Genomic DNA, 55,430 nt, shown 5'->3' with positions numbered 1-55,430 from the left:
CGTTTCTTTTCAAGATTGAATCCCTTGCTCGATATTCCCACGGATGCGCGCTCACAACCCCAAGATATCAGGCAATATCACCACTAAATCACGCAACGATTTTTCAATCCAGTTTGATGTTTGCTTCTGCAACAACTTTGGCCCAGCGGCTGCGCTCCTGATTGAAAAACACATCCTGCTGTGCCGGTGTCATGGTCACTACCTCGGCACCCTGCCCCGCCAACTTGGCGCGGATGTCCGGGCTGCGGATGATCTTGATGAGCTCTGTGTTGAGGCGATTGATGACGGCTGACGGCGTACCATTGGCCACCAGCAAGCCCTGCCAGGTGCCCGACTCGAAGTTGGCAAGCCCCTGCTCCGCCAGCGTCGGCACATTGCCAATCAGCGGCATGCGCGTGCTCTTGGAGACACCCAGGATCTTCAGCTTCCCGCTTTGCACATGCGGCAAGGTGGCCAGCATGCCGTTCATCAACACCTGGGTCTGGCCGGCGATCGTATCGCTGACGGCCTGCGAACCGCCCTTGTAGGGGATGTACTGCCACTTCGCCTTGCTCGCCCGCTCGACCGCGACACCGGCCAGGTGCGGCGCGCTGCCCATGGCCGTTACCGCAAAGTTCAGGTCGGTCTTGTGCGAGAGCGCTACGAGCTCCTTGAGATTGCTGGCGGGCACCGAGGGATGAACCACCAGCAGGTGCGGCGAGTAGGCCAGCATCGTGACGCCACGCAAGTCCTTGGTCGGGTCGAAACCCAGCTTGGGATAGACCGAAGGGCTGATGGCCAGAGCGCCGGTGTCGCACAGCAGCAGCGTGTAGCCGTCGGGTGCCGACTTGGCCACGATGTCGGCGCCCAGGTTACCGTTGGCGCCGGCCTTGTTGTCCACGATGACCGATTGCTTGAGCGCCTCGGACAGAGGCTGCGCAATGGCGCGCGCGATGATGTCTGAAGAACCGCCGGGTGGGTACGGCACCACCAGGCGTATGGGTTTGGACGGCCATGAAGCCTGCGCGCTCGCAGCGCCAGTCCCCAAAGCCAGTGAAGCAGCAATAAGCTCTCGTCGATTGATCGGCATGTTCGTCTCCGGATGTATGAAAAAGCGGTGTCCTCCACCAGCTGCGCTGTGAGCCTCTGTGGGCTCTTCATGCGGATGAGTTACGCGACTTCGTGGTTGCCCAGAAGTTCAAGCGCGCGCACCAGAGCGGAATGGTCCAGGTCCTGCATGCCGTTGGCCGCGCAGGCCTGCATCAGCTGGGCGGCGCCCGCCGTTTGCGGTAAAGCCAGACCCAGCGTACGTGCACCGCTGAGCGCGAGGTTCAAATCTTTCTGGTGCAAGCCGATACGGAAGCCCGGCGCAAAGGTGCGCTTGATCATGCGTTCGCCATGAACTTCCAGAATGCGCGATGAGGCAAAACCGCCCATCAGCGCCTGGCGCACTTTGGCTGGATCGGCGCCAGCCTTGCTGGCAAACAGCAGGGCTTCGCCCACGGCCGCAATGTTCAGCGCCACGATGATCTGGTTCGCCACCTTGCAGGTCTGGCCGTCGCCGTTGCCGCCCACCAGGGTGATGTTCTTGCCCATCAGTTCGAACAAGGGCTTGACGAGGTCAAACGCCGCCTGCGGGCCGCCCACCATGATGGTCAGGCTCGCAGCCTTGGCGCCGACTTCACCGCCCGACACCGGGGCGTCGAGGTAGTCGCAACCCAGGGCGTTTATTTTCTTGGCGAACTCTTTGGTGTCCATCGGCGAGATCGAGCTCATGTCGACCACTGTCTTGCCCTTGGTCAGCACCGAGGCCACTCCGCCCTCGCCAAACAGCACGTTCTCTACGTCGGGCGTGTCGGGCAACATCAGGAAAATGATGTCCGCCTGCTTTACTACGTCGGCGATGGAGTCGCAGGCCTTACCCTTGCCGGTCAAGAGCGCCGCAGGCACTTTGCTCCGCGTGTTCATGAAAACCTCGTGTCCTGCTGCAATCAGGTGCGCAGCCATCGGCGCGCCCATGATGCCCAGGCCGATAAAACCAAGCTTGCTCATAAAAATGTTCCTTGTTCGTAAAAAATAGCGGTGGCCCCGGCCGCGCGGTCCGGGATGACAGAAAAATCAGGCGAGGTATTTGTCGCGCAGGGCCTGCGTGGCGCCACGGAACACGCCGAGATCGCTGCCGACGCCGACAAAAGTTGCGCCCATCTCCATGTAGCGGCGTGCGTCGGCTTCCACCGGCGCCAGGATGCCGACCGGCTTGCCGTGCGCCTTGGCGGCGGCAAAAATTTTCACCATGGCGGCCTGCACCTCCGGGTGCCCGGCATTGCCGAGGTGGCCCAGTCCGGCGGCCAGGTCGGACGGGCCGACAAACATGCAGTCGACACCCGGGGTGGCGGCGATCTCGTCAGCAGCCGCCGTGCCGGCGATGCTTTCGATCTGCACCATCACGCAGATGTGGTCGTTGATGGACTTGAGGTAGTCCGGCACCGTGCCGTACTTGTTGCTGCGCTGGGATACCGAGACACCTCGAATGCCCTGGGGCGGATAACGCGTGGCGGCGACAGCGCTGGCGGCCTGCTCGGCGGTTTCGACAAAGGGAATCAGGAAGTTGTAGAAGCCGGCATCGAGCAGGCGCTTGAGCTCTACTGAGTTGTTTGAGGTCGGGCGCACCACCGGCGCGCTGCGGCTGTCTTTCAGGGCCATCAGTTGCGGGATGTAGGTGGCCATGTCGTTGGGCGAATGTTCACCATCAAGCAGGATCCAGTCGAAGCCGGCCACGCCCAGCACCTCGGTGGTGATGGCATTGGACAGCGAGGACCAGCAGCCGATCAGTTTTTTGCCGGCCAGCAGGTCGCGCTTGAAGCTGTTGGGAAAACTTTGATAAGGGGTTGCTTGTGTCATGAGTTAACTCTCTTTTTATCGATGGTCTCTGTTGATCAGGTAGGCAGTGAATCTTTGAATCTATACGTCAATGCATCAGTGCATCAGGTAATGGGCGCCGGGTTGAATAACACCAGGGCGTTGTGCAGCTTCCAGTGTTCGGCCCAGGTTTTCTTGCGTCCGCTGGCAACGTCCAGCATGAACTGGAACAACTCCCAGCCCACGTCTTCAATGGTGGCGTCTCCGTCGGCAATGCGGCCGGCGTTGATGTCCATCAGGTCGTGCCAGCGCCGGGCCAGGTCGCTTCGCGTGGCCACCTTGATGACCGGCACTTCGGCCAGGCCGTAGGGCGTGCCGCGGCCGGTGGTAAACACATGGATGTTGATACCCGCGGCCAGCTGCAGCGTGCCGCAGATGAAGTCGCTGGCGGGGGTGGCGGCGTAGATCAGGCCTTTTTGCTTCACTTTTTCGCCGGGGGCCAATACACCGCTGATTGGCGCGGAGCCTGACTTGACGATGGAGCCCATGGCCTTTTCCACGATATTGGAGAGGCCGCCTTTTTTGTTGCCCGGCGTAGTGTTGGCGCTGCGGTCGACCTGCCCTTTTTTGAGGTACGCGTCATACCAGGCCATCTCGCGGATCATCGCAGCGGCCACTTCAGGGCTGCTGGCCCGCGACGTCAGCTGGTCAATACCGTCGCGCACTTCAGTGGTCTCGGAAAACATCACTGTGGCCCCGGCACGCACCAGCAGGTCTGTCGCGAAGCCCACCGCAGGGTTAGCTGTCACGCCAGAGAATGCATCGCTGCCACCGCACTGCACGCCCACCACCAGCTCGCTGGCGGGCACCGTTTCGCGGCGTCGCGCATTCAGGCGTTCGAGATGTTGCAGTGCCATGTCCATGACCGAATCAATCATGGACATGAAACCGACATGGTTCTCGGACTGCAGGCATACCACATCCAGCGCGGCTTCCGCATTCGTGCCCACATCGGCCACGTTGCGTTCGTCCACGATCTGGATGGTGCCCGGCGGCAGCAAACGTTCAGGCTGCAGCTTCTCGCAGCCCAGGCTGACCACCATGACTTCACCGCCGAAGTTGGGGTTCAGGCTGATGTTGCGCAGCGTGCGGATCGGGATGATGGCGTCCGGCGCGTCGATGGCCACGCCGCAGCCGTAGGTGTGCTCCAGCCCCACCACATCATCGACATTGGGAAAGCGGGGCAACAACTCTGCCTTGATGCGCTTGACGGCGAAGTCCACCACGCCGGCCACGCACTGCACCGTGGTGGTGATGGCCAGGATGTTGCGGCTGCCGACCGATCCGTCCGGGTTGCGGTAGCCCTCAAAGGTGTAACCCTCCAGCGCGGGCTGGGGGGCCGGCCGCACGGTGGCGATGGGGAGCGCGTCCAGCGTGCGCGCGTCGGGCATCTCCAGCAGGCGTTCGTGCACCCAGCTGCCGGCGGGAATATCTTTCAATGCGTAGCCGATGGGCACGTTGTAACGCAGCACTGCCGCGCCCTTGGACAAGTCGACCAGCGCCACCTTGTGGCCCTGCGGAACGCGTTCGATCAGCGTCAACCCATCGGCAAACACTGCGCCCGCTGGCAGGCCGCCGTCGTTGGCAACAATGGCGACGTTGTCCGCACCGTGCATGCGGATAAAAAGAGGGTTGACGTTGGTGGGTTCCATCAGAAGTCGACGATTTCCACCCAGTTCGGGTTCTTGCCCGCAGGCTGGCTCACCCCGGCGGCAGGCACACCCGTGGCCGCATCGATCGGATGCAGCGACACGGCATGGGAGTCCTGGCCGGTAGAAATAAGGAACTTGCCGCTCGAGTCCACCGCAAAGCCGCGGGGCGTTTTCTCAGTGGGCGTTGTGCCGGCTGTTTGCAGCAGGCCGGTGGCAGGGTCTATTTTGAATGTGGTCAACGTGCTGGAAGTACGCTCCGATCCATATAGATACCGTCCGTCGGCGGACAGCTGGAGGTCTGCCGCCCATGGCTTGCCCGTAAAACCAGCCGGCATGACAGTGCTTCGCTGCAGATGGCGCATGGCGCCCTTGCCAGCGTCGTATGCAAACACATCCACACCGCCGTCCAGTTCGTTAAGCAGGTAGACATGCGTCTGGGCCTTGTTCCACAGGAAGTGCCGCGGGCCGGTTTTGGCCGGCGACACATTCACCAGCGCCGGATCGTTGGCGCTCAGCTGGCCGGTCTTGGGGTCGAAGCGCCAGCTCGACAGGTTGTCGCCGCCTAGGCTGGTGGCAAATACATAACGGCCCGCGGGGTCCTGGTGAATGGCGTGGGCGTTGGGCGAAGTCGGAACGATCTGCTGGACGGGCCCGACAAGGCCGTCGGCACCCACGCTGTTCACCGTGATCTTGTTGCCGCCATAGGAGGCGGCAAAGAGCCAGCGGCCAGAGGCGTCCAGGTCGATGTTGGCCATGCTGTCGGCCAATGATGCCTCGCCGAGTTTCTTCAGCCCGCCATTGGCGCCGTCGATGGCAAAGGTGACAACGCGAAACGGCTGCGAGCGCAGGGCCACGTACAGGAATTTTTTGTCCTTGCTGACCACCATGGGCATGGCGGTGCCGCCCACAGGAACCCTCGCCACCGGCCTGAGGGCGCTTGCGGCGCGGTCCAGCTGAAACACCGATATCTCCTGGCTGTCGGCGTTGGCGACGTACACCCAAGTGGCCGCGCTGCTGCCGCCGACGGCAGCCATGGCCGCGACGAAAACAGCGGGAATCAGGGTCTGGCGAACTGAAATTCCTGTGGTCATGAATGTCTCCGTTTTTATGCTGAACTTTTTACTTGCCGATGTTCATGTAAAGGCTGGGCAGCCACGTAGAGAACGCGGGTATGAAGGTCACCAGCGCGAGTGCGAAGATCAGCGCGCCGTAGAACGGCCAGATCGTTCGCATCACGGTGCCCACGGAAACTCCGCCAATCGCACACCCCACAAACTGCGTGGTGCCCACCGGCGGTGTGTTCAGACCCAGGGCGCAGTTGATCAGCAGCACAATGCCGAACTGCACCGAAGTCATGCCGTATTGCTGGGCGATCGGCAGGAAGATGGGCGTGCACAGCAAGATGGTGGCGGCCATGTCCAGAAAGGTGCCCAGCACAAACAGGATGATGTTGATCAGCAGGAACACCACCCACGGCGTCGTGGTAATTTGCGACAGCATCTCGCCGGTCAGTTGAGCAACGCCGTAAAGGCTGATGAGGTAGCCGAATGTGGCCGAAATGCCGATGAGCAGCAGGATCACGCCGGTCGTTTTGACGGCTTTGGTCGCTGCCTTGATGAAATGCTCCCACTTCAGTGTGCGGTACACAAAAATCGTCAGCGCCAGCGCATACAGCACAGCAACCGCCGCAGATTCCGTCGCGGTGAAAACCCCCGACAAAATGCCGCCCAGGATGAGCACCACGATGAAGAGACCTGGAAGCGCCGCCGCCAGTGAGCGGGCCACGATGGACCAGCCTGGGAAAGTGCCCGCGGGATAGCCGCGCTTGACGGCCACCAGATAGGCTGCCGCCAAATTACAGATCGTCAGGATCGCGGCCGGGACAAGCGCAGCCAGGATCAGTGCGGCAATCGATACCTTGCCGCCGGCGGCCAGTGAGTAAATGATCAGGTTGTGGCTGGTCGGCATGAGCGCCCCCACCAAAGCCGCATGAGTCGTCACGTTGACCGCATAGTCGGCGTGGTAACCCTCTTTTTTCATCATCGGAATCATCACCGCACCCATGGCGGACACGTCCGCAACAGGTGAGCCGGACACGCCGCCAAACAAGGTGCAGGCCACCACGTTCGACATGCCCAGGCCGCCGCGCACGTGGCCGACCAGATTGCGTGCCAGGTTGACGATGCGGTCGGCAATGCCGCCGTAGAGCATCAACTCGCCGGCAAAGATAAAAAATGGAATCGCGAGGAACGAGAAAATACTCATCCCCGAGGTCATCTGCTGGAAGCCCACCGCCAGCGGCAAGCCTTCATAGAGCAGCGTTGAAAGCGCCGCCAGGCCGATGGCAAAAGCCACCGGAACACCCAGCAACAGAAACAGCGTGAAGGAAAGGGAAAGGATTAGGAGAGCAACGGTCATGATTTTCAGCCCCAGGCAGGTTCGACTTCGCGGCCTTGGGCGAGCGCGATGATGTGTTCAATGCAGAACATCACAATAAGGACACCGGCAATGGACGCCGGCACATACCTCCAGCCCTCGGAAATCCAGAGGGTGGGCAAACGGTAGCTCCAGACCGAGATCGCCAGGTAGGCGCAGTTCCACGCCATCGCCGCGCCAAACAGCATGACCAGCACGTGGATCAGGTATTCCATCTTCAGGCGCAGCCAGTCCGGCGCCAGGATGAGCAAGGACTCCAGCCCGATGTGCCCGGCGTCACGGACACCGACAGCCACGCCGAACATGGTGACATACAGCACCAGAAGCAGGGCCAGGCTTTCCGCCCACGTGGGCGTGTTGTTCATCACGTAGCGGCCGAACACCTGCCAGCTCACCGCGCATATGAGCGCGATCAGCCCAAAAATGCCCAGCCACATGCAGGCCCGGGCCAGCTTGCGGCAAATAGTTGTATACATAAGGTTTCCCGGATCGTGAACCCGGCATTTAAATGGTTAGGTTGCGGCGAAAGGCAGCGCGGCAAAAAACTGTCGAAGAAATCGCGAATGATCGGAAAATAAGCAGCCCCCGGGAAGGCGCCTTGCGACATCCCCCGGTGGCTTCATTCAAAACTTACTTGGTGTCCTGAACGCGCTTGACCAATTCCTTGAGCTTGGCGTCCACGATGAACTTGTCATACACCGGCTTCATGGCAGCCTGGAAGGAAGCTTTGTCCACTTCGATGAACTCGGCGCCGCCGGCTTTGGCGATGGCCTTGGACTTGGCTTCGCGCTCGTCCCACAGCTTGCGCATGTACGGCACCGACTCTTTGGCTGCCTGGCGAAGGGCCTTCTGGTCATCCGGCGTCAGGCCGTCCCAGATGCGCTTGGAGAACAGCAGCATTTCAGGCGCCAGCGAGTGCTCGGTGATCGAGTAGTACTTGGCCACTTCAAAGTGACGCGAGCTCTCGTACGAGGGGTAGTTGTTTTCAGCGCCATCAACCAGGCCGGTCTTCAGGGCAGTGTAGACCTCGCCGTAAGGCATGGGCGTCGCATTGGCGCCCATCGCTTCCAGCAAAGCAACCCACAGGTCGGACTGCTGGACACGAATCTTCATGCCCTTGGCGTCGGCAAGTGTGCGGACAGGCTTTTTGGCCGTGTAGAGCGAGCGGGCGCCGCTGTCGTAGTAGGCCAGGCCCACAAAACCCATGGGCGCACAGGAGGCCAGGATTTCCTCGCCGATGGGGCCGTCAAGCACCTTGCGCATATGGTCCACAGAGCGGAACAGGAAAGGCATGGTCGGCACTTGCGTTTCAGGGCAGATGTTGTTCATCGGCGCGACGTTGATGCGAACCATCGGCAGCGCGCCGATCTTGGTCTGCTCGATGGTGTCTTTTTCATTGCCCAGCGAGCCGTTGTTGTAGACCTTGATGCTGTGCTTGCCGTTGGTCAACACCTTCAGGCGCTCACCCATGAACTTGACAGCCTCGACGGTGGGGTAACCGTCGGGGTGGATGTCCGACGAGCGGAACTCGGTAGCGAAGCTTGCCAGCGGCATCAGCGCCAGTGCAGCAGCAACTGCAAACAATGTTTTTTTAATCTTCATGTCTCATCCTCTAGGGTTGGTGGTGGAAAACAGGTAACAGGAACTTTTAATACAGGCACGCGGGCTCAGGCAGCCCGCGCACGCCAGGGCGCAGCGCGAACACACCGCCGGCCAGCGGCTGGTCAGATAAGTCGATGCCTTCGGGGCGTATCGACGTCACGAACAGGGTGTCGAGCCCGGCGCCGCCAAAGGCGCACATGGCAGGTTTTTTGACCGGCACGGCCAGCGAACGGTCCAGCTTGCCGATGGGCGTGAAGCGATGAATCAGGCCGGCGTCGTTGCCGCAGATCCAGTAGCAGCCGTCGGCGTCGACTGCCGCGCCATCAGGGCGGCCGGGTAGCGGGTTCATGTCGACAAAGACGCGCCGGTTGGATGGCGTGCCGGTCTCGGTGTCGTAGTCAAAGGCCCAGATGGTCTGTACCGACGGATGCGAGTCCGATAGGTACATGGTACGGCCGTCGGGGCTGAAGGCCATGCCGTTCGGCGTGATGAAGCCGTCCAGCAGCATTTTGAGTTCGCTATTCTTTTGATAGCTATAAATGCAGCCTACCCGTGCGCCAGCGGCCATATTCATCAACATGGTACCGGCAAGAAAGCGCCCCTGACGGTCGCAGCGACCGTCGTTGAAGCGCATGCCGGACATGGCATGGGTCACGGTGGCAAGCGGGTTGAACCCAAGCAGGCCATCTGCGCGTGGGCTCAGGCGGAACACGCCGCTTTCAGTGCCGGCGATCCAGTCTTGCGTTGCACCTATCGAGGCAACGCAGGCCAGCATTTCAGGGGCGGCCCATTCAGTCAGCGCGCCTTCGGCCACGCTCCAGCGGCACAACCTGCGCGCCGGAATATCAACCCAATAGAGCGCTTGTTCGGAGGCCCGCCAGACAGGGCTTTCCCCCGTGCCATTGCGCGCATCCAGAACCAGCTCGACGTGAGGCTCGCCCATGTTTATCCTGACCACTCAGTCGCCGAAAGGACCGGCTACTACGAAGCCGCCGCCCTGGTACTGGGCGATCGGGTCTTTCAGGTCAGGCGCGGGGGTTCGGGCGTAGACGGCCTCGCGAAAGATGTCCGAGCTATCTTTCGGCACATAACCGATGTGGCGTGCGCGGCTGTTGTCCCACCAGGTGACGGCGTTGTCGGACATGCCGAACACAATACTGTGGCCCAGCACCGGCGTGGTCAGGCAGGCGGTGATCAAGCGGTGCAGGTCGTCAAAGCTCAACCAGGTGGCCAGCATGCGGCGGTCTTTGGGCTCGGCAAATGAAGAGCCGATGCGCACGCAAGCGGTTTCAATGCCGTAGCGGTCAAAGTACAGGCGCGCGAGATCTTCACCGAAGGCTTTGCTCAGGCCGTACAAACCGTCGGGCCGCGGCGGATGGTCGGCATTGATGGTCTGGTCCTGGCGGTAAAAGCCGGTGACGTGATTGGAGCTGGCAAAGACGATGCGCTTGACGCCGTTCTTGCGCGCGGCCTCATACAAGTTATAGGCGCCAAGGATGTTGGCTTGCAGGATGGGGCCAAAGGGCCCTTCTACCGAGACACCGCCCAGGTGGACAATCGCGTCCACGCCCTGAACCATGGTGTGCACGGCGGCCGAGTCGGCCAGGTCGGCCAAAATCACCTCTTCGTTGGCCCCGGCAGCACCGAAAGGCTGCACGTCGGACAGTCGGAGTAGCGAGCAATTGGCCTTCAGGCGCTCGCGCAAGGCCTTGCCCAAGCCACCGGCCGCGCCGGTCAACAAGAGCTTTTCGTGAACTTTGATCGTCATTTTTTACATCTGTGCCCGGTGTGATTGCAAACACTGGACTTTTTTATGAAGTTTGTTAAAGTCAACCCAAGAACATCGCAGTCATAGGTTGTCTGATGACTTGGAATTCTCCAGTTCGCCCCCTAGCTTGTCAATGGTTTTTTAATGGACTCAAGGAAAACCCCTAGTCGCTCCGAGGCAGGCCTTACGGTTGGCTTTCACGAAGAGCCGTTGCGCATGCGCCGCCCCCGCGGACTGGTGAGTGAGATCGTCGAAAATCTGGCCACCAGCATCCGTTCAGGTCACCTGCAGCCGGGCGAAAAACTGCCCACTGAAGCCGAAATCATGGCCCGTTTTGACGTGAGCCGGACCGTGGTACGTGAGTCACTGTCCAAGCTCCAGGCCTCAGGGCTGGTCGAAACCCGGCACGGCATCGGCACCTTTGTCCTGCAACCGCAGGACGCCGGCAACTTCAAGATCACCGCCGAGGACTTTGCCACCGTGGCCGATGTGATCTCGGTGCTGGAGCTGCGCATCAGCCTGGAAACCGAAGCCGCCGGCCTTGCCGCCCAGAGGAGAACGCCAGAAAACCTCAAGGCCCTGGAAAATGCACTGCGCGCCTTTCACGACTCCATCAGCCTGGACTCCGACGCCGTGCCACCGGACTTCCAGTTCCATATGGAAGTGGCCCGCGCCACGGGCAACCGGCACTTCGCCGACCTGATGACCTACCTGGGCACCATGATCATTCCGCGCACTCGCGTCAACACGGCGCACAGCGCACCCGAAGGCCGCTTCAACTACCTGCAGCGGGTCAACAGCGAGCACGAGAGCATCTACAACGCCATTCGCAACCAGGATGCGGAAGCCGCACGCGCCGCCATGCGGACGCACCTGTCCAATAGCCGTGAACGGCTTCGCCGGGGCAATAACGCGCACACCATGCAGCCACCCGAAGAGCCTTCCGAACCTCAAGCACCCCGCACTCTGGGTACAAATCTGGTTGCATAAATAATCGGCGAGTTGTACGATAACTGATAAATTGTTTTATCAACCATCCTACAAGCAAGTCCGGTATGCCCGCTTCAAACGCTCCCGCAACAGCCCCTCACGCCCTTTCCCAAACTCCCCGAATCACTCGCGTGCAGGTGATTCCCGTGGCCGGCCAGGACAGCATGCTGTTAAACCTCAGCGGTGCCCACGGCCCGTTTTTTACCCGGAACCTGCTGATCCTGACCGATAGTTCAGGCCGCACCGGCGTAGGTGAAGTACCGGGCGGCGAGAAGATCCGCAACACCCTGGAAGACGCCCGTGAACTGATCGAAGGGCAATCGGTAGGCGCGTGGAACCAGATTCTCAACACCCTGCGCACACGTTTTGCCGACCGCGACAGCGGCGGCCGCGGCAACCAGACCTTCGACCTTCGTGTGGCGATTCATGCCGTCACTGCCGTGGAAAGCGCCCTGCTCGACCTGCTCGGGCAATTCCTGGGCGTGCCAGTGGCGGCGTTGCTTGGCGAAGGCCAGCAGCGGGATTCGGTGGCCATGCTGGGCTACCTCTTTTATGTGGCCGATCGCAAGCAGACGGACCTGGCCTATGGCAGTGCGCCGGATGCAGAGGACGACTGGCTGCGCCTGCGCCACGAGGCCGCCATCGACGCCGATGGCATCGTGGCACTGGCCGAAGCGGCTTACAAGCGGTACGGCTTCAAGGATTTCAAGCTCAAAGGCGGCGTGCTGCGGGGCGAGGAAGAGATGGAAGCCATCATCGCCCTCTCCGAACGTTTTCCCGATGCGCGCATCACACTGGACCCGAACGGCGGGTGGCTGCTCAAGGATGCCATCCGCATCTGCCAGGGCCGCGGCGATGTGCTGGCCTACGCAGAAGACCCCTGCGGCGCCGAAGGCGTGTTCTCCGGCCGCGAAGTGATGGCGGAGTTTCGCCGGGCCACCGGCCTGCCGACCGCCACCAACATGATCGCCACCGACTGGCGTGAGCTGTCGCACACCATTCACCTGCAGTCAGTCGATATCCCGCTGGCCGACCCGCATTTCTGGACCATGCAAGGCTCGGTACGCGTCGCGCAGATCTGTCAGACATGGGGGCTGACCTGGGGCTCGCACTCCAACAACCACTTCGACATTTCCCTGGCCATGTTCACCCACGTGGCTGCGGCCGCGCCGGGCAAAGTCACCGCGATTGACACGCACTGGATCTGGCAGGACGGCCAGCGCCTGACCAAGGCACCCTTGCAAATTGTGGACGGCCAGGTTGCAGTGCCGAAAACACCGGGCCTCGGCGTAGAGCTGGACATGGCTGAAGTGGAAAAAGCGCACCAGCTTTATCTCAAGCACGGCCTCGGTGCGCGCGACGATGCCGTGGCCATGCAATACCTGATCCCCGACTGGAAATTCAACAACAAGATGCCCTGCATGGTTCGATAAATCCAGCAGGTCGCCGGAATTTAGAGGATTCCGGAAACCTGCCATGCCCATTTGCATAGGGCATCCACCAAGCGCCGGGGGCGGTATACCGCGGCGCCCTTTCCCCACCAACGATACCCACTGAGCCACTAAAACAATCAGGAGACAAGACATGAAACGCAGAACCCTTTGCAGCATTGCGGGTGCGACGCTGCTGGCACTGGCCGGCACGCTGGGCGCAGGCGCCGCCGCAGCCCAGACCAAACTCAAATGGGCTCACGTCTACGAGACCTCGGAGACCTTTCACAAGCAAGCGGTCTGGGCCGCCGACGAAATCAGGAAGAAGACCAACGGCCGCTATGTGGTGGAGGTCTTCCCGGCCTCATCCCTGGGCAAGGAAACCGACATCAACCAGGGTCTGACACTGGGCACCGTCGACATCATCTACACCGGCGCGGCCTTTGCCGGGCGTGCACACCCGCCGCTGTCGATCGCCGCCGCGCCTTTTGTGTTTCGCGATTACGCGCACTTCCAGGCATTCCGTAACGGCCCGATCTTTCAGGAGCTGGCTCAGGGTTATGCCAGCAAAACCGGCGGCCAGCACATTGCAGGCTACACCTACTACGGCCTGCGCCACATGACCTCCAACAAGGTCATCAACAAACCAGACGACATGAAGGGCCTCAAGCTGCGCGTACCCGACGCACCACTTTTTGTGATGTTCCCAAGGGCCGTGGGCGCGAACCCGACGCCCATCGCCTTTGCCGAGGTCTACCTGGCGCTGCAAAACGGCACGGTCGATGCACAGGAAAACCCGCTGCCCACTATCGAGGCCAAAAGGTTTTACGAAGTCCAGAAATACATCACCCTGACCGGCCACATCACCGAATCGCTGCTCACGGCCGTGTCGAGCTCGGTCTGGTCCAAACTCAGTGAGGCCGACAAGAAGGTCTTCGACCAGGTGCTCTGGGAGGCGTCGAGCCGCGCCAGCCAGGACATCGTCGATGCCGAAAACCGCCTGGTCGCCGAGTTCGAGAAGAAAGGCAAAACCGTCAACAAGGTAGACCGCGCGCCTTTTGCCGCAGCGGTCTTGCCTTCGCTGACCGCAGCCGATGCCCCCTGGCCCAAGAGCCTGTATGAGCGCATTCAGGCCATCAAGTAAGTAGTTCCAGCCAACACCATCAGACAACACACAGGAGACACCATGAAACGCCGTTCCCTCATCCATTCCGCACTTGCTGCCGCTGCCCTGTCGGCGCTGGGCCTTCCCGCCCTCGCACAAGACAAATGGCCCAGCAAGCCCATCACCTTCATCGTGCCGTTTCCTGCAGGCGGCACCACCGACATCCTGGGCCGGCTGATTGGCCAAAAACTCGGGCCGGTACTCGGCACCACCATCGTGATTGACAACAAGGGCGGTGCTGGCGGCAGCGTCGGCTCGGAAGTCGCGTCCCGCGCACCGGCAGATGGCTACACGATGCTGGGCGGCACCGTCAGCTCGCATGCCATCAATGTGAGCCTTTACCCGAAACTGGGCTACGACCCGATCAAGTCTTTCTCGCCGGTGGCGCTCATCGGCACCAACCCGGTCGTGCTGGTGGTGGGGGCCAACAGCCCTTACAAAACGCTGCAGGACGTGCTGGCCGCCGCGAAGGCCAAACCCAAAACCATTTCGTCCGCATCGGCCGGCAGCGGCACGTCGCAGCATCTTTCGCTGGAACTGCTGGGCTTCAAGTCGGGCACCCAGTTCATCCATGTGCCCTACAAAGGCAGCGGCCCCGCCATCCAGGACGTGATCGGCGGGCAGGTGGACATGATGTTCGACACCACGGTCGTGGCAGGTCCGCATATCCAGAGCGGCAAGGTGCGTGCGCTGGCGGTCACCTCCGCCAAGCGCCTGGAGTCCATGCCGAACGTGCCCACGGTGGCCGAATCCGTCCCCGGATTTGAGGTTGCCTCATGGCAAGCCATTTTTGTTCCCACCGGCACCCCCAAGCCCATCATTGACAGGCTGCACGATGAAATCATGAAAATCACCGCGCAGCCCGAGATGCAGGAACGCCTCAAAGGGCTGGGCATGCAACCGTCCAGCATGACGATCGAGCAGGTCTCCGCCTTCCAGAAGGCAGAGGTCGAGAAATGGGCGCAAGTCATCAAGGCGGCCAACGTCAAGCTTGACTGAACATGCCGTCCGTACCCAGCCCTGCGCGGCTACGCCTCGCCGTCATTGGTGCAGGGCTGGGCTCGGCACCTCACTTCCGAAGTCTTGAAGACCTGGCCAGCGAAGCAGACGTCGCCTGGGTTTATGCGCGAAACGCCGAACGACTGGCCGCTGTAGAAGTGCCCCAAGGGGCGCGCCGAACCACACGCCTGGAAGATATTCTGGAAGACGCCAGCGTAAAAGCCGTGCTGGTTCTCACGCCGCCCAATACCCATCTTGATCTTGTCCAGCAGGCTGCGCATGCGGGCAAGCACGTGCTGGTCGAAAAACCCCTCGAAATTGATTTGAACCGGGCCAACGCATTGGTCGAGACTTGCGAAACCGCGGGCGTCATGCTGGGGGTGATGCTGCAGCACCGCATGCGCGACGCGGCCCTTGCCGTGGCAGCACTGCTGCGTGACGACGCTATGGGCCCGCTGGTCAGCGCCGCCGCGTCGATCCGGTGGTGGCGGCCACAAAGTTATTACGATGAGCCCGGACGCGGCACCCTGGCGCGGGACGGCGGCGGCGTGCTGATCACGCAAGCCATTCATACGCTCGACCTGCTGCTCAGCTTCACCGGCATGCCGGAGCGCGTCACAGGCGTTGCCAGCACCAGCGCAGTGCATCGCATGGAGGGCGAAGACACGGCTGCCGCACTGCTGCACTACGGCAGCGGTGCGGTCGCTGTGGTTCAGGCCACCACGGCGGCCTACCCCGGTTTTCCCGAGCGCATTGAACTCAACTTCATCCAGGGCACCGTGACGCTGGAAGGCGGTGAAATGCAGGCGGTTTTTTCCAGCGGAAAGACGCTGACCGCTGGTGCACGCCAGGCCTCCGGCGGAGGCGCCAACCCCATGGCCTTCGACCATGCCGCTCATCGCGCCGTGCTGCAGGATTTCATTCGCGCTGTCCGGAATGGATGCGCGCCCGCCGTGACGGGGCGCTCCGCACTTGGCGTGCAACAGGTGATTGAAGCGATCATGGAGTCCTCCAGAACAGGCAGCGCTGTAGCACTTCATCCGGCAACACGGATCCCGGTGATGTAGGTAGAAATGATGCGCTTGGGCTTACCCGGTGCGTTCTTTAAGCCCATTGCCGCATCCGGCGCATCAGGGTTTTCCAAGAGAGTTTCAGGCTGTAGTCCAACCGCAGCGGGCGTGGGCAGCTATAAAACTCGTAGCAGTCAGCAATTTGCGTTATATTTGGCCCCAAGCTTTCGAAGCTTTCTGCTTAACAACCCCCTGTGACCAAACTGTGACCCGAGGAGATAACCTGATGAGTGCCAAAGAAAATGCAGCGGTAGGCCAATTGCTTGAACTGCTGGAAGCACGCTACGCACTGCGCGTGCTGTGGGCCCTGAAAGACGGCCACCCCCAGACGTTCCGCCTCCTGCAAGACAGCATCGGCAGCATCACACCCAACACCCTCAATACCCGCATCAAGGAATTGCGCGCAGCCGGCCTGCTGGGCCACGGCAGTGACGGCTACACGGTCACCACGCTGGGCGCCGACCTGCTCAAGCGTCTGAACGACCTGCAGGCATTTGCCGGCAAGTGGGCCGTCAGTCAGACCAAGAAAAAGTAAATTACCTGGCAGCCTGGCCCGAAAAAAAAGCGACCTTCGAGGTCGCTTTTTTGTTGCGCTGTTTTACCGATCAACAGGTATTCATGTGGTGTTCATCCACGCACTTCCCGCCGCCCTAATCCACTGCAGCGCCGGAACGTTTCACTGCATCACCCCACAGGGTCATGCTGCCGGCAATATGCCTGGCCAGCTCCTCAGGGGTGCCCGGCGCCACCTCGGCTCCACGCGACTGCAGCTGTGCGCGCAATTCCGGATCTGCCAGGGCTTTGTGGATCGCTTCGTTCAGGCGATTGACGATGGGCCTGGGCGTTCCGGCCGGAACAAAAATCGCGTCCCACGCGCTGACATCAAATCCGGGCAAGCCCGACTCCGCAATGGTGGGTAAATCCGGCCAGCCCGCCACGCGCGTGGCCGTGGTCACCGCCAATGGTTTGACGCGCCCGCTTTTCGCCTGCGGTGCGGCATTCGGCATGACCTCGATCATCATGTCGACCTGCCCGCCGATCAGGTCCGTCATGGCCTGTGCGCCGCCGCGGTAAGGTATGTGCACCACCGCCAGGCCCGCGCGCGACTTGTAGATTTCTCCGGCCAGGTGGGACGTCGTGCCGTTGCCGGCAGAGCCAAAGGTGTATTTGCCCGGGTTGGACTTGAGCAGTTTGGTGAGTTCCGCCATGGAGTTGACTTGCAACGTGGGCCGCACCACCACCATGGCGGCAATGCGGGTGAGCTGGGTCACGGGCTCGAAGTCGCGAGACGGGTTGAAGCCGGGCGCCTTGTAGATCGCGTGATTGATCGCATGCGTGCCATTGGTGCCGTACAGCAGGGTATAGCCATCGGCCGGCGCCTTGGCAGCCGCTGCGCTGCCCACATTGCCGCCGGCGCCGCCCAGGTTTTCCACCACGACAGGTTGGCCCAATTCCCTGGCGGCACGCTGCATGACCAGCCGGGCCAGCGTGTCACCGCCACCACCCGCAGGAAAAGGAACGATCAGCTTGATGGGCTTGCTGGGGTAAGTTGCGACCGGCTGGGCTTGCGCGACGGACAAGCCCATGAAGACAAGCACCAACGATGCGGCACAAGCCGCTACCAGCCGCGTTTCGGTGCGGGCAAGCCGTCGCAAGGGATGAAGGCGGGATAGATTCATGGTGTCTCCTGGGGTGGTATCTGCCGCATCGCTGGCGGCGAATTGATGGCTCGTGGGCTATTCAGGTGGTCAGAGGTGAAAATACTTAGTTATCTTATTTTATTGCACGCAATAGTGGCTTTATTAATCTTGTTAACCCTAATAAATCTCAATACTGCATGCAATAATCTATCAATTCGTCCAGCTACGACCAACCATCACAGCCTATGTCTTCCCAGATTGACTACACCACGCAGCAATTGAGGCAAAGAATCCTCAGCGGCCAGATGGTTCCCGGCGAACGAATGGTGGAGCTTGAGCTGTCCGCCCAATTGGCGGTTTCGCGCACACCGATCCGTATTGCGCTCGGTGAGCTGGAAAAGGAAGGCTTGCTGGAACGCCTGCCGACACGCGGCTTTCGCGTCAGGCAATTTAGCGTTGACGAAATTGCCAATGCAGTCGACGTGCGGGGCGTATTGGAAGGCATGGCGGCCCGACAGGCGGCCGAGCGCGTCATTACGCCCGAAACCCGGGAGGCTCTGCAGGCCTGCGTCGAGGAAGGCCGTCTGCTGCTGGAGCAGGCACGGGCCGCCGGCCATGTGATTGACGCAGCCCGCTGGGTACCGATGAACGCCCGCTTTCATGGTGCCCTGGCGCACGCCGCCGGCAACAGCACATTGACCTCCGCACTGGCCCACGTCAGCAAAACACCAATGGCCGGCGCCGGTGCGCTCAGCCTGAACGGTGCCCTGCCCTTGCTGGAATACGGGTTCATCCAGCGCGCGCAAACCGACCACGAAGATGTGCTGGCCGCACTGCTGGCCGGTGAAGGGGCGCGCGCCGAAGCCCTGATGCGCGAACATGCCCACCGCAGCCGTGACAACAAGCGCGAGCTGATGATGCGCATGCAGAGACCGGCAGCGCCTTGAAGCGGTTTTTGCCGTCTCCACCTGAAATTTCGACGTTTTAGCCTTTCAGCCCAACAGGAATGTGCGCCAGCAGCTATCAATAACATAGCATCAGGCCTGCATTCGGGCGCCATTCGTTGGGCAGCCAGAACCAGCCCCACCGGCCGGGAACATGAGTGTCCAGCCACTACAATTCAGGCCACGAACCAGTTTCTACGGCTGGGGCACACCGGTCCACACAGGAACGGCAGGGCCCCAACTGCGCTGGACACCCCTGGCCGCACACCCGCAGCCAAACTATCTGGACCAAAAACGAAGCCCCTGTCTTGAAAAGGGCTTTGCCATCCCCAGCTGGAAACATTACCAGCTTCAACCCTGTTTTCGAGCATGTCTGACAATACACAACCCGAACAAAATCAACCACTTAGCGGTGAGCCCAGTCCTGAAGAACTGGAAGCGGCGCAGGCTGCAAACGAGTTTGACGCGCTGACCGTCGCACAAGCCGAAGTCGCCACGCTGCAGGCCAAGAACACCGAGCTGGCCGACAGCTACCTGCGCGCCAAGGCTGAGACCGAAAACGCCCGCCGCCGTGCCGACGAAGAAGTCGCCAAGGCCCGTAAATTTGCCCTGGAAAGCTTTGCCGAAAGCCTGCTGCCGGTGGCAGACAGCCTGGAAGCCGGGCTGGCGATCAAGGACGTCACGCCCGAGCAGATCCGCGAAGGCGCCGAAGCCACACTCAAGCAGCTCAAAAGCGCACTTGAGCGCAACAAGGTGGTCGCCATTGACCCGGCTCCCGGCACCAAATTCGACCCGACCCAGCACCAGGCGATCAGCATGGTGCCCGCCGAGCAGGAAGCCAACACCGTGGTCAACGTGCTGCAAAAAGGCTACCTGATCGCCGAGCGCGTGCTGCGCCCCGCCCTGGTCACGGTGGCAGCCCCCAAGTAAAAAACCTCTTAAAAAACCTTGAAAACATTGTTGAAGCCCTTGAAGCCACACAACTTACCCACAAGTTATCAACATAGTTAATCCATACCGCGGCCAGCGGCACTGAACACCCCGGCCGCCCCACCTTCAATCTTTAACGAATCAAAAAAGCAGGAGTAAATCATCATGGGAAGAATCATCGGCATTGACCTCGGCACCACCAACAGCTGCGTGTCCGTCATGGAGGGCAACACCCCCCGCGTGATCGAGAACTCGGAAGGCGTGCGCACCACCCCTTCCATCGTGGCTTACCAGGAAGACGGCGAAGTGCTGGTCGGTGCGTCCGCCAAGCGCCAGGCCGTGACCAATCCCAAGAACACCCTGTACGCCGTCAAGCGTTTGATCGGCCGCAAGTTCACCGAAAAAGAAGTCCAGAAGGACATCGCGCTGATGCCCTACGCCATCGTGGCCGCCGACAACGGCGACGCCTGGGTGGAAGTGCGCGGCAAGAAGCTGTCGGCCCAGCAAGTCAGCGCCGACATCCTCCGCAAGATGAAGAAAACCGCCGAAGACTATCTCGGTGAGCCCGTGACCGAAGCCGTGATCACCGTGCCTGCGTACTTCAACGATGCACAGCGCCAGGCCACCAAAGACGCCGGCCGCATTGCCGGCCTTGAAGTCAAGCGCATCATCAACGAACCCACCGCAGCAGCTCTCGCCTTCGGCCTGGACAAGCAGGAAAAGGGCGACCGCAAGATCGCCGTGTATGACCTGGGCGGCGGCACCTTCGACATCTCCATCATCGAGATCGCCGATGTCGACGGTGAAAAGCAGTTCGAAGTTCTCTCCACCAACGGCGACACCTTCCTGGGCGGCGAAGACTTCGACCAGCGCGTCATCGACTACATCGTGGCCGAGTTCAAGAAGGACAGCGGCATCGACCTGTCGAAGGACGTGGTGGCCCTGCAGCGCCTGAAAGACTCGGCTGAAAAGGCCAAGATCGAGCTGTCCAACAGCCCGGCCACCGAAGTCAACATTCCCTACATTGCGCACGACCCCGCGACCGGCCCCAAGCACTTGCTGGTCAAGCTGACCCGCGCCAAGCTTGAAAGCCTGGTTGACGAACTCATCGAGCGCACGATTGCGCCTTGCCGCATCGCCATGAAGGATGCCGGCGTCAGCGCGGCCGACATCCATGACGTGATTTTGGTCGGCGGCCAGACCCGCATGCCCAAGGTGCAGGAAAAGGTCAAAGAGCTCTTCGGCAAGGAACCCCGCAAGGATGTGAACCCCGATGAAGCCGTGGCTGTGGGCGCAGCGATTCAAGGCCAGGTTCTCTCCGGCGACCGCACCGACGTGCTGCTGCTGGACGTCACCCCGCTGTCCCTCGGTATCGAAACCATGGGCGGCGTGATGACCAAGATGATCAAGAAGAACACGACCATCCCGACCAAGTTCGCACAGACCTTCTCGACCGCTGAAGACAACCAGCCGGCCGTGACGATCAAGGTGTTCCAGGGCGAGCGCGAAATCGCTTCGGGCAACAAGGGCCTGGGCGAGTTCAATCTCGAGGGGATTCCGCCCGCAGCACGCGGCACGCCGCAGATTGAAGTGTCATTCGACATCGACGCCAACGGCATCCTGCACGTCGGCGCCAAAGACAAAGGCACCGGCAAGGAAAACAAGATCACCATCAAGGCCAACTCAGGTTTGTCTGAAGCTGAAATCCAGCAGATGGTGAAAGACGCCGAGCTGAACGCCGAAGAAGACAAGAAAAAAGTCGAGTTCGTCACCGCCAAGAACAACGCTGAAGCCATGGTGCACAGCGTGAAAAAATCGCTGGGTGAATACGGCGACAAGCTCGAAGCCGGTGAAAAGGAAAAGATCGAAGCCGCCATCAAGGACATGGAAGAAGCGCTCACTGGCGACGACAAGGCCGCCATCGACGCCAAGAACACGGCCCTGATGGAAGCCAGCCAGAAGCTCGGCGAAAAAATGTACGCCGACATGCAGGCATCGCAGGCGGCAGCCGGTGGTGACGCAGGCGCAGCGGGCGCCGCCCAGGCTGAAGCCAAACCGGTCGACGACAATGTCGTGGACGCTGAAGTCAAGGAAGTCAAAAAGGGCTAAGCGCTTTTTTACAAAGCACCCCTGCATTGGCGCGATAACTGCATGCAAAAGCAGACGGCAAAGGCAGCCAGCAAAGGCGGAAAACCGGGAGCAATCCAGGATTTCCGCTTTTGCGTTTCCCGCTGACCCTCACAACAACGATTCCTGACTGACCTGCCATGGCCACCAAAAAAGACTACTACGACACGCTGGGCGTTGCCAAAAACGCCAGCGATGAAGACATTAAAAAGGCGTATCGCAAACTCGCGATGAAGCACCACCCCGACCGCAACCAGGGGGATGCGTCCAAGGTTGCCGAAGAAAAATTCAAGGAGGCCAAAGAAGCCTACGAGATGCTTTCCGACGAGAACAAGCGCGCGGCCTATGACCAGTACGGCCACGCCGGTGTAGACCCCAACATGCGCGGTGGCCCGGGTGCGGAAGGCTTTGGCGGCTTTGCCGAAGCCTTTGGCGATATCTTCGGCGACGTGTTCGGCGGCCAGCGCGGCGGGGCACAGCGCGGCGGTGGCCGGCAGGTTTACCGTGGCGGCGACTTGAGCTACGCCATGGAAGTCACGCTCGAAGAAGCCGCTAATGGCAAGGACGCACAGATTCGCATTCCGAGCTGGGACGACTGTAATACCTGCCACGGCAGCGGCGCCAAGCCCGGCACCAAGGTGGTGACCTGCACCACCTGCCATGGCCACGGCGTGGTGCAGATGCGCCAGGGTTTCTTCAGCGTGCAGCAGACCTGTCCGCAGTGCAAAGGCACCGGCAAGCTGATTCCCGAACCTTGCGTGACCTGCCACGGCGTGGGCAAGACCAAGAACAACAAGACACTCGAAGTCAAAATCCCCGCGGGCATCGACGACGGCATGCGCATCCGTTCCACTGGGAATGGCGAGCCGGGTACCAACGGCGGCCCGCCCGGCGACCTCTACATCGAGATCCGCCTGAAGAAGCACGACATCTTCGAGCGCGACGGTGACGACCTGCACTGCGCCGTGCCCATCAGCTTCACCACTGCCGCGCTGGGCGGCGAAATTGAAGTGCCGACACTCGCCGGCAAAGCGGCCATCGACATTCCCGAAGGCACCCAGGCGAGCAAACAGTTCCGTCTGCGCGGCAAGGGCATCAAGGGCGTGCGCTCCAGCTACCCGGGTGACCTGTATTGCCACATCACGGTCGAGACACCGGTCAAACTGACCGAGCACCAGCGCAAGCTGCTCAAGGAGCTGGACGAGTCGCTGAAAAAAGGCGGAGCCAAGCATTCACCCAGCGAAGAAGGCTGGGCCGACAAGCTCAAGAGCTTCTTCAGCGCCTGATCCCCGCGCCCCAGAAAATGCCGGACCTGCTCCGGCATTTTTTATGGCCGGGCGCTACACACTGTCACACGCCTGTCGTGATCAGACACATACGATCAGCCCTTTAACTCCGGAAACACCCATGACCGTATCGACCCGCCAGGCCGTGAAGCAAGGCAGCCTGCTCGCCCTTGTTTGCAGCAGCGTACTACTCACCGCTTGCTCCTCCTCAGGCACAACATCTCAAGCAGGCCTGCCCACCCTTGATGGCAAGGCGCCACTGGTCATCGCCCACCGCGGTGCTTCGGGTTATGTGCCGGAAGAAACGATGGAAGCCTATGTGCGCGCGATCGAACTGGGCGCCGACGTGATCGAGATGGACCTGGTCGTGACCAGGGACGGCGTGCTCGTCACCCGTCACGACCCCAATCTGGCGATCAGCACCGACGTGGCCAAACACCCTGAATTCGCCTCACGCAAGAAGACCATCCAGGTCGACGGCGAAACGCAGACCGGCTGGTTCAGCAACGACTTCACACTGGCTGAGATTCGCACCCTGGGCGCGATCTCGACCGACGCCGAGCGCCCGCAGCAGTTCAATGGCCAATACAAGATCCCGACCCTTCAGGAAGTAGTGGACATGGCCAAGGCCCAATCCATCAAGACAGGCCGCACGATTGCGATATACCCGGAAACCAAGAACCCGACCTACTTCCGGGAACTCGGCCTGCCGATGGAGGACAAGCTGATCGCCATCATCAATGCTGCCGGATGGAACAGCAAGACCGCGCCCATCTACGTGCAGTCGTTTGAACCCGGCAGCCTGAAGTACATGAAGAGCAAGGGCCTCAATACGAAACTGATCCAGCTCGTCGACGGCGACGGCATTGACCCGAAAACCGGCCGCGTGACCTTTGCCGTGCCGAGCGACCGCCCTTACGACTGGACCAAGGCCGGCGACAAGCGTTTCTTCAGCGCCATGGTCACACCCGCGGGCCTGGCCGAGATCAAGACCTACGCCGATGGCATCGGCCCCTGGAAGCGCTACATCATCAGCACCAAGGGCACCTTCGGCGCCGACGGCAAGCAGGTCGACATCAACCGTGATGGCAAGCTCAATGATGCAGACTCCATCTCGCAGCCAGCCACCAGCTTCGTCGCCGATGCGCACAAGGCAGGCCTGTTCGTTCATCCCTTCACCTTCCGCAATGAGTCGCGCCGCCTGGCCAGCGACTACCAGGGCGATGCCAAGGCCGAGTACCTGGCCTTCTACCGCACCGGTGTGGACGGCGTGTTCACCGACTTCACCGACACCGCCATCGCCGCCCGGACGCAGTACCTGAAAGAAGCCGGCCGCTGAGCAAGCCGTGGCGGGCTTCACCCGCCAGACCTCAATGCTATGAAATTAATAGCTGCTTGCGCCCATATTTAATGGGCCAGGCAGCTTTTTCATTTATGGAGAAGGCCATGCAGGCTCCGCTCCCACGATGCGCGGCATATTCCAGCCTTAGGGTCGGCTACACAGCCCGGGTGTATGGCCCAGCTTTTCTCAAAATGAAACATCGGGCCCATGAAGATACGGCTTCAGGGGAGACTTCAGCGACGGTGACTGGCTTATAGTGACCTACGCACAGAACCTCATTCCCACTCACTTTCAAGCGCAAACCCAACACACCATGAAAACCAAAGCCGCAGTCGCCTGGAAATCAGGCCAGCCCCTGACCATTGAAACCGTGGACCTGCAAGGCCCCAAGTTCGGCGAGGTGCTCGTCGAGATCAAGGCCACCGGCATCTGTCATACCGACTACTACACGCTCTCGGGCGCCGACCCGGAAGGCATCTTCCCGGCCATCCTCGGTCACGAGGGCGCAGGCATTGTGGTGGATGTCGGCCCTGGCGTGACGACGCTCAAAAAAGGCGACCACGTCATCCCGCTCTACACGCCTGAATGCCGGCAGTGCAAGTTCTGCCTTTCGCGCAAGACCAATTTGTGCCAGCTGATTCGCGGCACGCAGGGCAAGGGCCTGATGCCCGACGCCACCAGCCGCTTCAGCCTGGACGGTAAACCCATCTTTCACTACATGGGCACCAGCACCTTCAGCAACTACACCGTCGCCCCTGAAATCTCGCTGGCCAAGATCCGCGAAGACGCGCCCTTTGACAAGGTCTGCTACATCGGCTGCGGCGTCACCACCGGCATCGGTGCGGTGCTCTTTACCGCCAAGGTCGAAGCCGGCGCCAACGTCGTGGTGTTCGGCCTGGGCGGCATTGGACTCAATGTGATCCAGGGCGCGAAGATGGTGGGTGCCGACAAGATCATCGGTGTGGACATTAACCCCGCGCGGCAGGAGATGGCGCGCAAGTTCGGCATGACGCACTTCATCAACCCGAAGGAAACCGAAAACGTGGTCGACGCCATCGTGCAGTTGACCGACGGCGGCGCCGACTACAGCTTTGAATGCATAGGCAACACCAAGGTGATGCGTCAGGCGCTGGAATGCACACACAAGGGCTGGGGCCGCAGCATCATCATCGGCGTGGCGGAAGCCGGCGCCGAGATCAGCACCCGCCCCTTCCAGCTGGTAACCGGCCGCAAATGGGAAGGTTCAGCCTTCGGCGGCGCGCGCGGCCGCACCGATGTGCCGAAGATTGTGGATTGGTACATGGAGGGCAAGATCAATATCGACGACCTGATCACGCACACCATGCCGCTCGAAGACATCAATAAGGGTTTCGATCTAATGAAAAGCGGCGAATCCATTCGTGGTGTTGTCGTCTATTAGCCCCCACGGTCGCTCACTTCGCGTAGCTCCCTGCCCCCCGAGGGGGCCGCTGCGCCTGCGGTCTGGCAAAGCCAGTCCCGCGGCCCCTGCTTGAACAGAAAGACATCCATGACGACACAACTGGAATTGCTCAGCGAACACGGCTGCTTCGGCGGTGTGCAGCGCTTTTACCAGCATGACTCGCGCGAGGTCGGCTTGCCGATGAAGTTCTCGGTGTTCCTGCCGCCGCAAGCCATGACTGGGGAGAAGGTGCCGGCGCTGATCTACCTGGCGGGCCTGACCTGCAACGAAGAAACCTTCATGATCAAAGCCGGTGCGCAGCGCCTGGCAGCAGAGCTGGGCCTGGCGTTGATTGCGCCCGACACCAGCCCGCGTGGCGCGAAAATTCCGGGGGAGACCGACAGCTGGGATTTCGGCCGCGGCGCGGGCTTCTATCTTGATGCGACACAGGCGCCGTGGTCACGGCACTACCGCATGGAAAGCTACATCACGGCAGAGCTGCTGCCGCTTCTGACGGGCACCCTGCCGATTGATGCAGCACGCATCGGCATCTTCGGCCACTCGATGGGCGGTCACGGCGCGTTAACGCTCGCGCTCAGGCATCCGGATCTTTTCACATCGGTCTCAGCGTTTGCACCTATCTGCGCGCCCAGCCAGTGCCCGTGGGGCCGCAAGGCGTTTACCGGCTATCTCGGCAGCGATGAATCAAACTGGGTTGAACACGACGCCACCGCCTTGATGAACCTGATGCCCGCAGCGCCCTACCCTGGCGGTATCCGCATAGACCAGGGACTGGATGATAAATTCCTCGCCGAGCAGTTGTACCCCGAGCTCTTTGAAGCCGCCTGCGCCAAGGCGGGCCAGCCGCTGGCGCTACACCGCCATGTGGGCTATGACCACGGCTACTACTTCATCGCAACCTTCATGGCCGAACACCTGCGGCACCATGCGCAGCAGCTGGGTCTGGCAGTGGCCGCTTGATTGAAGACCGTGAGCAGGCCTTAAGCCTGCATTAAGGCCGCCCCAATACAATCCAGCGCTATGCCGCTGCGCCCTTCCCCTTCCGCATCCTCCACATCGCGGCCCGTTCATCTGACCACTGTGCGGCAAGACGCCGGCATGCGGCCGTTGTGGCTGGTGGTCATTGCAAGCCTGTGGATCGCCACGGTATGCAATATGGCCTTGTGGCGCGAGCTGGCCCGCCTGCCGGGCCTTACCGGGGGCCAGGCGGCGGTCATAAGCATCGCCTTGGCGCTGGTGATTGCGCTGGCGACCACCGCGCTGCTCAGCGTGCTGGCCTGGCGCTGGACGCTCAAGCCCGCCATCACGCTCTTTCTGCTGTCGGCCGCTTTCGGTGCCTATTTCATGGTGACTTATGGCGTGGTCATCGACAAGACCATGATGATCAATACGCTGCAGACTGATGTGCGCGAAACACGCGACCTGCTGAACTGGCGACTGATAGCCACGGTGCTGGTGCTGGCGGTGCTGCCGATGATTTTCCTGTGGCGGCAAAAAGTCAGGCGTGCAGGCGCAGTGCGGCAGGTACTCACCAACGCCGCCACCTTGACCGGCGCCTGTGTGCTGCTGGTGCTGGTGGTGTTTTTGTTCTTCCAGAGCATTGCCTCTGTGATGCGCAACTACACGCATGTGCGCTACCTCATCAATCCGCTCAATTCCTTCTACGCGCTAGGCGCCATCGCGGCCAAGCCCTTCCAGCGCGACGAATCCACTCTGTTGCCGTTGGGTGAAGACGCAAAACTCGGTGCCAATTACACAGCCCAAACCAAGCCACCGCTACTGTTGCTGGTGCTGGGTGAAACAGCGCGCAGCGCCAACTTTTCGCTCAACGGCTACGGCCGGCCCACCAACCCGCTGCTCGCAAATGAGAACGTCGTGAGCCTGCGCAACGCATGGTCGTGCGGCACCAGCACGGCTGCGTCGGTGCCCTGCATGTTCTCCAACTTCGGGCGTGAAGCCTATGACTCACGCCCGGCCAATTACGAAGGCATGCTGGACGTGCTACAGCGCGCGGGCCTGGCCGTGCTGTGGATAGACAACCAGTCAGGTTGCAAGGGCGTGTGCGACCGCGTTCCCAACGTCAACACAGTACAGCTCAAAGTACCGGGCTTGTGTGACAGCGGTGAATGTTTTGACGAAGTGATGCTGCACGGCATTGACGAGCGCATTGCCGCATTGCCGGCCGAGCGCCGCGCCAAAGGCGTGGTGGTCGTGATGCACCAGATGGGCGGCCATGGCCCGGCGTACTACAAGCGCTCGCCGCAAGCCGTCAAAAAATTCCTGCCCGAGTGCACCGACAACGCGCTGCAAAGCTGCAGCCATGAAGGCCTGCTCAATGCCTATGACAACAGCATCGTCTACACCGACAAATTGCTGGCGTCATCCATCCAGTGGCTCAAGGCACAGGAAGCGCGCAGCGCGCCGGCCCTGCTGTACCTGGCCGACCACGGCGAGTCTCTGGGCGAAAACAACCTCTACCTGCACGGCATGCCCTACGGTATTGCGCCTGAAGTGCAAAAGCGCGTGCCGTGGATCACCTGGCTCTCGCCCGAGTTCGAGCAGCGCAACAAGCTGACCACCGCGTGCCTGAAGCAGCAGCTGGACGCGCCGGTGAGCCATGACAACTACTTTCACTCGGTGCTCGGTCTGATGAATGTGCAGACCAGCGTCTACAAAGCCGCGCTCGACATCTACGCGCATTGCGTCAAGCCCTGAATCTGCACGGCGGCTGCCGGCCTGCGATCATCCGGATGCGCCGTAGGGCTTTTGGCGCCCTGCATGCACCAATGTGATGGCAGATTTAATATTCACTTTTCATCTCAATAACAATTCTCTTATGCAAGGGTTGAATATGAATATTCGCAAGGCTGTCGCCTCCAGCATCGCCTCCACACTCCTTTTGACATTCGCGCTTAGCGCCAGCGCAGCGGATTTGCTCGACACCGTCAAGCAGCGCGGCACGCTCAAAGTTGCGCTCGAAGGCACCTACCCGCCCTTCAACTACAAGGAGGGCGGCCAGCTCGCCGGCTTTGAAGTGGAACTGGCCAATGCGCTGGCGCAGAAGATGGGCGTCAAAGCCGAGTTCTCCACCAGCGAGTGGAGCGCCATCCTCGCGGGCCTGCAGGCCGGCAAGTACGACGTGGTGATCAACCAGGTGGGCATCACTGACAAGCGCAAGGAGACCTTTGATTTCTCCGAGCCCTACACCATCTCCGCCCCGCAGCTGATCATCCGCAAGGACGAAAAGCGCGAGTTCAAGACGCTGGCCGACCTCAAGGGCAAGAAGCTCGGCCTGGGCCAGGGCACCAACTACGCCGACATCGCCAAAAAAGTCGGCGGCATCGACGTCAAGACCTACCCCGGCGCGCAAGAGTATTTGCAGGATCTGGCACTGGGCCGCATCGACGCCGCGCTCAACGACAGCCTGCTCATCCCCTACATCGTCAAGCAGACCAAGCTGCCGCTCAAGCCCGGTGCGCCCGTGGGCGAGCTTGAAAAGTCCGGCATTCCTTTTGTGAAAAACAACCCGAAGTTCAAGGCCGCCATCGACAAGGCGCTGGCAGACCTGCAAGCCGACGGCAGCTTCGCGAAGATATCGAACAAATGGTTTGACCGTGACGTGAGCAAGCCGCCTGTCGCCGTGAAATAACCGAAGTAACATTCGATCAGCCGCGCGCCGCCTTTCGGCAGGCGCCTAAAACAACCCCGGCGCTACGCCGGGGTTTTTATTTGTGGAGACCCTTATGGACCTGACCGGCTTGACCCAGTTGCTGCGCGATGCCCTGCCGCTGATGCTCAAAGGCGCGGCGTGGACGCTGTTGCTGGCGGTGGCGTCTGTTTTCTTCGGCGCCATCATCGGCACCCTCGTGGCAGTCACGCGGCTGGCCAAGGTGCAGGTACTTTCGCAGTTTGCAACGCTGTATGTCAGCTGCATGCGCGGCACGCCGCTGCTGGTGCAGCTCTTCGTCATTTACTTCGGCCTGCCCAGCATCGGCATCCAGTTTGACCCGATCAGCGCAGGCATCCTGGGCCTGAGCCTGAACGTGGGCGCCTACCTGTCGGAAACCATCCGCGGCGCGATCAACGGCGTGGAACACGGCCAATGGAATGCGGCCCGCAGCCTGGGCCTGACGCAGGCGCAAACCCTGCGCTACGTCATCGGCCCGCAGGCCCTGCGCCTGGCAGTGCCCAGCCTGTCGAACAGCCTGATCAGCCTGATCAAGGACACCTCGCTCGTCTCGGTGATTGCCGTGGGCGAGCTGATGCTGGCGACCAAGGAAGTGATTGCCACGACCTTTCAGCCCTTTCCGCTGTACCTGGCGGCGGCGGGCATTTACTGGGCGATGAGTGCCTCGTTTGAAACGCTGCAGAAGAAGCTCGAAGTGCGCCTCAACCGCAGCTACCTGCGCTAGCGAAGCGCCGGTCACCAGAATCAGGTGTCGCCGATCAAACCACTCTGAATCGCCTGCTCGGTATTCGCAAAAATCGCCATCGCGGTCAGCATGCGCCGAAAGCCCAGCTTGCGGTAAAACGGCTCCTTGCCGGCGACCGCGTAGAGGATGATTTTTTTGTGACCGCTGGAAAGCCGCACCAGCGCTGCAACCATGTCTTTGCCCATGCCTGATCCCTGCCGGTCCGGCGCCACTGCGATGTCGCAGATGTAAGAGCAGTCCCTGCCGTCTGCTACCGCACGGCCCGCAGCGATCAGCTTGCCGGCGTCATACACAAAACACTTGAACATGCTGTTGGAGAAGACGACCTGCAGGTCCACAGGCTTCTTGTCGCCCAAGGGGGCAACGCGGTAGAGATTGGAGAGCTCTTCCCAGTCCGCATCGGCCATGCCTTCCGATGAATATTTCCAGTCAAGCGCCAAGGTGAACTCCTTTTATTTTCAAACGGCATGAGGCGTGATGCACACGCTTTTTGGACTATAGCCCTCGCGTCGAACTGACACGTGCCCCCTCAGAACAGCCTGCCCTGCCCTTCGGCACCCGCAGCCGCTGGCGGCCGGAACTGGCTCATGTCCAGCTCAATGCGCTGGCGGTTAAAGCCAATCCGGTTGCAGGCTTTCTCAAAACGCTGCCTGATGAGTTCGGCCCACAGGCCGTGGCCTTTCATGCGCGTGGCGAAGTCGCTGTCGTAATCCTTGCCGCCACGCATTTCGTGGATGCGCGCCATGATGCGCGCGGCGCGCTGCGGGTAGTGCAGCTCCAGCCACTCCTTGAAAATGGGCGCCACTTCCCAGGGCAAGCGGATCACGGTATAGAACGCGCTGCGTGCACCGGCCTCCCAGGCCGCCTCCAGCACATGCTCCATGTCCTCGTTCACAAACGGGATTTGCGGCGCCACGCTGACGCCGACTGGAACGCCGTGCTCTGCCAGCGTGCGGATGGTGCGCAGGCGCCGGTGCGGTGCGGCCGCGCGCGGCTCCAGCTTGCGCGCGAGTTCGCCGTCGAGCGTGGTGATGGTCACGTAGGCGGCGGCCAGCTTGTCAGCGGCCAGCGGCGCCAGCAGGTCGAGGTCGCGCTCCACGCCGCTGGATTTGGTGATCAAAGAGAACGGGTGCCGCACTTCCTGCATCACCTCAATGATGCTGCGCGTCAGTCGCAGCTCGCGCTCGGCGGGCTGGTAGCAGTCGGTGGCCGAGCCGATATTGAGCAGCTTGGGAACATAGCTGCGTTTGCGCAGGTCGGCGCGCAACACCTCGGCAATGTTGCGCTTGGCGATGATCTTCGTTTCAAAATCAAGCCCAGGCGAAAGATTGAGGTAGCTGTGTGTGGGCCGCGCATAACAGTACACACAGCCATGCTCACAGCCCCGGTAGGGATTGATGCTGTAGTCAAAAAAGATATCGGGCGAATCGTTGCCGACAATGGCGCTGCGCGCTTCTTCCATCGTGACCGTGGTTTCGATCCGGGGCGCCTCGCTGGAGACACCTTCTTCCAGCGTACCCCAGCCGTCGTCCCATGCGTTGCGCACGTCTTTCTCAAACCGGTGCGGCATGCGTGTAGCAGTGCCCCGGCCCTTGATGGCATGGAGAGGAATGACGGCGTCGGACATAGGGCAACAAGATTCGGTGGAAGGTAGTGGTACCCGGCAGGGCCGCAGAAAATACTGTATATAAATACAGTATATTCAAACAAAAACCCTTTGGCAAATGTCTGCAGCAGTGCCCGCAATAATGGGTTTAAAGCAGGAGACATCCCATGGCACACGTACTGGCAAAACTCACCGGCGCGCCGCTGGCCGCCGTCAAACAGCAGCTGGAAAAAGATGCGGATGAACATGCGAAGCAAGGCATGTATCTGAAGCATCTCTGGCAAAACGCGGAAGACGCAGCAGAGGTGTTTTTTCTGTTTCAGGTGAAAGACCTGGCGCATTGCCAGCAACGCATGAAGCAGACGCATGCAAAAGCTCGCGAAGAAAACCCCGATGTACCGCTACCGGCCCTGACGTTTCTGGAGGATGCCTGAGGACTCATCGAATGCGTGATTGGTACGCCCCTTTTCCATTTTCCCTCCCCTCTCCTCCCCTTCCGTTCCACCATGATCCAGCGACCTGAAAACCTTTATGCCCGCTATCACGCCCACGTATATTTCGGGCCCGGCACCGTTGAGCAGGCACGCGCCTTGTGCGAAAAGGCCGGTGCACTTTTCGGGATTGCCGTGGGGCGTGTGCATGAACGCGAGGTGGGGCCGCACCCGCGCTGGAGTTGCCAGCTGGCATTTGACCGCGCGGCGTTTGACAGTGTCATTCCCTGGCTCGAAGAACACCGCGACGGGCTGGATGTGTTTGTGCACGGGCTCACCGGCGACGACCTGGCCGACCACACCACACATGCCTCATGGCTTGGTGAGCCTGCGGCATTGAAGCTGGAGATGTTCAGGCGGTGAGCCCGGCTCCGGTTGAATGCTATTAATTCAATAGCTGGTTGCGCTCGTCCAGAAAGGCGCAGAGCTGCTTTTTTAACGCAAATAAAAGCGACTCAGCCAGCGCGACCGCAAAGGAATCGGTCGCGACTCTACCGACTGGTACAGCACCCAGCCCGCCAGCAGCGACAGCAGGAAGGCCGTCAACAGGCCCAGCACATTTGCCGCAAGCTGCGTGGGCCAGAAGTGGCTCACGATGGCATTGACCAGCAGGCACACCGGAAAGTGGATGAGGAACACGGAGTAGGACATCTGGCCCAGCTGCACCAGCCGGCGCTGCTGCAAGCATTGCACCGGCCAGGCCTGCGGCTGAAGCACCGCCAGCCCGGCCAGGCCGAAGGCGGTAACGAGCGCCACGACCACGCGCCCCCTGAAATCCAGCGCCAGGGCCAGCCCACCCATGACCGCCAGGGTCACCAACCAGAAGCTGCGCCGCGCGCCAAGGCGGTTTGAGGCCCAGAAAGCCAGCATGCCCAGCGCATAGGAGCCGCAGAAATAGAGGGCGGTGATATCAAAGGCCTGCAGGCGGTTGAAGAACAGCAGCGAGGCCAAGGCGACCAGCAGGATGAGGCTCACACCGAGTGGGGCGGAAACCGAAGTGGTGTGCGTTGCGTCGCCGTTGTGCGGCTGAAACTGGAACCGCCGGGCAAAGGCAAAAATGAGAACCGCCATGGCATAGAGCTGGAAGTCGATGGCCACGTACCAGACACCGGCGGAAAGCGCGTCCTGCCCGAGCAGGTCCTGCAACAACAGGACATGGGCAAGCAGTTGGTGCACCGTGGGAGCCTCCGGCACCGAATGATGTGCGAACCAGGGCCTGACCAGCGCGGCCACGAGCATGCTCACGGCCAGCGCCACCAGATAGGGTTTGGCGAGCCGCCAGTAGCGGCGAAAGATCAGGGCGCCAGGTGCGCCGAACACGGCCACACCCTGTGGCGCGAGCGAGGCCGCCGCCAGAAAACCGCTTACGACCAGGAACACCTGCACGGCCATGCGGCCATAGTCGTAAAGCCAGTCCATCAGGGCCGGCGCAAACGGGTGCACCACATCCGACATCGGGCCGTAAAAAGCCAGGTGATGCAAAACAATGAGGACGCAGGCCAGCCCTTTGAGGGCATCCATGCCGGGAAAGCGTCGGGTCGCGGTGGTCAAGGCGGGTATTTCAGGCGCAGCGCTGCTCAAAGGTAGCGATGGCGCTTAAATACAGACCCGCTGGCGTGCCTGTTCGTACTCGCGCCTGAGCTGGTCCACAAAGGCCGCGGCGCTTTGGACTTTGCTGACAGAGCCAATGCCCTGGCCGCAGCCCCAGATGTCTTTCCAGGCCTTGGACTTGCTGCCTTCGCCGCCGCCGAAGTTCATGGTCTTGACGTCGCCTTCGGGCAGGTTCTCCGGGTCCATGCCAGCAGCGCGGATCGACGGCGCGAGGTAGTTGCCGTGCACGCCGGTAAAAAGGCTGCTGTAGACGATATCGTCGGAGTTGCCGTCGACGATGGCCTGCTTGTAGGCGTCGGCCGCGCGCGCTTCGTCCGTCGCGATGAAGGCCGAGCCGATATAGGCAAAGTCGGCGCCCATGGCCTGCGCAGCCAGCACCGCGCCGCCGGTAGAGATGGCACCCGACAGCGCCAGAGGACCGTCAAACCACTGGCGGATTTCCTGGATCAGCGCGAACGGGCTCTTCACGCCTGCGTGGCCGCCCGCACCGGCGGCCACGGCCACCAGGCCGTCAGCGCCCTTTTCAATCGCCTTGCGTGCGAATTTGTTGTTGATGATGTCGTGCAGCACCACGCCGCCGTAGCTGTGAGCGGCAGCGTTGATGTCTTCGCGTGCACCCAGGCTGGTGATGTAGATGGGCACCTTGTACTTCACGCACATTTCCATGTCGTGCTCCAGGCGGTCGTTGGACTTGTGCACGATCTGGTTGATGGCAAAAGGCGCCGCCGGCTTATCGGGGTTGGCCTTGTTGTGGGCCGCCAGTGCCTCGGTGATCTCGGCCAGCCACTCATCGAGCTGCGATGCAGGCCGTGCGTTGAGCGCGGGCATGGCGCCCACCACGCCGGCTTTGCACTGCGCGATGACCAGCTTGGGATTGCTGATGATGAAGAGCGGCGAACCGATGATGGGCAAAGGCAGCTTGTTCAATGCTCCGGGCAGTCTGGACATGGTGGCTCCGTTGTTATTCTGAATTCAAGAAAAAACATGCCGCAGCCCTTTACTGACGGGCGCAAGCAGCTATCAAATAAATAGCAGTGTGTACAGGATCAGAACGCATCCAGCGCCAGCGCCGTGACGCTGTCTGCACCATCGACAATGCTGTCGCGCACGCCGGGCACCTTGGTCAGCAGGTGGTCAGCATAAAAACGCGCGGTGGTGATCTTGGCCTGCATGAAGGCAACATCAACGCCCTGCGCGATTTGCTCTTGCGCCACCAGCAGCGAACGCGCCATCTGCCAGCCGGCTACCACATTGCCCGCGAGCATGAGGTAAGGCACGCTGCCGGCAAACACGGCGTTGGGACTGGCTTTGGTGTTGCCGGCCACGAAATCCACCACATCGATGAATGCCAGGCGCGCGGCCTTCAGGCGCTTGGCCACGGCCAGCGCGTCGGCGCTGCCCTGCCTGAGCAATTCGCTTTCGGTTTTTTCGATCTGCGCTGCAATCGCCTTGGCCGTCTGGCCGCCATCGCGCGAAGTCTTGCGGCCAATCAGGTCGTTGGCCTGGATGGCGGTCGTGCCTTCGTAGATGGTCAGGATCTTGGCGTCGCGGTAGTACTGGGCGGCGCCGGTTTCTTCAATAAAGCCCATACCGCCATGCACCTGCACACCCAGCGAGGTGACCTCCAGGCTCATTTCAGTGCTGTAGCCCTTGACCAGCGGCACCATGAATTCGTAAAAGGCCTGGTTCTGCTTGCGCACATCCGCATCGGGGTGGTGATGCGTCGCGTCGTAGGCGGCGGCAGCCACGGACGCCATGGCGCGGCAGCCTTCAATGTAAGCGCGCATGGTCATCAGCATGCGTTTGACGTCCGGGTGGTGAATGATGGGCGCGCTGGCCTTGATGGAGCCGTCAACCGGTCGGCTCTGCACGCGGTCTTTGGAAAATTCCACAGCCTTCTGGTAGGCCCGCTCGGCAATCGCGATGCCCTGCATGCCGACCGCGTAGCGTGCCGAGTTCATCATGATGAACATGTACTCAAGGCCGCGGTTTTCTTCACCGACGATGTAGCCCACGGCGCCGCCATGGTCGCCGTACTGCAGCACGGCAGTGGGCGACGCCTTGATGCCCATCTTGTGCTCGATGCTCACGCAATGCACGTCGTTGCGCGCGCCCAGGGCGCCGTCTTTGCCGACCATGAACTTGGGCACGACAAAGAGGCTGATGCCCTTGACACCCTCGGGTGCGCCGGTGACGCGCGCCAGCACCAGGTGCACGATGTTCTCGGCCATGTCGTGCTCACCATAGGTGATGAAGATCTTGGTACCGAAAACCTTGTACGTGCCGTCGGGCTGCGGCTCGGCACGGCTGCGCACCATGGCGAGGTCCGAACCGGCTTGCGGCTCGGTCAGGTTCATGGTGCCCGTCCACTGGCCGCTCACAAGTTTTTCGAGGTAAACCGCCTTGAGCTCATCGGAGCCGGCCGTGAGCAGCGCTTCAATCGCGCCGTCGCTCAGCAGCGGGCACAGCGCAAAGCTCATGTTGGCGGAATTGAGCATTTCACCGCACGCCGCGCCTATGGTTTTGGGCAGGCCCTGGCCGCCAAAATCAGCCGGGTGCTGCAGCCCTTGCCAGCCGCCTTCGACGTATTGGCGGAAGGCCTCCTTGAAGCCAGGCGTGGTGGTGACTTCGCCGGATTGAAAGCTCGACGGATTGATGTCACCGTCACGGTTGAGCGGAGCCAGCACGCCCTCGTTGAACTTGGCGCATTCTTCGAGCACCGCTTGCGCGGTGTCGAAGCCGGCTTCTTCAAAGCCGGGGATTTGCGCGATCTGTTCGATGTTGGCCAGGTGTTTGATGTCAAACAGCATGTCCTTGAGGGGGGCCTTGTATGTCATGTTTTGTCTCCGAAAATTAACTTATTGCGCGGCGAAGGCCATTAAAAGCTGTGCCACAGTGGTCTGCTGGTTTGGCCTGTGCCAGGCGTAGCCGGGGCCGCTTGCCACACGGCCTCTCGCGAATCTAGGGCGAGAAATCACGAACTGGAGGTTCCACCAGTTTTTCGGATTTCCGCACGACATAACCGTTGTCCATCAGGGCATTGAGCCAGCCCGCCGCCATCAGGTCCACATGACCCGAGTCCGGGGCCGAAGCGTAAAACGCATCCTGAAACTCCAGCATGGGCACAAGCTTCTTGCTGTACAGCGTCACTCGGTAGCGGGTAGAACCCCTGCGGGCTTCATGGCCCTGGGAGGTGACGGTAGAGCCCATCGGAACAAACAGCAGCGTGTTGTAACCCTGGCCGGACCATTCGCCCAGCACGCCCCTGATATTGGAACGCTGGCCGAACGTGCCTGCGTACTTTGCGGGAACACCGTTGAGTTGCATGAAGTCTGCGGCGTGCCCAACGCTCTGGTTCATCAGGCGGTTATCGAGAACACCCGAGAGCCTGTAGCCTTTGACCAGATCCGGGTTTTGGTTGGCCCACTCGGGGGTCACAAAAACCAGGGCCAAAGACGTCACAGGCTCCTTGATGTCCGACTTGACGCTGACCTGTTCGACTTTGCGATCAAGCCCCGCGCACGCAGCGAGGAACAAGCCCGTCAGCATCAAGGCGATGCATGCGCCTCGCCTCATGCCGGATTGGCCGGGTTGCTGCTTGGCTTTCATGTCGCGCTGGCCTGAAACCGGATTACAGGGCTGCGACCAACTCGGGTACGGCAGTGAACAGGTCGGCCTCGAGACCGTAGTCAGCGACGCTAAAGATAGGCGCTTCCGGATCCTTGTTGATCGCCACGATGACCTTGCTGTCTTTCATGCCGGCCAGATGCTGGATCGCACCGGAAATACCGGCGGCGATGTAGAGCTGGGGCGCGACGATCTTGCCGGTCTGGCCCACTTGCCAGTCATTGGGGGCGTAGCCTGCATCAACCGCTGCGCGCGATGCGCCGAGAGCTGCGCCCAGCTTGTCTGCCAGCGGCGTCAGCACTTCGTTGAATTTCTCGCTGGAGCCCATGGCGCGGCCACCGGAGACGATGATCTTGGCAGCCGTCAGCTCAGGGCGGTCGCTCTTGGCGATCTCGGAGCCCAGGAAGGTCGACTTGCCGCTGTCGGCAACGCCTGCAGGGGTCTCGATGGTCGCAGAACCACCGGTAGCAGCCGCAGCGTCAAAGCCGGTGGTGCGCACGGTGATGACTTTGGTCGCGTCCAGGCTTTGCACGATGGCGATCGCGTTGCCGGCGTAGATGGGGCGCTCAAAGGTGTCGGCAGCATCGACCTTGGTGATGTCGGAGATCTGGCCGACATCCAGCGTCGCGGCCACGCGGGGGGCGATGTTCTTGCCCGACGCCGTGGCGGGGAACAGGATGTGCGAGTAGGCACTCGCGATGGCCAGCACCTGGGCGGCCATGTTCTCGGCCAGGCCGTGGGCGAAATGTTCGCCTTCGACGTGGATGACTTTGGCCACGCCGGCAATGGCGGCAGCGGCCTTGGCAGCGGCTTCAGCACCCTTGCCGGCCACCAGCACGTGTACGTCCCCGCCGCACTGGGCGGCTGCGGTCACGGTGTTCAGGGTCGCTGGCTTGATGGAGTTGTTGTCGTGTTCTGCGATTACAAGTGCGGTCATTTCAATCAACTCCTTAGATGACTTTGGCTTCGTTCTTGAGCTTGTCCACCAGGGCGGCCACATCGGCCACCTTGATGCCTGCGCTGCGCTTGGGCGGCTCGCTGACCTTCAGGGTCTTGATGCGCGGCTTGACATCGACACCAAGCTCTTCGGGCTTGATGTTGTCGAGCTGCTTTTTCTTGGCCTTCATGATGTTGGGCAAGGTGACGTAGCGCGGCTCATTGAGGCGCAGGTCGGTCGTGATGATGGCCGGCAGCGTGAGCGAGAGGGTTTCCAGGCCGCCGTCGACTTCGCGCGTGACCTTGGCGGTGCCGCCTTCGACTTCGACCTTGGAAGCAAAAGTGGCTTGTGGCCAGCCCAGCAGCGCAGCCAGCATCTGGCCGGTCTGGTTGCAGTCGTCGTCAATGGCCTGCTTGCCGAGGATGACGAGTTGGGGTTGCTCTTTTTCGACCAGCGCCTTGAGCAGCTTGGCGACGGCCAGCGGCTGCAGTTCTTCGGCGGTTTCGACCAGGATGGCGCGGTCGGCACCGATGGCCATGGCGGTGCGCAGGGTTTCCTGGCACTGCAGCACGCCGCAGCTCACGGCGATGACTTCGGTCACGACGCCCTTTTCCTTCAGTCGCGTCGCTTCTTCAACGGCGATCTCGTCAAACGGGTTCATGCTCATCTTGACGTTGGCGATGTCGACACCAGTGCCATCGGATTTGACGCGGACTTTGACGTTGTAGTCCACAACGCGTTTGACGGGAACCAAGACCTTCATGAGAGGACTCCAGAGTTGATGGATTGAGGTATTAACTTGAATCGGAACTGAAATTGACGTTGACGTAAACGTAAGCTTTGCATTCTATGCTGCGGCGCCCCCTGATGCGGGCTGCTCAACTGGTCGCCGGAGGGTATCCAGGGGAACCAGGCAGAAAAAGAACGATCGTTCTATTTTTCATTATAGAGCGCCGGATACAGCGAATTAGAGCATCCTGCCCAACCACTGTCCTTCAGGTGTCTTTCAGGCGTCAATTGCCGATGCAGCGAAAGGAGATCGGGCAGGGAAAAAGCGCGCCGCAGGCCGTTTGTGGGCGCTCAGGAAGGCTTGGCACCGGTAGCGCCCTTCTCGCCCTCCACGTTTTTTGCATTCTCCGAAATGCTCACGCGGGTATGCACCACACGCTGCGGGTACGGAATTTCGATGCCGTGCGAGCGCAGCGACTCCAGGACGGCGAGGTTGACACGCGAGCGCAGGTTCTGCTGGCCGTTTTCGGGATCAACCATCCAGTAGTTGAGCGTGAACTCGAGCCCGTCGACGCCAAAGTGGGTCAGATTGACGCTGGGACCAGGGTCGCGCAGCACACGGTCCTGCTTGAGCGCGGCTTCACTGAGCAGGCCCATCACCAGCTCGACGTCGCTGTCATAGCCCACCGACACCACGGTGGACTGCAGCACCTGCGTATCGCTGAGCGAGAGGTTTTCAACGCGGCTGCTGATGAACATCTCGTTGGGCACGATGGATTCGCGCCCGGACGGTGCACGCACCACGGTGTAGCGCGCATTGATATCGGTGATGCGCCCTTCAAAGGTGTCCACCCGCACGTTGTCACCAATGCGCACACTGCGCTCGGCCAGCATGACAAAGCCGCTCACGTAGTTGGCCGCCAGCTTCTGCAGGCCAAAGCCCACACCCACGCCTACCGCGCCGCCCAGCACCGACAACGCCCTGAGGTCAATGCCCACCGACGACAGCGCCAGCATCAGGCCGACAAACATCAGCATGGCACGCACCGCATTGCTGACAGCCTTGCGCAGGGAGAGCTCGTTGCCGGTGGCTGAACGCAGCAGGCGCGCCTCAATGGCCGAAGATATCCACAAGGTGATCAGCAGCACCACACCGGCTGTCACCGCACCTTCAAGCATGGTGCGCACCGACAGCGTCGAGTTGCCGACCTTCCACTTGATGTCGTCGAGCTCGTCAAGTATCACAGGCAAGAAGCCGCTGACCCACAGCACCATGGCGATCCAGGCCAGCCAGGAAATGGTGCGCTCCAGGGCCCGCACGAGCGGCGCGTCCTTGAAGGCCACCTGCAGCACCTTGACCCCCAGGCGGATCACCGCCAGCGACAGCAGCACAGGAATGGCTACCTTGAATACCGCCAACGGAAAGGTCCTCGCCAAAAGGACCTGCACCGCATTGGCAAAGAAAAGCAGCAGCAGCGGAAACAGCACGCCGTCAATCACGCGCCGCCCGAAAAGGATGGAAGTCCCATCGACCGCCATACGTGCGCGGCCCGCCATGCGCACCACCAGCCAGGCCAGCAACGCGCAGGAAATCAGCGCGGCCAGCTCCGTGAGGGCGGTAGGCTGGGCCAGTGCCGCAAACCAGTCATCCAGCGCATCAATGCGGACGGGAGGAACGGGACGGGTCGTCAGGGCGCCGGCGCTGGCCATTGGGGTTTCCTTTTTTCGATGAAGGCTTGCACACCTTCCTGTGCCACGGCATGGACCATGTTGCAGGCCATGGACTGGCCCGCCAGCTGGTAGGCGGCCTCGATGCCGGTTTCACGTTGCTGGTAGAAAAGCGCCTTGCCCATGGCGAGTGCTTCGCGCGGTTTGGACAGGAGCGACTGCAAGAGTTTTTCGACTTCGGCGTCCAGCGAATCCAGCGGCACGACACGGTTGACCAGCCCGCGCACGCGCGCTTCGTCGGCCGCGATGAAGTCTCCCGTCATCAGCATTTCCATGGCCTGCTTGGCGGGCATGTTGCGCACCAGCGGCACGCTGGGTGTGGCGCAAAAGAGGCCCACGTCGATGCCATTCACCCCGAAACTGACGTTACTGGCCGCCACAGCGAGATCGCATTGCGCCACCAGCTGGCAGCCGGCCGCCGTGGCCACACCCTGCACCTGCGCAATCACCGGTACCGGCAGCTTCTGGATGCTGAGCATCATGCGCGTGCACTGCGCAAAAAGCTTCTGGTAATAAGCCAGCTCGGGCCGGGCGCGCATGTCCTTGAGGTTGTGGCCGGCACAAAAAGCCTTGCCCTCAGCCGAGATGACCACCGCGCGCGCCGAGCTGTCGGCCGCGATCAAATCCAGTGCAGCCTGTAGTGCAGACAGCACGTCTTCACCGAGCGCGTTAAAAGTAGACGCCCGGTTCAGCACCAGGCGGTGGACACCGCGCGCGTCATGCGTGTGAAGCACGGGAGCCGAAAGCTCAGCAGATACGGCACTCATGAATGCCCTACAAATCGGCCAGGACGCGGATATGCGCTTCCACGCTACGCGCCAGCGCATTCAGGTTGTAGCCACCTTCAAGCGACGAGACGATACGGCCTTGGGAATGGCGCCTGGCGACGTCCTTCAGGCGCTGGGTGATCCAGGCGTAGTCCTGCTCGACCAGACCCATCTGGCCCAGGTCGTCGTCGCGGTGCGCATCAAAACCCGCGCTGATGAAAATCATCTCGGGCTTGAATTCTTCCAGACGCGGAATCCACGCCGCTTCGATCAGCTCACGCACGGCCATGCCCTTGGTATAGGCCGGCACGGGCAGGTTGAGCATGTTGCCGGCGTGGTTTTCGGTGCCGGTATATGGGTAAAACGGGTGCTGGAAAAAGCTGACCATCAGCACACGGTCGTCGCCGCTGAGGATGTCTTCGGTGCCGTTGCCGTGGTGCACATCGAAGTCGACAATCGCCACGCGCTTGAGGCCGTGGCGCTCCAGCGCATATTTGGCAGCAACGGCGACGCTGTTGAAAACGCAAAATCCCATGGACCGGTTGTGGCAGGCATGGTGGCCCGGCGGGCGCACCGCGCAAAACGCGTTCTCAAGCTCGCCGGACATCACTGCGTCGGTGGCCGCCAGCACGGCGCCGGTCGCGCGCAGGGCGGCGTTCCAGGTGTGCGCATTGAGCGCGGTATCGGGATCGATCTGGGCATAGGCCGGCCCACCGGCCCGGATGTCATCGACCAGGCTGTCGCTCAGGCCGCGGATCGCCGCCACCATCATGCGGTCGTGCGCCAGCTCGATGTCGCCCAGGGCCGCAAGGGGGGCCTCTCGCGCGTCCAGGGCGTCCTTGACGCCGGTCGCCAGCAACCAGTCGTCAATGGCGTCGAGCCGCTCCGGACATTCCGGGTGGCCGGGGCCCATCTCATGCTTGCGGCAATCTGCGTGCGTGAAATAACCAGTCGCGTTCATGGGGAAATAATTTGTAAAAAATTACGGTATGGTTGGCACCATGAAAGTCACAGAAAAACTCCAGGCACTCCTTGATCAGCTTAACACGGTCATCGTGGGAAAACCGGCACAGGTACAGGACTGCGTGGCCTGCCTGCTGGCCGGCGGCCACCTGCTGATTGAAGACGTTCCGGGCGTCGGAAAAACCACGCTGGCCCATGCACTGTCCCGCTCTTTCGGGCTGCAGTTTTCCCGGGTGCAATTCACCGCCGACCTGATGCCCAGCGATTTGTCGGGTGTGTCGATTTACGAACGCCAGAAGGAAAGTTTTGTGTTTCACCCCGGGCCGGTTTTCGCGCAGGTGCTGCTGGCCGATGAAATCAACCGGGCCAGCCCGAAAACCCAAAGCGCCCTGCTCGAAGCCATGGAGGAAAAGCAGGTCACGGTCGAGGGCGAAACCCGGCCCCTGCCCCTGCCGTTTTTTGTGATCGCCACGCAAAACCCGCACGACCAGCTCGGCACCTACGCCCTGCCTGAATCCCAGCTGGATCGCTTTCACATGCGGATTTCGCTGGGCTACCCTGACCGCGCCGCCGAACGCGAATTGCTGCGCGGCGCCGACCGCCGCGACATGGTCGAAAAGCTGCCAGCCCTGCTGGCACCGCACGACCTGCTGGAGCTGCAGCAGATGGTGGTGCAGGTTCACGCGTCGGAGCCGCTGCTGAACTACCTGCAGGACCTGGTCACCGCGACCCGTTCGGGCCGCTGGTTTCTGCAGGGCCTCAGCCCCCGCGCGGGCATTGCCATCATGCGGGCCGCCAAGGCACAGGCCTTTCTGAGCAAGCGGGACTACGTGGCGCCGGACGACATTGCCGCCGTACTGCCGCAAACCGCCGCACACCGGCTCATCCCGGTCAGCGACGCCGGGCGCGGCCCTGTAGAGCAGGTGCGGGCCATGCTCGACGCCGTGCCCCTTCCCTGACGGCGGGCAAGCCCGAAAAGCGCATGGCCATGACGGCATCCCTTCCCGGCCCCCTGGCATTCATTCGCGGACGCTTCCAGAAGTGGTGGCAAAGCAAGCTGCCTTTCACCGACAGCGTGTCACTGACCCAGCGAAACGTGTACATCCTGCCCACGCGCCCGGGCCTGATGCTGGGCGTGACACTGCTGGTGCTGCTGGTGGCTTCCATCAACTACCAGCTCAACCTGGGCTACCTGCTGACGTTCCTGCTGGCCGGCAGTGCATTGGTCGGCATGCACGTCTGCCACGGCACACTGCGCGGTCTTGCTATGAATTTGGTAGCTCCTCCCGCTCACTACGCGGGCGCTACCGCCGCATTTGATGTAAAACTCATGAACGCCAGGCGTACCGCGCGCCATGGCATCGGGCTGAGCGTGCTGAACCCGCACGATGTGGACACCAAACAGGATGCAAAAAAGGGCGGCGAGCAACACTGGGTGTGGACTGACGTTCCCGCGCAGGGCAGCAGCGTGGTGCAGGTGGCCTTCACGCCGCCGCGGCGAGGCTTGCACCGGCTGCCGACGCTGACCGCTGAAACCCGTTACCCGCTGGGCACCTTTCGCGTCTGGACGGTGTGGCGTCCGGCTGCCCAGATCCTGGTCTATCCGCAGCCCGAAGCCCACCCGCCACCGCTGCCGCCGGGCGAACCCCGCTCCGGCGGCGCAGCGGCGGCCTCACTGGCGCAGAGCACGGGTGAATTTGACGGCGTACGCGGTTACCGCCGCGGCGACCCCATGAAACTGATCGTCTGGAAAAAAGCGGCCAAGGCCGATGAACAAGGCAACGGCCTGGTCGTACGCGACACGCAGCAAGCCCAGCGGCATGAGCTCTGGCTGGACTTCATGAATGCGGGCTCAGCGGGTGTTGAACAAAGGCTTTCACGGCTGTGTGCCTGGGTGTTGATGGCCGACAAGCTCGCGCTGGACTATGGCTTGAGGTTGCCTTCGGTGGAGATCAAGCCTGCCAGTGGGGAGGCGCATAAACGGCTTTGTCTGGAGGCGCTGGCGGTATGTTGACGGTTTCTGGGTTTGTCCGACCGGGGTGCTTTTTGCTGAGGGCGGCTGGCCGGGGGTTGCCCGGCGGCAACTCACTTTTCTTTTGGGTCGCCAAAAGAAAAGTAAGCAAAAGGTCACGTAGTGGGGATTCGCTCACTTCGCAAAGCGAAGTTATGCGAATACCAAAAGGCGACCCTGCTGTCTGCGTCCCTGCGCTTCGCTGCGGGCAACCTGCGGTGCTCGGTCCAGCCGGGGTCAAAAACAACTCGCCGGCGGTTCAAACAAGTTTTTGCCCTGATCCGTCTGGACCTCCACTCCTCGGCGCATACAGAAGGGGTGGGAAGGGAACCAATATCCACCAGCCGGAGACGAGACCCCGAATACCGGAAGAAACAAGTACTCGCCATGGCGAGTACTTGTTGGTACCCGTCCCCGCTCCCGATTGCCCCTTGTGGATGCGCCGAGGAGCGCAGGCTCAGGCGGATCAGGGATCGCGATTGTCTGAGCCGAAGGCGAGTTCGAGCGAGACCCCGCCTGAGCCGAGCACCGCAGGTTGCCCCGTAGCGCAGCGAAGGGGACGCAGGAACCAGGGTCGCCTTTTCTTTGCTTACTTTCTTTTGGCGAAGCAAAAGAAAGTGAGTTGCCGCCGGCAACCCCGGCCCCGGAACTCAAACCACCTCAGCGCCCTTACAACAACGAGGCTTCGACAGGTTCAGCCTGAACGGGGACGGGAACCCCCATGCTGACCCGCCTCAAAACCCTTCCCCGCGACGCCCGCGACACCCTGTTCCTGCTGCTGGTCATCGCCTGGGTGCTGCTGCCGCAGGTGGGCAACCTGCCGCTGTGGTGCAGCGCGCTGGCCAGCGCCGTGCTGGTGTGGCGCGGCTGGCTGGCCGTGCAGGCAAAGCCGCTGCCCGGCAAGTGGTGGCTGCTGGCCCTGCTGGCTCTCACCATTGGTGCCACGCTGATGACGCACCGTACCCTGCTTGGCCGTGATGCGGGTGTGACTCTTCTGGTGGTGTTGCTGACGCTCAAGACCATGGAGCTGCGGGCCCGGCGCGACGCCTTTGTGGTCTTCTTTCTCGGTTTCTTCTGCATGCTGAGCAACTTCTTTTATTCGCAGTCGCTGCTCACCGCTTTCAGCATGCTGCTGGGGCTGATGGGCCTGCTGACCGTGCTGGTCAATGCCCACTTGCCGGTGGGCAAACCGCCGCTGCTGCAAACCGCCAGAACAGCCGGCTGGATGGCCCTGCTGGGCGCACCCATCATGCTGGTGCTGTTTTTGCTGTTTCCGCGCCTGGCGCCTTTGTGGGGGGTACCGAGCGACGCCATGACCGGCCGTAGTGGCCTGAGCCCCAGCATGCAGGTGGGCACTATCGCCGCTCTGGCACTGGACGACAGCGTGGCCATGCGCATCCGGTTTGGGGGCGACAAACCGCCACCCCAGCAAGACCTGTATTTCCGGGGGCCTGTGCTTTCAAACTTTGACGGACGCAATTGGCAACCCCTGCGCGCCTTCCTGCCATCGCGTTACGCGCTGCCCGCCAACCTGCAGGTGGCCGGTGCGCCCGTCAACTATGAGGTGACCCTCGCCCCCAACAACCAGCCCTGGGTCTTCGTCATGGAGGCGGCCACGCAGAGTCCCGACTTGCCCGGCTACCAAAGCACCATGGACGCCGACCTCCAGTGGTTCACCAACCGACCCATCACGGACCTGGTGCGCTACAAGGCCCAGAGTTACCCGGTCTTCAGGCATGGGCCGCGCCAGCAGGTGATCGGCCTGCAGGAATTTGTCGCCCTGCCGGCCGGCTTTAATCCCCGTACGCTGGCGCTGGCGGCCGAGATTCGGCGCGACCCGCGTTACGCGGTGGCCAATGCGCGTACGCTGGTGCAGGTCGCGCTGGAACGGCTGCGCACAGGGGGCTATGTTTACACGCTGGAGCCCGGCGTCTATGGGCAACACACCGCCGATGAATTCTGGTTTGATCGCAAGGAAGGTTTTTGCGAACACATCGCCTCGGCCTTTGTCATCCTGATGCGCGCCCTCGACATTCCAGCGCGCATCGTCACCGGCTATCAGGGCGGCGAGGTCAATAACGTTGACGGCTATTGGGTGGTGCGACAAAGCGACGCGCATGCCTGGGCCGAAGTCTGGCAGGCAGGTGAAGGCTGGGTGCGCGTAGACCCGACCTCAGCCGTGGCGCCGGGACGCACAGGGGCCTTCCAGCGCCTGGCCGCACCACAAGGCGTGGTGGTGCAGGCCCTGGGCAATTTCAGCCCAACCCTGACGGCGCAGCTACGCGCCACCTGGGAGGCCGTGAACAACAGCTGGAACCAGTGGGTGCTGAACTACACCCAGGGCAAGCAGCTCAACCTGCTGAAAGACATCGGCTTTGAGTCCCCCAGCTGGGAGGACCTGAGCTATGTGCTGATCGGCATCGTGGTGCTGGCCGCCCTGGTCGGCGCGGCCTGGACGCTGTGGGACCGTGCGCAGCACGACCCCTGGCTGCGCCTGCTGGCTCGCGCGCGCAAGCGGCTGGAAAAGGCCGGCATTCACAGCACGCCCGCCACCTCGCCCCGCCAGCTGGCGCTGGAGGTGCTGAGCCGCTACGGGACACAAGGTGAAGCACTGCATGACTGGCTGATGCGCCTGGAGCACCTGCGCTACGCCGCCGTGCCGACAAGCGGCGGAAAGAAAGCGCAAGAACTTCACGCGCTCAGGCAGGCGTTCGACCGGCTCGCCTGGCCCGCTTAAAATCGGACCAGCCCTCCCCGCTCACTCCTTGTCATTCGGTCACTCTCCTTCATGCGCCTTCAACGTTTCGGATTTGCTCTTTTTTTGATAGCTGCTTGCGCAGTATCAGCCTGGTCTGGCGAGGTAATCAATATCAAGAAGCGCGTGGCCGCCAAATCGGCGCCGGCACAAGGGCCGCTGTATTCGACCCGCCCCGAAGCCATGCAGTTTGCCGACGACATGGCCGCACGCCGTGACCTGGACCCCGATTGGGTGCGCGATGCGATCGGCCAGTCGCGTTACAACGCCACCGTGGTGCGGCTGATGCAGCCGCCAGCCAAGACCTTTGTTAAAAACTGGCGCGTCTACCGCAGCCGCTTCATTGACCCGGTGCGTATCGAGGCCGGCAGGCGCTTCTGGCTGGAAAACCAGCAGACACTGGAGCGTGCCGAAAAGGAATACGGCGTACCCGCCGAAATCATCGTCGGCATCATCGGCGTGGAAACCATCTACGGCCGCGACACCGGCAGTTTTCGCGTGATGGACGCGCTGACCACGCTGGCCTTCGACTTTCCGGCCAGCCACCCCCGCGCCAAAGAGCGCAGTGAATTCTTCAAAGGCGAGATCGAGCAATTCCTGACCCTGCAACGTCGGCTCGAGGCCAACCCCTTCGACGCACGCGGCAGCTTCGCGGGCGCCATGGGCATGCCGCAGTTCATGCCTTCCAGCCGGGTCAAGTACGCGGTGGACTTCGACGGCGATGGCAACATCGACCTGTCTGGCAGCCCTGCCGACGTGATCGGCTCGGTCGCAAGTTACTTCAAGGCCTTCAACTGGCAGCCCGGCATGCCCACGCATTACCCCGTGAGCTTCGACAAAAGCCGGCTCGATATGGACGCCCTGATGGCTCCGGACATCCTGCCCACATTCAGCATCGAGAGCTTCACGGCCAAGGGTGCGGTCCTGGAAGGCCCTGCGCTGCAACACACCGGGCCGCTGGCGCTGGTGGAGCTGCTCAACGGCCAGGACGCGCCACAATACGTTGCCGGCACCGAGAACTTCTATGCCATCACCCGCTACAACTGGAGTAGCTATTACGCGATGGCGGTGATTGAGCTGGGGCGGGAAGTGGCGGCGCGGGTCAGGCCGTGAGGCAGAGGCGGTTGCCGGCATGGATCCGAATGCAACACCCTGGTTAAGTTCCGGCGACCGGCACGCGCAGCCAATAGCACTCGCCGACACCTGAGATTTCACGAACAGTGAAACCCTTTCTTTCGAGGACCCGGCGCAGCTTGAGATTCGGCGTGGCGCAATGAACCGCATGGACCCGCCACTCCACGAAAGCGAGGCCCTCGCGCTTTGCAAAGCGGCTCGCAAGGGCAGCCATACTGGGCAAAGCACCCTCGCCTCCGCCATCAATATGCGCCAGCTCCATCAACAGCGTATCGCCCTGCACCTTGAATTTCCCAAGCATGTTGGCGCTGCCCGCCTTGAACACGAGCGGCTCGTCGCGAAGCACCATGGCCTGGAGTTCATCGGTCGGCAGGTCCAGTACCTCATCGACCGTATACCCCTCGAGCAGAACTTGTGGCATAGCGGGTTCCTGCGGGTCAGGCATCAGCCTGCATTCTGCGAGGGCCAGCGATAGCTCAACACCGCCGCCAACGGATAAAAATGCTCGCGCACCTCGTCGAGCTGGTTGCCGCTCCATAAGTACACATACTCCGCATCCGCCCGGAGAAAGAAACCGACATGCCCTTTCCAGCCGCCGGGGTCTTCCCGCGACAGCACGGCGATGCAGCCAGGCATAGGCGCGCTGAGGGGCTCACCCCAGTCCAGCCATGAGCGTGCCAGCGCAGACCCGGTGCCGGGAATACCGACCTGGGCCAGCGACCAGTTCACGAACGAAGAACACCACGAGGCCTTGTCGTCGTAGCCGCGGATATTGGTGAGCGCGTGGTATTCGGTGACCCGGGGATTGCTTTGGCCGACGGGAAATGTGCGAACGCCCGCTTCGGCGAAGGCGATGGGCATCCAGGGTGCGTGAAACATAAGAGTCAAAGCAGACTCAGACCGTAACCTTGATCTCGCCCGCAAGCTGCGGAGTGACTCGGGGTCCAAAGCTCTGGATGTTTGCCAGCGTCACCGTATGGTGTGCCGAAATCTGTGCCGCGGTGAGGATTCCGTTGTCCACGGTGGAGTGGCCATCCGAAATCAGGATAACCGGATAACCGAGCGCCAGGGCCCGCCGGGTTGTTGTGTCTACGCAAAAGTCGCTTTGCATGCCGCAGATGATCAGCTTTTTGATCCCACGCTCCTGCAGCAGCGCGTGCAGTTCCGTGTTGTGGAACGAATCCGTTGCCTTCTTCCGCAGGCGGATATCGGTCGGCTGGGTGTCCAGGCCATCCGCGAGTTTCCACCCTTCAGTGCCATATTCCAGTGGATCATTCGGCGCCTCGTGCTGGATCAGGATGACGGGAGCTCCCGCGGCGCGGGCCTTGGCAGACACCTGGTTGATTCTGTCGATGACGCGCCGGCTTTCAAAGGCCCCGCCCTCACCGGAACAAAGAGCCGTCTGAACGTCGATGATAAGGAGGGCTGTTGTCGTCATGGGATTAAGGTCTGATGTTGATGTGTTGGAGGAAAGGGGAAATTCAGCCCGCCACAATTTGCAGGCTCGACCAGTGTTTACGGAGCCACGCTGTTGCATCGCCTCCTGCCACAGCCTGGCGAGCTCCCCCGGGCGATCGGGGTGGGTTTCGTACACGGCAACGCCTGGCGGAATCACCACCCAGGAAAGCGCGCTTTTTGTCCAGAGGTGCGCAACAGGCTCAAACTCCCGCGCGTTGTGCAATGTGCCGGGCAGCAACGCCGCCATGGTCGGCTTGTCGGCCGGTTCCGCCCACAACCGGGTATCGCAATCAACACACACTTTCGCCCTGCGTTGGCGCCCGTTTCCCATGTCAAACGTCAGGAGCTGCGGGCTTCCCTGCGTGACCTCCAGCGCCGAGCGGTCAACCCACATGGCCAGCCGCATGCTACTGCCGGAGCGCCGCTGGCAGTCTGTGCAATGACACGCATAGAACGTCAGCGGATGCGCAGTCAGCTGGTACTGCACCTTTGCGCAAAGGCAGCTGCCGGTCCATGGCGGTTTTGATTCCGGGTAACGCATTTTTAGCCTGACGTTGAAATCAATCGGCAGCCAACAAGCATGCAAAGCAGGGTGGCCGAACATCCGTGCCGACCGAGCTGGCAAATTGCGTCATGCGCCGCTCCAGCCCCGAATACCCACCGCAGTCAGCCCTCACGTGAAGCTCGATCTTCGTCGGGTTCACTGCAAACAAACCTGACACCCGTGACGCCGCGAATGCTGGGGACAGCAATCAACGTAATCGGTGTCGCCAGCGTGGTCTCCTGGATTCCTGCCCAGGCACCGTTCTCCCAGATGGAAATTGCTTCCAGTTGATCAAGCTCCACGTTGTAGCTGGCCGAGCCAATCACATCGCTCCCCTCGATGCGCAGCGTAATGACCGGCTCCGTCATTGCATCCGTGACATCCGATGTGTTCAAGACCGGGCACTGCCACGTCTCATCTTCCACCTCGTCCTCCAGTCCGGCCTCCCAGGCCCACAACCAAATGGGATGGTTCTTGGCGTCCTGCAGCAAGATATCGTCCAGCGCCCTCGGCGTTCCAAATTCGAATTTCATGAGTTTTGTTCTTGTGGGCAGGTGTTTGACATGAGTGGTTGAGCTTCAGACCGGTTGACTCTTGGAGGTGTACTTCAGGCGTGACGGATTCCAGAAGGCAAACTGGCTCCCGTTTCTTGCAATCTCCAGCGCGGAGGCTCCCCCTAAATCTTCCATGACTTCCGACACCTCGCTCTCGTCACCCAGATCGTCGAACTCGACGGCAAACGCTCTCTCGACCACGTCTTCGTAGTGCTTCATGGTGTTCTCCATTGCAACTTCTTCAGCGATTGGGCCCGCAATACGATGCGTGTGGATGTCCTGGTCTATTGCAAACGTTTTGATGCGCCAGGTCTCGTTTTCCGAGAACCACCACTGAACCGTGTCGAAGTGATCACCTTCAGCATCATGCTCAACGTTGCCGACATAGGAGCTTTGAACCGTGAGCTGGAAGACAAGCAATTTGTTCATGATGGGGTCCAATATTCAATACAAACAGGCCACCGAGGGCGGCTGAAATGATCGACCGTTAAGGGAACGAGGGTTCGATCATACGGAATGCCCAGGAAGACCAGCAGCAGGCGGACCTTGCCGGCATTGCCAGAAGTCTCGCGATCGTAAAGGTGAAGCATATGCGCGTTGCGGCACTCAACGTTGGCGTTATGCGGCGAGTGGCATTCTCAGCTCACATTTCCCAGTTGAACCTGCCGGTGACTGAGCGATTCGGCATCTTCAAGATGCCTTCGCTGCCACGGACTGAAAGCTCAAAATCCGGCGGCAGCTTGCTGTCCCCGGGATTCTTGTAGCGAACGAGCAGGATTTTTGCCTTTGTATCAAATGCCACGACCACCAGATGCGGCGGCCGAAGTATCGAATTCGAACTTGCCCCAGGCGCGGCGAACGACACACCAGCCAGAACGGGGCGCTCCTGCTGCCCTATCTCGAAGTCAAGAACGTAGCCGGCACTTTCGAACGACAAGGAGCCGGTGGCGTGTGCGCCACCGCTTGCGGCAATGGCGAGGATGGCGATGGCAAAAGCAGGACGCATACGGTTAATCTTTGGCTGAAGTGACGACTGCAGGCAGGCACAGCCTACCGTAAGGCGCTCGCGAGAAGGAAGAGTCAGGCCGCATCCGCAAGCCGCAACGCCGAGAGTTCGAGCGCCAGGTACTTGGTGCCGGGAACGGGATTGAAGGTAACAGGGGCCGCAGGTTGAAAACCCAAGGACTCGTAGATGCGCTGCGCGGCAGAGAACTCAGGCAAGACATCAAGACAGATGCGGGAGTAGCCCGCAGCCCGCGCCTCATCGAGGATGCGCTCGATGAGCCGTCGCCCAAGGCTTTCGCCTCTCGCATCAGGCCGCACGTAGACGCGCTTCATTTCGCAGGTGGTTCCGTCAACGCGGCGAAGCGCGGCACAGCCAACGACAGTTGCGCCCTTCCATGCGAGAAGCAGGCGACCATCGGGCGCGGCGTACTTTCCGGGTAATGCAGCGAACTCCGCTTCGTAATTCTGGAAGGCAAGGCTTACGCTTGGGCTGGCGACGTACTCCCGAAGGATGGCTACGACATGCTCAAGGTCATCGGGGAAGGTTGCGGGCCTGATATCGGTCATCGTGAAAGCGTACCGCATCTCGCGCCAAAGCATACGCCTCCAGGCAATTCCCGATGGGCGTTCAGGTATCGCGGGTACGATGTATCAACTCCGCCTTGTCTTTCACCAGCCCTGCCGGGTGACCTGTTTCAAGGAACACCTTCAGGTCGCACAGGACGATGGCGAACCCTTCGGTGGCATTCACCACCGGGTCCGTGCCGCCGTCGTCTTCAAACCCCCGGACCTCAACACTTGCGACAGTCGCGCCTTTTTGTTCCTCGGCAAACTTCATGTCGACGTCAAGCCCGCCTTCCAGCCAGGAAAACGCAATACGGCGCGGCGCGTCGAATGCGGTGACACGCACACGCTCAGTGGCACCGGGAACCATGAATTGCCACTCAACTTGAGCACCCTGGCTAAGCGGATCGGTGGTACTTTTCAGCCAGAACCTTGTGATGAGATCAGGTTGGACAAACGCATTGAAAACCTCTGCAGCGGGACGTCGAATGAGCATCTCCGACCGGGCAACCAACTCAGCCATGGGAATCTCCTTCAAAGGGTACGCGAGGCACGATGGCAGCCAAGGGGCCGCACATACGGTGGTGCGCTACCCGGCGCCTGTCGAAATATAGATCGAAATGTATGCCGCTTGATCCCGCGGCAGAAGTCCGTGCTTGCAACCTGCTGTAACGGGCTCAATCAGCCGCTCAGCACCAGACATAGCTCGCCGTTGCTGGCCGGTTTTCTGCCCGCCGCGAGAATGCGCCCATCCACCATGCTATTAGTTCAATAGCTGCTTGCGCCCGTCCCTATTGGCCTGCAGTCACTTTTATTGCCTAAAAATGAACCCATAGGGCCGCCACCGACCTTTTTGCACCTCGCGCGGCCATTGGAAGCGTTGAACCGGCGTTCTGAACGGGTTTTGGCCCTTTTGTGAGCCATTTGGGCCCCTAGCCCAATCACAGCGAACGCAAGCAGCTATTGAATTGATAGCAAAGTCCTGAGTTGGGCCGGATCTCAGCCTGTCGTCCTTCACTCTGCACCTGCCCCTCACGCCCCGGTGGGCTCACACCGGCTGGATCGTGATCTCCGCGGTTATGGACTCTTCCCCGCGCCGATCGCCTTGATGGGCGGGCTAGCCTAGTCTTCCTGTCCCACGACATCGCGCCAGCGTACAAACTCGGGCGAAAAGTGCTTGACGTTCAGCGCCGCAAGAAATTCTTTATAGCCGTCAAGGTTGTCGTACGGTCCGTGCACACCTTCCATCTGCCACCAGGCCGGGCCGGCACCGTAGTCGATGACGTAGATTTTGTTGTTGTATTTGAAACCTGTCACCCAGTGATTCGGCGGGCCTGATTTGTTCTTGATAAAGATGTAGCGGGCGTTGTATTCAGGGCTGATCTTGTTCAGGGCATCCCTGGCAAACGCCGCGGAATCGCGGCAATGACCACTGGGTTTTTCAAAAAAAGTCTGTGGTTTGCGAGTCAGTACATTCTCCGGCCCATTCGATGCGATATGTGCCTGCACCATGGACTGGCGCGACTTGTCGAAAACGAAGTTGGACTTGAGCCACTTGGCAACATCCTCATGCGACTTCCACTTCGTGAGCTGGGCGTCGTAGGCGCCCTCAACCGCTGCAGCAGCGCCTGAATAAAGCACCAATGAAAAAACCAGAAGAATCTGGCTGAAGATGGCAGTTGTCCCGAAAAGTAGGAATCGATTTTTCATCCTGGCTCCTTGTTGTATCTGGCGAATCTAGCAGCTCTGGCAGCTTCCCGGCAAGCGATCACACCGGCTGAATCGTGATCTCCACCGTCATCGACTCTTCCCCGCCGCCCTGCCGCACGCCCTTGATGGGGGGGCAGGCGTTGTAGTCAGTGCCCATGGCCAGGCGCACGTGGCGCTGGTCGATCAGGCAGCTGTGGGTGACGTCGATGCTGACCCAGCGGCGGGTGGCCACATCGAGGCACACGTCACACCAGGCGTGGCTGGCAAGGTCGGGCTCGTTGGCGGCGTAGAAGTAGCCGCTGACATAGCGCGCTGGGTAGCCCAGGCTGCGGCAGATGGCGACCATGACGTGGGCCTGGTCCTGGCAGACGCCTGCCCCGGACTTGAAGGCTTCCAGCGCCGTGGTCGTCACGCTGGTGCTGTTTTTCAGGTAGCCCACAGCGTCTGCCACGCCCTGGCTCAATGCCAGCAGGGACGGCAAGCTTGCGGTGCCGTCAAGGCTTTGCGGGATAAAGCGGCGGCCAAATTCGGCGAGCTCCCAATGCGGCTCAGCCAGATGCGTGGCACGCAGAAAAAAATACGGATGCGGCAGGGTTTCCGGGTCGTTGAACTCAGCCACGCCAAAGGTTTCCACATCACCAGCCGCGTTGACCAGGCTCCAGCGCACGTTATCGGCATCCTTGCCCACAAAGGTGTAGGAGCTGATGGTGTTGCCAAAGGCGTCGCGTTGGGTAAAGAGTTTTTCGGGCGCGCCCAGGCTCCAGAAATGCACCGTCTGCGCCAGGCTGGACTGCGGCGTGAGCCACAGCGTCTGCAGCGCATAGCGCAGCGGCTCGGTGTACCGGTAGTCGGTGATGTGTCTGACGTGCAGTTTCATCAAGCCTCTGCCTTCCAGCGGCGCCGGGCTTGCCTTGGCTGGCCCGGCGCTGCGGCCGGTGGGTTACCGTCTTTCAAGTGGTGGCCGGCACCAAAAACTCGCGGCTGATGTGTGCGCCCAGCTCATTCACGCGGTCCAGGAACTGCGTCAGGAAGGCGTGCAGGCCCGTTGCCAGGATTTCGTCGATGCGTGCGTACTGCAGGTCG

Annotated in this window: 55 protein-coding genes (1 of these 55 running past the window's edge); 22 read left to right on the top strand and 33 right to left on the bottom strand. The window is 61.3% G+C overall.

Annotation, left to right across the window (positions count from 1 at the left end; translation table 11 throughout):
- Nucleotides 1-103 precede the first annotated feature (103 nt).
- The 10 genes from AC1DYQ_RS11110 to AC1DYQ_RS11065 form a co-directional block, all read right to left on the bottom strand.
- Nucleotides 104-1,069, bottom strand: a complete 966-nt coding sequence (locus tag AC1DYQ_RS11110) for a Bug family tripartite tricarboxylate transporter substrate binding protein (RefSeq protein ID WP_477686839.1) — start codon at nucleotides 1,067-1,069, stop codon at nucleotides 104-106.
- 80 nt (nucleotides 1,070-1,149) lie between these two features.
- Nucleotides 1,150-2,031 (bottom strand): 2-hydroxy-3-oxopropionate reductase, encoded by an 882-nt coding sequence (gene glxR, locus AC1DYQ_RS11105; protein ID WP_477686838.1) that lies wholly within the window; start codon nucleotides 2,029-2,031, stop codon nucleotides 1,150-1,152.
- A gap of 66 nt (nucleotides 2,032-2,097) precedes the next feature.
- On the bottom strand, nucleotides 2,098-2,880 hold the full coding sequence (gene garL, locus AC1DYQ_RS11100) for a 2-dehydro-3-deoxyglucarate aldolase (RefSeq protein ID WP_477686837.1): 783 nt from the start codon (nucleotides 2,878-2,880) through the stop codon (nucleotides 2,098-2,100).
- Nucleotides 2,881-2,963: 83 nt separating this feature from the next.
- The gene (gene garD, locus AC1DYQ_RS11095) at nucleotides 2,964-4,550 is read right to left on the bottom strand and encodes a galactarate dehydratase (protein WP_477686836.1); all 1,587 of its coding nucleotides are present in this window, start codon (nucleotides 4,548-4,550) and stop codon (nucleotides 2,964-2,966) included.
- Nucleotides 4,550-5,641: a lactonase family protein gene (locus AC1DYQ_RS11090; protein WP_477686835.1), complete on the bottom strand. Its 1,092-nt coding sequence runs from the start codon at nucleotides 5,639-5,641 to the stop codon at nucleotides 4,550-4,552. The genes garD and AC1DYQ_RS11090 overlap by 1 nt, the downstream gene beginning before the upstream one ends.
- Nucleotides 5,642-5,669: 28 nt before the next feature.
- Nucleotides 5,670-6,968 carry a TRAP transporter large permease gene (locus AC1DYQ_RS11085; protein ID WP_477686834.1) on the bottom strand — a complete coding sequence of 433 codons (1,299 nt, stop codon included), beginning with the start codon at nucleotides 6,966-6,968 and terminating at the stop codon, nucleotides 5,670-5,672.
- Nucleotides 6,969-6,973: 5 nt separating this feature from the next.
- Entirely contained in the window at nucleotides 6,974-7,462 is a 489-nt protein-coding gene (locus AC1DYQ_RS11080; protein ID WP_477686833.1) for a TRAP transporter small permease, read from the bottom strand.
- A gap of 154 nt (nucleotides 7,463-7,616) precedes the next feature.
- Entirely contained in the window at nucleotides 7,617-8,588 is a 972-nt protein-coding gene (locus tag AC1DYQ_RS11075; RefSeq protein WP_477686832.1) for a TRAP transporter substrate-binding protein, read from the bottom strand.
- A gap of 46 nt (nucleotides 8,589-8,634) precedes the next feature.
- On the bottom strand, nucleotides 8,635-9,531 hold the full coding sequence (locus tag AC1DYQ_RS11070; protein WP_477686831.1) for an SMP-30/gluconolactonase/LRE family protein: 897 nt from the start codon (nucleotides 9,529-9,531) through the stop codon (nucleotides 8,635-8,637).
- 15 nt (nucleotides 9,532-9,546) lie between these two features.
- Nucleotides 9,547-10,356 (bottom strand): NAD-dependent epimerase/dehydratase family protein, encoded by an 810-nt coding sequence (locus tag AC1DYQ_RS11065; RefSeq protein ID WP_477686830.1) that lies wholly within the window; start codon nucleotides 10,354-10,356, stop codon nucleotides 9,547-9,549.
- A gap of 216 nt (nucleotides 10,357-10,572) precedes the next feature.
- On the opposite strand from AC1DYQ_RS11065, the gene AC1DYQ_RS11060 reads away from it, so the two are divergent.
- The 6 genes from AC1DYQ_RS11060 (at nucleotide 10,573) to AC1DYQ_RS11035 (ending at nucleotide 16,545) form a co-directional block, all read left to right on the top strand.
- On the top strand, nucleotides 10,573-11,346 hold the full coding sequence (locus AC1DYQ_RS11060) for a FadR/GntR family transcriptional regulator (protein WP_477671062.1): 774 nt from the start codon (nucleotides 10,573-10,575) through the stop codon (nucleotides 11,344-11,346).
- 65 nt (nucleotides 11,347-11,411) lie between these two features.
- Nucleotides 11,412-12,779: a glucarate dehydratase gene (gene gudD / locus AC1DYQ_RS11055; RefSeq protein ID WP_477686829.1), complete on the top strand. Its 1,368-nt coding sequence runs from the start codon at nucleotides 11,412-11,414 to the stop codon at nucleotides 12,777-12,779.
- A 151-nt stretch (nucleotides 12,780-12,930) separates the two neighbouring features.
- Nucleotides 12,931-13,920 (top strand): sialic acid TRAP transporter substrate-binding protein SiaP, encoded by a 990-nt coding sequence (locus AC1DYQ_RS11050; RefSeq protein ID WP_477686828.1) that lies wholly within the window; start codon nucleotides 12,931-12,933, stop codon nucleotides 13,918-13,920.
- A gap of 42 nt (nucleotides 13,921-13,962) precedes the next feature.
- Nucleotides 13,963-14,940 carry a Bug family tripartite tricarboxylate transporter substrate binding protein gene (locus AC1DYQ_RS11045; protein ID WP_477686827.1) on the top strand — a complete coding sequence of 326 codons (978 nt, stop codon included), beginning with the start codon at nucleotides 13,963-13,965 and terminating at the stop codon, nucleotides 14,938-14,940.
- A gap of 2 nt (nucleotides 14,941-14,942) precedes the next feature.
- Nucleotides 14,943-16,007: a Gfo/Idh/MocA family protein gene (locus AC1DYQ_RS11040; protein ID WP_477686826.1), complete on the top strand. Its 1,065-nt coding sequence runs from the start codon at nucleotides 14,943-14,945 to the stop codon at nucleotides 16,005-16,007.
- A 229-nt stretch (nucleotides 16,008-16,236) separates the two neighbouring features.
- Nucleotides 16,237-16,545 carry a winged helix-turn-helix transcriptional regulator gene (locus tag AC1DYQ_RS11035; RefSeq protein ID WP_457278868.1) on the top strand — a complete coding sequence of 103 codons (309 nt, stop codon included), beginning with the start codon at nucleotides 16,237-16,239 and terminating at the stop codon, nucleotides 16,543-16,545.
- A gap of 115 nt (nucleotides 16,546-16,660) precedes the next feature.
- Here AC1DYQ_RS11035 and AC1DYQ_RS11030 read toward each other — a convergent pair whose 3' ends face one another.
- On the bottom strand, nucleotides 16,661-17,689 hold the full coding sequence (locus tag AC1DYQ_RS11030; protein WP_477686825.1) for a Bug family tripartite tricarboxylate transporter substrate binding protein: 1,029 nt from the start codon (nucleotides 17,687-17,689) through the stop codon (nucleotides 16,661-16,663).
- A gap of 206 nt (nucleotides 17,690-17,895) precedes the next feature.
- Here AC1DYQ_RS11030 and AC1DYQ_RS11025 point away from each other — a divergent pair, with 206 nt between their 5' ends.
- The 10 genes from AC1DYQ_RS11025 to AC1DYQ_RS10980 all read left to right on the top strand — a co-directional run bounded on the left by AC1DYQ_RS11025 (nucleotide 17,896) and on the right by AC1DYQ_RS10980 (nucleotide 30,132).
- On the top strand, nucleotides 17,896-18,597 hold the full coding sequence (locus tag AC1DYQ_RS11025) for a GntR family transcriptional regulator (RefSeq protein WP_477686824.1): 702 nt from the start codon (nucleotides 17,896-17,898) through the stop codon (nucleotides 18,595-18,597).
- A gap of 366 nt (nucleotides 18,598-18,963) precedes the next feature.
- Complete coding sequence (gene grpE / locus AC1DYQ_RS11020; RefSeq protein ID WP_477686823.1) at nucleotides 18,964-19,524, top strand: nucleotide exchange factor GrpE; 561 nt, start codon at nucleotides 18,964-18,966, stop codon at nucleotides 19,522-19,524.
- Between the two features lie 165 nt (nucleotides 19,525-19,689).
- Complete coding sequence (dnaK, locus tag AC1DYQ_RS11015; protein WP_477686822.1) at nucleotides 19,690-21,633, top strand: molecular chaperone DnaK; 1,944 nt, start codon at nucleotides 19,690-19,692, stop codon at nucleotides 21,631-21,633.
- Nucleotides 21,634-21,791: 158 nt separating this feature from the next.
- The gene (gene dnaJ / locus AC1DYQ_RS11010) at nucleotides 21,792-22,937 is read left to right on the top strand and encodes a molecular chaperone DnaJ (RefSeq protein WP_457278873.1); all 1,146 of its coding nucleotides are present in this window, start codon (nucleotides 21,792-21,794) and stop codon (nucleotides 22,935-22,937) included.
- Between the two features lie 121 nt (nucleotides 22,938-23,058).
- The gene (locus tag AC1DYQ_RS11005; RefSeq protein WP_477686821.1) at nucleotides 23,059-24,276 is read left to right on the top strand and encodes a glycerophosphodiester phosphodiesterase; all 1,218 of its coding nucleotides are present in this window, start codon (nucleotides 23,059-23,061) and stop codon (nucleotides 24,274-24,276) included.
- Between the two features lie 316 nt (nucleotides 24,277-24,592).
- Nucleotides 24,593-25,699 (top strand): S-(hydroxymethyl)glutathione dehydrogenase/class III alcohol dehydrogenase, encoded by a 1,107-nt coding sequence (locus AC1DYQ_RS11000; RefSeq protein WP_477671073.1) that lies wholly within the window; start codon nucleotides 24,593-24,595, stop codon nucleotides 25,697-25,699.
- Between the two features lie 108 nt (nucleotides 25,700-25,807).
- Nucleotides 25,808-26,680, top strand: a complete 873-nt coding sequence (fghA, locus tag AC1DYQ_RS10995) for an S-formylglutathione hydrolase (protein WP_477686820.1) — start codon at nucleotides 25,808-25,810, stop codon at nucleotides 26,678-26,680.
- A 60-nt stretch (nucleotides 26,681-26,740) separates the two neighbouring features.
- On the top strand, nucleotides 26,741-28,435 hold the full coding sequence (locus AC1DYQ_RS10990; RefSeq protein WP_477686819.1) for a phosphoethanolamine transferase: 1,695 nt from the start codon (nucleotides 26,741-26,743) through the stop codon (nucleotides 28,433-28,435).
- Between the two features lie 136 nt (nucleotides 28,436-28,571).
- On the top strand, nucleotides 28,572-29,369 hold the full coding sequence (locus AC1DYQ_RS10985; protein ID WP_477686918.1) for a transporter substrate-binding domain-containing protein: 798 nt from the start codon (nucleotides 28,572-28,574) through the stop codon (nucleotides 29,367-29,369).
- A gap of 94 nt (nucleotides 29,370-29,463) precedes the next feature.
- Nucleotides 29,464-30,132: an amino acid ABC transporter permease gene (locus AC1DYQ_RS10980; RefSeq protein WP_477686818.1), complete on the top strand. Its 669-nt coding sequence runs from the start codon at nucleotides 29,464-29,466 to the stop codon at nucleotides 30,130-30,132.
- Between the two features lie 20 nt (nucleotides 30,133-30,152).
- On the opposite strand, the gene AC1DYQ_RS10975 is transcribed toward AC1DYQ_RS10980, so the two are convergent.
- Nucleotides 30,153-30,593 carry a GNAT family N-acetyltransferase gene (locus AC1DYQ_RS10975; protein ID WP_477686817.1) on the bottom strand — a complete coding sequence of 147 codons (441 nt, stop codon included), beginning with the start codon at nucleotides 30,591-30,593 and terminating at the stop codon, nucleotides 30,153-30,155.
- 89 nt (nucleotides 30,594-30,682) lie between these two features.
- Complete coding sequence (locus tag AC1DYQ_RS10970; RefSeq protein ID WP_477686816.1) at nucleotides 30,683-31,780, bottom strand: PA0069 family radical SAM protein; 1,098 nt, start codon at nucleotides 31,778-31,780, stop codon at nucleotides 30,683-30,685.
- 146 nt (nucleotides 31,781-31,926) lie between these two features.
- Between AC1DYQ_RS10970 and AC1DYQ_RS10965 the strand changes: the two genes are divergently transcribed.
- Nucleotides 31,927-32,193: a hypothetical protein gene (locus AC1DYQ_RS10965; RefSeq protein ID WP_477686815.1), complete on the top strand. Its 267-nt coding sequence runs from the start codon at nucleotides 31,927-31,929 to the stop codon at nucleotides 32,191-32,193.
- A gap of 72 nt (nucleotides 32,194-32,265) precedes the next feature.
- Complete coding sequence (locus AC1DYQ_RS10960) at nucleotides 32,266-32,613, top strand: DOPA 4,5-dioxygenase family protein (RefSeq protein WP_477686814.1); 348 nt, start codon at nucleotides 32,266-32,268, stop codon at nucleotides 32,611-32,613.
- 72 nt (nucleotides 32,614-32,685) lie between these two features.
- On the opposite strand, the gene AC1DYQ_RS10955 is transcribed toward AC1DYQ_RS10960, so the two are convergent.
- The 9 genes from AC1DYQ_RS10955 to AC1DYQ_RS10915 all read right to left on the bottom strand — a co-directional run bounded on the left by AC1DYQ_RS10955 (nucleotide 32,686) and on the right by AC1DYQ_RS10915 (nucleotide 42,610).
- Entirely contained in the window at nucleotides 32,686-33,801 is a 1,116-nt protein-coding gene (locus tag AC1DYQ_RS10955; RefSeq protein WP_477686813.1) for an acyltransferase family protein, read from the bottom strand.
- 45 nt (nucleotides 33,802-33,846) lie between these two features.
- The gene (locus tag AC1DYQ_RS10950) at nucleotides 33,847-34,809 is read right to left on the bottom strand and encodes an NAD(P)H-dependent flavin oxidoreductase (RefSeq protein WP_477686812.1); all 963 of its coding nucleotides are present in this window, start codon (nucleotides 34,807-34,809) and stop codon (nucleotides 33,847-33,849) included.
- A 98-nt stretch (nucleotides 34,810-34,907) separates the two neighbouring features.
- Entirely contained in the window at nucleotides 34,908-36,698 is a 1,791-nt protein-coding gene (locus tag AC1DYQ_RS10945) for an acyl-CoA dehydrogenase (protein WP_477686811.1), read from the bottom strand.
- A gap of 124 nt (nucleotides 36,699-36,822) precedes the next feature.
- Nucleotides 36,823-37,470 (bottom strand): hypothetical protein, encoded by a 648-nt coding sequence (locus tag AC1DYQ_RS10940; protein WP_477686810.1) that lies wholly within the window; start codon nucleotides 37,468-37,470, stop codon nucleotides 36,823-36,825.
- Nucleotides 37,471-37,492: 22 nt separating this feature from the next.
- On the bottom strand, nucleotides 37,493-38,425 hold the full coding sequence (locus AC1DYQ_RS10935; RefSeq protein WP_457278887.1) for an electron transfer flavoprotein subunit alpha/FixB family protein: 933 nt from the start codon (nucleotides 38,423-38,425) through the stop codon (nucleotides 37,493-37,495).
- A 13-nt stretch (nucleotides 38,426-38,438) separates the two neighbouring features.
- A complete protein-coding gene (locus AC1DYQ_RS10930; protein ID WP_436155153.1) occupies nucleotides 38,439-39,188 on the bottom strand; it encodes an electron transfer flavoprotein subunit beta/FixA family protein in 750 nt (249 codons plus the stop codon).
- A 317-nt stretch (nucleotides 39,189-39,505) separates the two neighbouring features.
- Nucleotides 39,506-40,864: a mechanosensitive ion channel family protein gene (locus AC1DYQ_RS10925; protein WP_457278889.1), complete on the bottom strand. Its 1,359-nt coding sequence runs from the start codon at nucleotides 40,862-40,864 to the stop codon at nucleotides 39,506-39,508.
- A complete protein-coding gene (locus AC1DYQ_RS10920) occupies nucleotides 40,843-41,649 on the bottom strand; it encodes an enoyl-CoA hydratase (protein ID WP_477686809.1) in 807 nt (268 codons plus the stop codon). Before AC1DYQ_RS10920 ends, AC1DYQ_RS10925 begins: the two co-directional genes overlap by 22 nt.
- 7 nt (nucleotides 41,650-41,656) lie before the next feature.
- A complete protein-coding gene (locus AC1DYQ_RS10915) occupies nucleotides 41,657-42,610 on the bottom strand; it encodes a histone deacetylase family protein (protein WP_457278891.1) in 954 nt (317 codons plus the stop codon).
- Nucleotides 42,611-42,650: 40 nt separating this feature from the next.
- Between AC1DYQ_RS10915 and AC1DYQ_RS10910 the strand changes: the two genes are divergently transcribed.
- The 4 genes from AC1DYQ_RS10910 (at nucleotide 42,651) to mltB (ending at nucleotide 48,491) form a co-directional block, all read left to right on the top strand.
- The gene (locus AC1DYQ_RS10910; RefSeq protein WP_477686808.1) at nucleotides 42,651-43,571 is read left to right on the top strand and encodes an AAA family ATPase; all 921 of its coding nucleotides are present in this window, start codon (nucleotides 42,651-42,653) and stop codon (nucleotides 43,569-43,571) included.
- A gap of 29 nt (nucleotides 43,572-43,600) precedes the next feature.
- Nucleotides 43,601-44,626: a DUF58 domain-containing protein gene (locus tag AC1DYQ_RS10905; RefSeq protein ID WP_477686807.1), complete on the top strand. Its 1,026-nt coding sequence runs from the start codon at nucleotides 43,601-43,603 to the stop codon at nucleotides 44,624-44,626.
- A 718-nt stretch (nucleotides 44,627-45,344) separates the two neighbouring features.
- The gene (locus AC1DYQ_RS10900; protein WP_477686806.1) at nucleotides 45,345-47,360 is read left to right on the top strand and encodes a transglutaminase TgpA family protein; all 2,016 of its coding nucleotides are present in this window, start codon (nucleotides 45,345-45,347) and stop codon (nucleotides 47,358-47,360) included.
- 51 nt (nucleotides 47,361-47,411) lie between these two features.
- Nucleotides 47,412-48,491: a lytic murein transglycosylase B gene (gene mltB / locus AC1DYQ_RS10895; RefSeq protein WP_477686805.1), complete on the top strand. Its 1,080-nt coding sequence runs from the start codon at nucleotides 47,412-47,414 to the stop codon at nucleotides 48,489-48,491.
- A gap of 43 nt (nucleotides 48,492-48,534) precedes the next feature.
- Here mltB and AC1DYQ_RS10890 read toward each other — a convergent pair whose 3' ends face one another.
- The 11 genes from AC1DYQ_RS10890 to AC1DYQ_RS10840 all read right to left on the bottom strand — a co-directional run.
- A complete protein-coding gene (locus AC1DYQ_RS10890; protein ID WP_477686804.1) occupies nucleotides 48,535-48,933 on the bottom strand; it encodes a hypothetical protein in 399 nt (132 codons plus the stop codon).
- A 23-nt stretch (nucleotides 48,934-48,956) separates the two neighbouring features.
- Entirely contained in the window at nucleotides 48,957-49,391 is a 435-nt protein-coding gene (locus AC1DYQ_RS10885) for a TIGR02594 family protein (RefSeq protein ID WP_477686803.1), read from the bottom strand.
- A 16-nt stretch (nucleotides 49,392-49,407) separates the two neighbouring features.
- Nucleotides 49,408-50,574, bottom strand: coding sequence for an isochorismatase family protein (locus AC1DYQ_RS10880; RefSeq protein WP_477686802.1), 1,167 nt, complete (start codon nucleotides 50,572-50,574; stop codon nucleotides 49,408-49,410).
- 62 nt (nucleotides 50,575-50,636) lie between these two features.
- Entirely contained in the window at nucleotides 50,637-51,047 is a 411-nt protein-coding gene (locus AC1DYQ_RS10875) for a hypothetical protein (RefSeq protein ID WP_477686801.1), read from the bottom strand.
- A gap of 45 nt (nucleotides 51,048-51,092) precedes the next feature.
- Nucleotides 51,093-51,497, bottom strand: a complete 405-nt coding sequence (locus AC1DYQ_RS10870; protein ID WP_457278901.1) for a hypothetical protein — start codon at nucleotides 51,495-51,497, stop codon at nucleotides 51,093-51,095.
- A 214-nt stretch (nucleotides 51,498-51,711) separates the two neighbouring features.
- The gene (locus AC1DYQ_RS10865) at nucleotides 51,712-52,074 is read right to left on the bottom strand and encodes a hypothetical protein (protein ID WP_477686800.1); all 363 of its coding nucleotides are present in this window, start codon (nucleotides 52,072-52,074) and stop codon (nucleotides 51,712-51,714) included.
- 74 nt (nucleotides 52,075-52,148) lie between these two features.
- Entirely contained in the window at nucleotides 52,149-52,640 is a 492-nt protein-coding gene (locus AC1DYQ_RS10860) for a GNAT family N-acetyltransferase (RefSeq protein ID WP_477686799.1), read from the bottom strand.
- Nucleotides 52,641-52,701: 61 nt separating this feature from the next.
- Nucleotides 52,702-53,160, bottom strand: a complete 459-nt coding sequence (locus AC1DYQ_RS10855; protein WP_477686798.1) for an SRPBCC domain-containing protein — start codon at nucleotides 53,158-53,160, stop codon at nucleotides 52,702-52,704.
- A gap of 599 nt (nucleotides 53,161-53,759) precedes the next feature.
- Nucleotides 53,760-54,347 (bottom strand): transglutaminase-like domain-containing protein, encoded by a 588-nt coding sequence (locus AC1DYQ_RS10850; protein ID WP_477686797.1) that lies wholly within the window; start codon nucleotides 54,345-54,347, stop codon nucleotides 53,760-53,762.
- A gap of 58 nt (nucleotides 54,348-54,405) precedes the next feature.
- Nucleotides 54,406-55,224, bottom strand: a complete 819-nt coding sequence (locus tag AC1DYQ_RS10845) for a transglutaminase family protein (RefSeq protein ID WP_477686796.1) — start codon at nucleotides 55,222-55,224, stop codon at nucleotides 54,406-54,408.
- 73 nt (nucleotides 55,225-55,297) lie between these two features.
- Nucleotides 55,298-55,430: the final stretch of an alpha-E domain-containing protein gene (locus AC1DYQ_RS10840; RefSeq protein ID WP_457278908.1), read on the bottom strand. It continues 830 nt past the right edge of the window; only the last 133 of its 963 coding nucleotides appear in the window; the start codon falls outside the window, past its right edge — the gene reads right to left on this strand; it ends in the stop codon at nucleotides 55,298-55,300.

This window comes from Polaromonas sp. P1_F4, assembly GCF_056405675.1.
This window is presented reverse-complemented; position numbering and strand designations above follow the sequence as displayed.

What these genes read in the sequence shown, in the direction of transcription:
- AC1DYQ_RS10885 (WP_477686803.1), bottom strand. Translation starts at nt 49,391, where the DNA reads ATGTTTCACGCACCCTGGATGCCCATCGCCTTCGCCGAAGCGGGCGTT.
- AC1DYQ_RS11080 (WP_477686833.1), bottom strand. Translation starts at nt 7,462, where the DNA reads ATGTATACAACTATTTGCCGCAAGCTGGCCCGGGCCTGCATGTGGCTG.
- grpE (WP_477686823.1), top strand. Translation starts at nt 18,964, where the DNA reads ATGTCTGACAATACACAACCCGAACAAAATCAACCACTTAGCGGTGAG.
- AC1DYQ_RS11035 (WP_457278868.1), top strand. Translation starts at nt 16,237, where the DNA reads ATGAGTGCCAAAGAAAATGCAGCGGTAGGCCAATTGCTTGAACTGCTG.
- AC1DYQ_RS10990 (WP_477686819.1), top strand. Translation starts at nt 26,741, where the DNA reads ATGCCGCTGCGCCCTTCCCCTTCCGCATCCTCCACATCGCGGCCCGTT.
- mltB (WP_477686805.1), top strand. Translation starts at nt 47,412, where the DNA reads ATGCGCCTTCAACGTTTCGGATTTGCTCTTTTTTTGATAGCTGCTTGC.
- AC1DYQ_RS11060 (WP_477671062.1), top strand. Translation starts at nt 10,573, where the DNA reads ATGCGCCGCCCCCGCGGACTGGTGAGTGAGATCGTCGAAAATCTGGCC.
- glxR (WP_477686838.1), bottom strand. Translation starts at nt 2,031, where the DNA reads ATGAGCAAGCTTGGTTTTATCGGCCTGGGCATCATGGGCGCGCCGATG.
- AC1DYQ_RS10880 (WP_477686802.1), bottom strand. Translation starts at nt 50,574, where the DNA reads ATGTTCGGCCACCCTGCTTTGCATGCTTGTTGGCTGCCGATTGATTTC.
- AC1DYQ_RS11030 (WP_477686825.1), bottom strand. Translation starts at nt 17,689, where the DNA reads ATGAATCTATCCCGCCTTCATCCCTTGCGACGGCTTGCCCGCACCGAA.
- AC1DYQ_RS11110 (WP_477686839.1), bottom strand. Translation starts at nt 1,069, where the DNA reads ATGCCGATCAATCGACGAGAGCTTATTGCTGCTTCACTGGCTTTGGGG.
- AC1DYQ_RS10850 (WP_477686797.1), bottom strand. Translation starts at nt 54,347, where the DNA reads ATGAAAAATCGATTCCTACTTTTCGGGACAACTGCCATCTTCAGCCAG.
- AC1DYQ_RS10935 (WP_457278887.1), bottom strand. Translation starts at nt 38,425, where the DNA reads ATGACCGCACTTGTAATCGCAGAACACGACAACAACTCCATCAAGCCA.
- AC1DYQ_RS10970 (WP_477686816.1), bottom strand. Translation starts at nt 31,780, where the DNA reads ATGTCCGACGCCGTCATTCCTCTCCATGCCATCAAGGGCCGGGGCACT.
- garL (WP_477686837.1), bottom strand. Translation starts at nt 2,880, where the DNA reads ATGACACAAGCAACCCCTTATCAAAGTTTTCCCAACAGCTTCAAGCGC.
- dnaK (WP_477686822.1), top strand. Translation starts at nt 19,690, where the DNA reads ATGGGAAGAATCATCGGCATTGACCTCGGCACCACCAACAGCTGCGTG.
- AC1DYQ_RS11050 (WP_477686828.1), top strand. Translation starts at nt 12,931, where the DNA reads ATGAAACGCAGAACCCTTTGCAGCATTGCGGGTGCGACGCTGCTGGCA.
- AC1DYQ_RS10945 (WP_477686811.1), bottom strand. Translation starts at nt 36,698, where the DNA reads ATGACATACAAGGCCCCCCTCAAGGACATGCTGTTTGACATCAAACAC.
- AC1DYQ_RS10940 (WP_477686810.1), bottom strand. Translation starts at nt 37,470, where the DNA reads ATGAAAGCCAAGCAGCAACCCGGCCAATCCGGCATGAGGCGAGGCGCA.
- AC1DYQ_RS10860 (WP_477686799.1), bottom strand. Translation starts at nt 52,640, where the DNA reads ATGACCGATATCAGGCCCGCAACCTTCCCCGATGACCTTGAGCATGTC.
- AC1DYQ_RS10855 (WP_477686798.1), bottom strand. Translation starts at nt 53,160, where the DNA reads ATGGCTGAGTTGGTTGCCCGGTCGGAGATGCTCATTCGACGTCCCGCT.
- AC1DYQ_RS10915 (WP_457278891.1), bottom strand. Translation starts at nt 42,610, where the DNA reads ATGAACGCGACTGGTTATTTCACGCACGCAGATTGCCGCAAGCATGAG.
- AC1DYQ_RS10845 (WP_477686796.1), bottom strand. Translation starts at nt 55,224, where the DNA reads ATGAAACTGCACGTCAGACACATCACCGACTACCGGTACACCGAGCCG.
- AC1DYQ_RS11040 (WP_477686826.1), top strand. Translation starts at nt 14,943, where the DNA reads ATGCCGTCCGTACCCAGCCCTGCGCGGCTACGCCTCGCCGTCATTGGT.
- AC1DYQ_RS10985 (WP_477686918.1), top strand. Translation starts at nt 28,572, where the DNA reads ATGAATATTCGCAAGGCTGTCGCCTCCAGCATCGCCTCCACACTCCTT.
- AC1DYQ_RS11005 (WP_477686821.1), top strand. Translation starts at nt 23,059, where the DNA reads ATGACCGTATCGACCCGCCAGGCCGTGAAGCAAGGCAGCCTGCTCGCC.
- AC1DYQ_RS10925 (WP_457278889.1), bottom strand. Translation starts at nt 40,864, where the DNA reads ATGGCCAGCGCCGGCGCCCTGACGACCCGTCCCGTTCCTCCCGTCCGC.
- fghA (WP_477686820.1), top strand. Translation starts at nt 25,808, where the DNA reads ATGACGACACAACTGGAATTGCTCAGCGAACACGGCTGCTTCGGCGGT.
- garD (WP_477686836.1), bottom strand. Translation starts at nt 4,550, where the DNA reads ATGGAACCCACCAACGTCAACCCTCTTTTTATCCGCATGCACGGTGCG.
- AC1DYQ_RS10980 (WP_477686818.1), top strand. Translation starts at nt 29,464, where the DNA reads ATGGACCTGACCGGCTTGACCCAGTTGCTGCGCGATGCCCTGCCGCTG.
- gudD (WP_477686829.1), top strand. Translation starts at nt 11,412, where the DNA reads ATGCCCGCTTCAAACGCTCCCGCAACAGCCCCTCACGCCCTTTCCCAA.
- AC1DYQ_RS10930 (WP_436155153.1), bottom strand. Translation starts at nt 39,188, where the DNA reads ATGAAGGTCTTGGTTCCCGTCAAACGCGTTGTGGACTACAACGTCAAA.
- AC1DYQ_RS11070 (WP_477686831.1), bottom strand. Translation starts at nt 9,531, where the DNA reads ATGGGCGAGCCTCACGTCGAGCTGGTTCTGGATGCGCGCAATGGCACG.
- AC1DYQ_RS10870 (WP_457278901.1), bottom strand. Translation starts at nt 51,497, where the DNA reads ATGAACAAATTGCTTGTCTTCCAGCTCACGGTTCAAAGCTCCTATGTC.
- AC1DYQ_RS10950 (WP_477686812.1), bottom strand. Translation starts at nt 34,809, where the DNA reads ATGTCCAGACTGCCCGGAGCATTGAACAAGCTGCCTTTGCCCATCATC.
- dnaJ (WP_457278873.1), top strand. Translation starts at nt 21,792, where the DNA reads ATGGCCACCAAAAAAGACTACTACGACACGCTGGGCGTTGCCAAAAAC.
- AC1DYQ_RS10865 (WP_477686800.1), bottom strand. Translation starts at nt 52,074, where the DNA reads ATGCGTCCTGCTTTTGCCATCGCCATCCTCGCCATTGCCGCAAGCGGT.
- AC1DYQ_RS10875 (WP_477686801.1), bottom strand. Translation starts at nt 51,047, where the DNA reads ATGAAATTCGAATTTGGAACGCCGAGGGCGCTGGACGATATCTTGCTG.
- AC1DYQ_RS11000 (WP_477671073.1), top strand. Translation starts at nt 24,593, where the DNA reads ATGAAAACCAAAGCCGCAGTCGCCTGGAAATCAGGCCAGCCCCTGACC.
- AC1DYQ_RS11090 (WP_477686835.1), bottom strand. Translation starts at nt 5,641, where the DNA reads ATGACCACAGGAATTTCAGTTCGCCAGACCCTGATTCCCGCTGTTTTC.
- AC1DYQ_RS10890 (WP_477686804.1), bottom strand. Translation starts at nt 48,933, where the DNA reads ATGCCACAAGTTCTGCTCGAGGGGTATACGGTCGATGAGGTACTGGAC.
- AC1DYQ_RS10900 (WP_477686806.1), top strand. Translation starts at nt 45,345, where the DNA reads ATGCTGACCCGCCTCAAAACCCTTCCCCGCGACGCCCGCGACACCCTG.
- AC1DYQ_RS10920 (WP_477686809.1), bottom strand. Translation starts at nt 41,649, where the DNA reads ATGAGTGCCGTATCTGCTGAGCTTTCGGCTCCCGTGCTTCACACGCAT.
- AC1DYQ_RS10960 (WP_477686814.1), top strand. Translation starts at nt 32,266, where the DNA reads ATGATCCAGCGACCTGAAAACCTTTATGCCCGCTATCACGCCCACGTA.
- AC1DYQ_RS10965 (WP_477686815.1), top strand. Translation starts at nt 31,927, where the DNA reads ATGGCACACGTACTGGCAAAACTCACCGGCGCGCCGCTGGCCGCCGTC.
- AC1DYQ_RS11065 (WP_477686830.1), bottom strand. Translation starts at nt 10,356, where the DNA reads ATGACGATCAAAGTTCACGAAAAGCTCTTGTTGACCGGCGCGGCCGGT.
- AC1DYQ_RS10905 (WP_477686807.1), top strand. Translation starts at nt 43,601, where the DNA reads ATGACGGCATCCCTTCCCGGCCCCCTGGCATTCATTCGCGGACGCTTC.
- AC1DYQ_RS11075 (WP_477686832.1), bottom strand. Translation starts at nt 8,588, where the DNA reads ATGAAGATTAAAAAAACATTGTTTGCAGTTGCTGCTGCACTGGCGCTG.
- AC1DYQ_RS11045 (WP_477686827.1), top strand. Translation starts at nt 13,963, where the DNA reads ATGAAACGCCGTTCCCTCATCCATTCCGCACTTGCTGCCGCTGCCCTG.
- AC1DYQ_RS10910 (WP_477686808.1), top strand. Translation starts at nt 42,651, where the DNA reads ATGAAAGTCACAGAAAAACTCCAGGCACTCCTTGATCAGCTTAACACG.
- AC1DYQ_RS11085 (WP_477686834.1), bottom strand. Translation starts at nt 6,968, where the DNA reads ATGACCGTTGCTCTCCTAATCCTTTCCCTTTCCTTCACGCTGTTTCTG.
- AC1DYQ_RS11025 (WP_477686824.1), top strand. Translation starts at nt 17,896, where the DNA reads ATGTCTTCCCAGATTGACTACACCACGCAGCAATTGAGGCAAAGAATC.